General features: G+C 30.1%; 57 protein-coding genes (2 of these 57 cut by a window edge). 27 read left to right on the top strand and 30 right to left on the bottom strand.

Annotated elements, in window-relative coordinates; all coding sequences use genetic code 11:
- Positions 1-1,639 carry the 3' portion of an alpha-amylase family glycosyl hydrolase gene (locus tag Q0678_RS02585; RefSeq protein WP_299053435.1) on the top strand. It extends 1,142 nt beyond the left edge of the window, so only the last 1,639 of its 2,781 coding nucleotides appear in the window; the start codon falls outside the window, past its left edge; it ends in the stop codon at positions 1,637-1,639.
- A gap of 57 nt (positions 1,640-1,696) precedes the next feature.
- On the opposite strand, the gene Q0678_RS02590 is transcribed toward Q0678_RS02585, so the two are convergent.
- From Q0678_RS02590 to Q0678_RS02600, 3 genes are all read right to left on the bottom strand, one after another.
- Entirely contained in the window at positions 1,697-2,530 is an 834-nt protein-coding gene (locus tag Q0678_RS02590; protein ID WP_299053438.1) for a DMT family transporter, read from the bottom strand.
- A gap of 249 nt (positions 2,531-2,779) precedes the next feature.
- A complete protein-coding gene (locus Q0678_RS02595) occupies positions 2,780-3,448 on the bottom strand; it encodes a bifunctional 4-hydroxy-2-oxoglutarate aldolase/2-dehydro-3-deoxy-phosphogluconate aldolase (RefSeq protein ID WP_299053440.1) in 669 nt (222 codons plus the stop codon).
- 108 nt (positions 3,449-3,556) lie between these two features.
- Positions 3,557-4,603: a sugar kinase gene (locus tag Q0678_RS02600; protein ID WP_299053445.1), complete on the bottom strand. Its 1,047-nt coding sequence runs from the start codon at positions 4,601-4,603 to the stop codon at positions 3,557-3,559.
- A gap of 103 nt (positions 4,604-4,706) precedes the next feature.
- On the opposite strand from Q0678_RS02600, the gene Q0678_RS02605 reads away from it, so the two are divergent.
- Entirely contained in the window at positions 4,707-5,789 is a 1,083-nt protein-coding gene (locus tag Q0678_RS02605; protein ID WP_299053776.1) for a LacI family DNA-binding transcriptional regulator, read from the top strand.
- Between the two features lie 52 nt (positions 5,790-5,841).
- On the top strand, positions 5,842-6,492 hold the full coding sequence (locus Q0678_RS02610; RefSeq protein ID WP_299053447.1) for a peptidoglycan-binding domain-containing protein: 651 nt from the start codon (positions 5,842-5,844) through the stop codon (positions 6,490-6,492).
- Positions 6,493-6,515: 23 nt separating this feature from the next.
- Here Q0678_RS02610 and holA read toward each other — a convergent pair whose 3' ends face one another.
- Positions 6,516-7,517, bottom strand: coding sequence for a DNA polymerase III subunit delta (gene holA / locus Q0678_RS02615; RefSeq protein ID WP_299053450.1), 1,002 nt, complete (start codon positions 7,515-7,517; stop codon positions 6,516-6,518).
- Between the two features lie 146 nt (positions 7,518-7,663).
- Here holA and Q0678_RS02620 point away from each other — a divergent pair, with 146 nt between their 5' ends.
- Positions 7,664-8,107 carry a type I restriction enzyme HsdR N-terminal domain-containing protein gene (locus Q0678_RS02620; protein ID WP_299053453.1) on the top strand — a complete coding sequence of 148 codons (444 nt, stop codon included), beginning with the start codon at positions 7,664-7,666 and terminating at the stop codon, positions 8,105-8,107.
- A gap of 89 nt (positions 8,108-8,196) precedes the next feature.
- Entirely contained in the window at positions 8,197-9,195 is a 999-nt protein-coding gene (locus tag Q0678_RS02625; protein WP_299053455.1) for a glycosyltransferase family 2 protein, read from the top strand.
- A 26-nt stretch (positions 9,196-9,221) separates the two neighbouring features.
- On the opposite strand, the gene Q0678_RS02630 is transcribed toward Q0678_RS02625, so the two are convergent.
- The 8 genes from Q0678_RS02630 to nusB form a co-directional block, all read right to left on the bottom strand.
- The gene (locus Q0678_RS02630; protein WP_299053457.1) at positions 9,222-9,842 is read right to left on the bottom strand and encodes an L-threonylcarbamoyladenylate synthase; all 621 of its coding nucleotides are present in this window, start codon (positions 9,840-9,842) and stop codon (positions 9,222-9,224) included.
- Positions 9,843-9,919: 77 nt separating this feature from the next.
- On the bottom strand, positions 9,920-10,621 hold the full coding sequence (locus Q0678_RS02635; RefSeq protein WP_299053458.1) for a response regulator transcription factor: 702 nt from the start codon (positions 10,619-10,621) through the stop codon (positions 9,920-9,922).
- 12 nt (positions 10,622-10,633) lie between these two features.
- On the bottom strand, positions 10,634-12,202 hold the full coding sequence (locus Q0678_RS02640; RefSeq protein WP_299053460.1) for a HAMP domain-containing sensor histidine kinase: 1,569 nt from the start codon (positions 12,200-12,202) through the stop codon (positions 10,634-10,636).
- Positions 12,203-12,306: 104 nt separating this feature from the next.
- On the bottom strand, positions 12,307-12,903 hold the full coding sequence (gene coaE, locus Q0678_RS02645) for a dephospho-CoA kinase (protein ID WP_299053462.1): 597 nt from the start codon (positions 12,901-12,903) through the stop codon (positions 12,307-12,309).
- Positions 12,904-13,842, bottom strand: coding sequence for a CdaR family protein (locus Q0678_RS02650; protein WP_299053465.1), 939 nt, complete (start codon positions 13,840-13,842; stop codon positions 12,904-12,906).
- A gap of 112 nt (positions 13,843-13,954) precedes the next feature.
- Positions 13,955-14,275: a preprotein translocase subunit YajC gene (gene yajC / locus Q0678_RS02655; RefSeq protein ID WP_299053468.1), complete on the bottom strand. Its 321-nt coding sequence runs from the start codon at positions 14,273-14,275 to the stop codon at positions 13,955-13,957.
- Positions 14,275-14,745 carry a DUF1573 domain-containing protein gene (locus Q0678_RS02660; RefSeq protein ID WP_299053471.1) on the bottom strand — a complete coding sequence of 157 codons (471 nt, stop codon included), beginning with the start codon at positions 14,743-14,745 and terminating at the stop codon, positions 14,275-14,277. The genes yajC and Q0678_RS02660 overlap by 1 nt, the downstream gene beginning before the upstream one ends.
- A 43-nt stretch (positions 14,746-14,788) precedes the next feature.
- On the bottom strand, positions 14,789-15,727 hold the full coding sequence (gene nusB, locus Q0678_RS02665; protein ID WP_299053474.1) for a transcription antitermination factor NusB: 939 nt from the start codon (positions 15,725-15,727) through the stop codon (positions 14,789-14,791).
- Positions 15,728-15,875: 148 nt separating this feature from the next.
- Between nusB and Q0678_RS02670 the strand changes: the two genes are divergently transcribed.
- The gene (locus Q0678_RS02670; RefSeq protein WP_299053477.1) at positions 15,876-17,630 is read left to right on the top strand and encodes an ABC transporter ATP-binding protein; all 1,755 of its coding nucleotides are present in this window, start codon (positions 15,876-15,878) and stop codon (positions 17,628-17,630) included.
- Between the two features lie 71 nt (positions 17,631-17,701).
- Positions 17,702-18,079 (top strand): PUR family DNA/RNA-binding protein, encoded by a 378-nt coding sequence (locus tag Q0678_RS02675; protein WP_299053480.1) that lies wholly within the window; start codon positions 17,702-17,704, stop codon positions 18,077-18,079.
- Between the two features lie 111 nt (positions 18,080-18,190).
- On the opposite strand, the gene Q0678_RS02680 is transcribed toward Q0678_RS02675, so the two are convergent.
- On the bottom strand, positions 18,191-19,252 hold the full coding sequence (locus Q0678_RS02680) for a chorismate-binding protein (RefSeq protein ID WP_299053482.1): 1,062 nt from the start codon (positions 19,250-19,252) through the stop codon (positions 18,191-18,193).
- 15 nt (positions 19,253-19,267) lie between these two features.
- A complete protein-coding gene (locus Q0678_RS02685; RefSeq protein WP_299053484.1) occupies positions 19,268-19,684 on the bottom strand; it encodes a PaaI family thioesterase in 417 nt (138 codons plus the stop codon).
- A gap of 71 nt (positions 19,685-19,755) precedes the next feature.
- On the opposite strand from Q0678_RS02685, the gene Q0678_RS02690 reads away from it, so the two are divergent.
- The 5 genes from Q0678_RS02690 to uvrB all read left to right on the top strand — a co-directional run bounded on the left by Q0678_RS02690 (position 19,756) and on the right by uvrB (position 28,871).
- Complete coding sequence (locus Q0678_RS02690; protein ID WP_299053487.1) at positions 19,756-20,259, top strand: hypothetical protein; 504 nt, start codon at positions 19,756-19,758, stop codon at positions 20,257-20,259.
- A 157-nt stretch (positions 20,260-20,416) separates the two neighbouring features.
- The gene (locus tag Q0678_RS02695) at positions 20,417-21,316 is read left to right on the top strand and encodes an ABC transporter ATP-binding protein (protein ID WP_299053489.1); all 900 of its coding nucleotides are present in this window, start codon (positions 20,417-20,419) and stop codon (positions 21,314-21,316) included.
- 22 nt (positions 21,317-21,338) lie between these two features.
- Positions 21,339-22,181 (top strand): ABC transporter permease, encoded by an 843-nt coding sequence (locus tag Q0678_RS02700; RefSeq protein ID WP_299053491.1) that lies wholly within the window; start codon positions 21,339-21,341, stop codon positions 22,179-22,181.
- A gap of 45 nt (positions 22,182-22,226) precedes the next feature.
- Positions 22,227-26,816, top strand: a complete 4,590-nt coding sequence (locus Q0678_RS02705; RefSeq protein WP_299053494.1) for a T9SS type B sorting domain-containing protein — start codon at positions 22,227-22,229, stop codon at positions 26,814-26,816.
- A 66-nt stretch (positions 26,817-26,882) separates the two neighbouring features.
- A complete protein-coding gene (gene uvrB / locus Q0678_RS02710; protein WP_299053495.1) occupies positions 26,883-28,871 on the top strand; it encodes an excinuclease ABC subunit UvrB in 1,989 nt (662 codons plus the stop codon).
- A 13-nt stretch (positions 28,872-28,884) separates the two neighbouring features.
- On the opposite strand, the gene Q0678_RS02715 is transcribed toward uvrB, so the two are convergent.
- Positions 28,885-30,855, bottom strand: a complete 1,971-nt coding sequence (locus tag Q0678_RS02715) for a tetratricopeptide repeat protein (RefSeq protein WP_299053497.1) — start codon at positions 30,853-30,855, stop codon at positions 28,885-28,887.
- Between the two features lie 242 nt (positions 30,856-31,097).
- The gene (sucC, locus tag Q0678_RS02720) at positions 31,098-32,294 is read right to left on the bottom strand and encodes an ADP-forming succinate--CoA ligase subunit beta (RefSeq protein WP_299053499.1); all 1,197 of its coding nucleotides are present in this window, start codon (positions 32,292-32,294) and stop codon (positions 31,098-31,100) included.
- A 220-nt stretch (positions 32,295-32,514) separates the two neighbouring features.
- On the opposite strand from sucC, the gene Q0678_RS02725 reads away from it, so the two are divergent.
- The 7 genes from Q0678_RS02725 (at position 32,515) to Q0678_RS02755 (ending at position 40,922) form a co-directional block, all read left to right on the top strand.
- Positions 32,515-34,935 (top strand): DUF5916 domain-containing protein, encoded by a 2,421-nt coding sequence (locus Q0678_RS02725; protein ID WP_299053501.1) that lies wholly within the window; start codon positions 32,515-32,517, stop codon positions 34,933-34,935.
- A 109-nt stretch (positions 34,936-35,044) separates the two neighbouring features.
- Positions 35,045-35,707, top strand: a complete 663-nt coding sequence (locus Q0678_RS02730) for an ABC transporter ATP-binding protein (protein ID WP_299053504.1) — start codon at positions 35,045-35,047, stop codon at positions 35,705-35,707.
- Positions 35,708-35,728: 21 nt separating this feature from the next.
- Positions 35,729-36,493, top strand: coding sequence for a TIGR02757 family protein (locus Q0678_RS02735; RefSeq protein ID WP_299053507.1), 765 nt, complete (start codon positions 35,729-35,731; stop codon positions 36,491-36,493).
- An 864-nt stretch (positions 36,494-37,357) separates the two neighbouring features.
- Positions 37,358-38,617, top strand: a complete 1,260-nt coding sequence (locus Q0678_RS02740; protein ID WP_299053509.1) for a dihydroorotase family protein — start codon at positions 37,358-37,360, stop codon at positions 38,615-38,617.
- Position 38,618: 1 nt separating this feature from the next.
- Positions 38,619-38,948, top strand: a complete 330-nt coding sequence (locus tag Q0678_RS02745; protein ID WP_299053511.1) for a hypothetical protein — start codon at positions 38,619-38,621, stop codon at positions 38,946-38,948.
- A 14-nt stretch (positions 38,949-38,962) separates the two neighbouring features.
- Positions 38,963-39,604, top strand: a complete 642-nt coding sequence (locus tag Q0678_RS02750; protein ID WP_299053514.1) for an alpha/beta hydrolase-fold protein — start codon at positions 38,963-38,965, stop codon at positions 39,602-39,604.
- An 82-nt stretch (positions 39,605-39,686) separates the two neighbouring features.
- A complete protein-coding gene (locus tag Q0678_RS02755; RefSeq protein ID WP_299053517.1) occupies positions 39,687-40,922 on the top strand; it encodes a DEAD/DEAH box helicase in 1,236 nt (411 codons plus the stop codon).
- 5 nt (positions 40,923-40,927) lie between these two features.
- Here Q0678_RS02755 and Q0678_RS02760 read toward each other — a convergent pair whose 3' ends face one another.
- The 6 genes from Q0678_RS02760 to Q0678_RS02785 form a co-directional block, all read right to left on the bottom strand.
- A complete protein-coding gene (locus tag Q0678_RS02760; RefSeq protein ID WP_299053520.1) occupies positions 40,928-41,548 on the bottom strand; it encodes a class I SAM-dependent methyltransferase in 621 nt (206 codons plus the stop codon).
- Between the two features lie 47 nt (positions 41,549-41,595).
- Positions 41,596-43,116: an ATP-binding protein gene (locus Q0678_RS02765; protein WP_299053522.1), complete on the bottom strand. Its 1,521-nt coding sequence runs from the start codon at positions 43,114-43,116 to the stop codon at positions 41,596-41,598.
- A gap of 4 nt (positions 43,117-43,120) precedes the next feature.
- Positions 43,121-43,606 carry a Rab family GTPase gene (locus Q0678_RS02770; protein WP_299053525.1) on the bottom strand — a complete coding sequence of 162 codons (486 nt, stop codon included), beginning with the start codon at positions 43,604-43,606 and terminating at the stop codon, positions 43,121-43,123.
- Between the two features lie 14 nt (positions 43,607-43,620).
- Positions 43,621-44,433, bottom strand: a complete 813-nt coding sequence (locus Q0678_RS02775) for a cell envelope biogenesis protein OmpA (RefSeq protein ID WP_299053528.1) — start codon at positions 44,431-44,433, stop codon at positions 43,621-43,623.
- On the bottom strand, positions 44,434-44,787 hold the full coding sequence (locus Q0678_RS02780) for a hypothetical protein (RefSeq protein WP_299053530.1): 354 nt from the start codon (positions 44,785-44,787) through the stop codon (positions 44,434-44,436).
- A gap of 102 nt (positions 44,788-44,889) precedes the next feature.
- Positions 44,890-45,672: an MBL fold metallo-hydrolase gene (locus Q0678_RS02785; RefSeq protein WP_299053532.1), complete on the bottom strand. Its 783-nt coding sequence runs from the start codon at positions 45,670-45,672 to the stop codon at positions 44,890-44,892.
- Between the two features lie 79 nt (positions 45,673-45,751).
- Between Q0678_RS02785 and Q0678_RS02790 the strand changes: the two genes are divergently transcribed.
- From Q0678_RS02790 to Q0678_RS02805, 4 genes are read left to right on the top strand one after another with little or no spacing between them, the layout of a single operon-like run.
- On the top strand, positions 45,752-47,200 hold the full coding sequence (locus Q0678_RS02790) for a TonB-dependent receptor (protein WP_299053534.1): 1,449 nt from the start codon (positions 45,752-45,754) through the stop codon (positions 47,198-47,200).
- A 48-nt stretch (positions 47,201-47,248) separates the two neighbouring features.
- Positions 47,249-47,797, top strand: a complete 549-nt coding sequence (locus tag Q0678_RS02795) for an RNA polymerase sigma factor (protein ID WP_299053536.1) — start codon at positions 47,249-47,251, stop codon at positions 47,795-47,797.
- Between the two features lie 33 nt (positions 47,798-47,830).
- Positions 47,831-48,352 (top strand): hypothetical protein, encoded by a 522-nt coding sequence (locus tag Q0678_RS02800; RefSeq protein WP_299053539.1) that lies wholly within the window; start codon positions 47,831-47,833, stop codon positions 48,350-48,352.
- A 9-nt stretch (positions 48,353-48,361) separates the two neighbouring features.
- The gene (locus tag Q0678_RS02805) at positions 48,362-48,814 is read left to right on the top strand and encodes a sensor of ECF-type sigma factor (RefSeq protein WP_299053542.1); all 453 of its coding nucleotides are present in this window, start codon (positions 48,362-48,364) and stop codon (positions 48,812-48,814) included.
- 13 nt (positions 48,815-48,827) lie between these two features.
- Here Q0678_RS02805 and Q0678_RS02810 read toward each other — a convergent pair whose 3' ends face one another.
- The 8 genes from Q0678_RS02810 to idi all read right to left on the bottom strand — a co-directional run bounded on the left by Q0678_RS02810 (position 48,828) and on the right by idi (position 53,456).
- A complete protein-coding gene (locus Q0678_RS02810) occupies positions 48,828-49,022 on the bottom strand; it encodes a hypothetical protein (RefSeq protein ID WP_299053544.1) in 195 nt (64 codons plus the stop codon).
- Between the two features lie 128 nt (positions 49,023-49,150).
- Positions 49,151-49,411 (bottom strand): hypothetical protein, encoded by a 261-nt coding sequence (locus Q0678_RS02815; protein WP_299053547.1) that lies wholly within the window; start codon positions 49,409-49,411, stop codon positions 49,151-49,153.
- A 28-nt stretch (positions 49,412-49,439) separates the two neighbouring features.
- Complete coding sequence (locus Q0678_RS02820; protein ID WP_299053551.1) at positions 49,440-50,066, bottom strand: chloramphenicol acetyltransferase; 627 nt, start codon at positions 50,064-50,066, stop codon at positions 49,440-49,442.
- Positions 50,063-50,764, bottom strand: a complete 702-nt coding sequence (locus Q0678_RS02825; protein ID WP_299053553.1) for an HAD family hydrolase — start codon at positions 50,762-50,764, stop codon at positions 50,063-50,065. The genes Q0678_RS02820 and Q0678_RS02825 overlap by 4 nt, the downstream gene beginning before the upstream one ends.
- Before the next feature lies 1 nt (position 50,765).
- Entirely contained in the window at positions 50,766-51,497 is a 732-nt protein-coding gene (kdsB, locus tag Q0678_RS02830; protein WP_299053555.1) for a 3-deoxy-manno-octulosonate cytidylyltransferase, read from the bottom strand.
- A gap of 5 nt (positions 51,498-51,502) precedes the next feature.
- On the bottom strand, positions 51,503-52,480 hold the full coding sequence (locus tag Q0678_RS02835) for a type I phosphomannose isomerase catalytic subunit (protein ID WP_299053558.1): 978 nt from the start codon (positions 52,478-52,480) through the stop codon (positions 51,503-51,505).
- A 1-nt stretch (position 52,481) separates the two neighbouring features.
- Positions 52,482-52,895: a 6-carboxytetrahydropterin synthase gene (locus Q0678_RS02840; protein WP_299053560.1), complete on the bottom strand. Its 414-nt coding sequence runs from the start codon at positions 52,893-52,895 to the stop codon at positions 52,482-52,484.
- 24 nt (positions 52,896-52,919) lie between these two features.
- Entirely contained in the window at positions 52,920-53,456 is a 537-nt protein-coding gene (idi, locus tag Q0678_RS02845; protein WP_299053564.1) for an isopentenyl-diphosphate Delta-isomerase, read from the bottom strand.
- Positions 53,457-53,573: 117 nt separating this feature from the next.
- On the opposite strand from idi, the gene Q0678_RS02850 reads away from it, so the two are divergent.
- The 4 genes from Q0678_RS02850 to Q0678_RS02865 form a co-directional block, all read left to right on the top strand.
- Positions 53,574-54,263, top strand: coding sequence for a peptidylprolyl isomerase (locus Q0678_RS02850; RefSeq protein ID WP_299053566.1), 690 nt, complete (start codon positions 53,574-53,576; stop codon positions 54,261-54,263).
- A 29-nt stretch (positions 54,264-54,292) separates the two neighbouring features.
- On the top strand, positions 54,293-55,885 hold the full coding sequence (locus Q0678_RS02855; RefSeq protein ID WP_299053568.1) for a peptide chain release factor 3: 1,593 nt from the start codon (positions 54,293-54,295) through the stop codon (positions 55,883-55,885).
- 4 nt (positions 55,886-55,889) lie between these two features.
- Positions 55,890-57,452, top strand: a complete 1,563-nt coding sequence (locus Q0678_RS02860; protein WP_299053571.1) for a hypothetical protein — start codon at positions 55,890-55,892, stop codon at positions 57,450-57,452.
- A 152-nt stretch (positions 57,453-57,604) separates the two neighbouring features.
- Positions 57,605-57,671 carry the 5' end (the start) of a peptidylprolyl isomerase gene (locus Q0678_RS02865; RefSeq protein WP_299053573.1) on the top strand. 866 nt of this gene lie beyond the right edge of the window, so only the first 67 of its 933 coding nucleotides appear in the window; the start codon lies at positions 57,605-57,607; its stop codon lies beyond the right edge, outside the window.

Below are 57,671 nucleotides of genomic sequence, written 5' to 3' on the forward strand. Positions count from 1 at the left end.
TGAACTTTTAATAAGAGATTTTGACGAATTACACTCTTACGATGCTGTTAAAGCAAGACTCGATTATTTAGAAGAAATGGGCATAAATGCGATAGAATTATTACCTGTTATGGAATTTGACGGTAATGAATCTTGGGGATACAACCCATCTTTTCATATGGCATTAGATAAGTATTATGGTAATACTACGTCTTTTAAACAATTTATAGACGCATGTCATCTAAGAGGTATTGCGGTTATTATAGATGTAGCGTTTAATCATGCATCTGGCCAACATCCATACTACAGAATGTGGAATACAGACAATGGTGGTTATGGCGGACAAGCAAGTACAAACAGTCCTTTCTTTAACCCTATTGCAAGGCACTCTTACAGTGTTTTTAACGATTTTAATCACTCTAAACAAGACGTTAGAGATTATGTTAACAGAGTATCACAATACTGGATTGATGAATATAAAATTGACGGTTTTAGATGGGATTTAACCAAAGGTTTTACACAAAACTGTACTGGTAGCGAAGTTTGTACAAACGCATACCAACAAGATAGAGTTGATGTTTTAAAAGGATATGCAGACAAACAGTGGGAAATAGATCCTGATTTTTATATCATTTTCGAACATTTGGGAACCAATACAGAAGAAACTGCATGGGTAAATTATAGATTAAGCGAAGGGAAAGGAATTATGGTTTGGGGCAACCACAATCACACTTACAACCAAGCAACAATGGGTTTTAGTAGTGATTCTGATTTTTCTTGGATTTCTTATAAAAATAGAGGTTGGTCTACACCTGCAAATGTTAGCTATATGGAAAGTCATGACGAGGAAAGATTAATGTATAAAAACCTACAATTCGGAGCTTCTAATGCTAGCTATAATATTAGAAATTTAAATACCGCATTAGAAAGAGAAGAATTAGCCGGTGCTTTCTTTTTTACCGTTCCTGGTCCTAAAATGATTTGGCAATTTGGTGAGTTAGGTTATGACAAATCTATAAATGAAAACGGAAGAACTGGTAATAAACCTATTTTATGGAACTATTTAGACAACCCTAACAGAAAGAAAGTATATAATACTTGGGCTAAGTTAATCCAACTTAAATTAAATTACGATATTTTTAAAACTACAGATTTTACAATGGATGTAGCTAGTAGCTTGAAAAAAATACATTTAACTGATGTAAATGCTTCAGGAATTCAAAATATTGTAATAATTGGAAATTTTGGTACTTCGACCAGTAATATAAACCCTATGTTTCAACAAACAGGTGTGTGGTACAGCTTATTAGAAGAAAATGAATCTTTAACAGTAACTAATACTACAGCCACAATGGCATTAGCACCAGGAGAATTTAAAATTTATGGCAATATGCCAGCAGCTCTTTCTAATGATAAGATAGTTTTAGAAAAACATTCTCTAAAGTTATACCCAAATCCAGTTTCAACTACTTTTAATCTATCAAAAGAAGTAAATGAAGTCCGTATTTATACTATTACTGGTAAACTAGTTAAAACTATTAAAGGTACTTTCAATAAAGACTATTCTTTTAATATAACAAACCTATCTAAAGGTATTTATATTATTAAAGCTAAAGATAATTCTGGCTTATTACTCACCTCAAAATTGGTCAAAAAATAAAGCTAAAAGAAGTTTATTAAATAAAAATTAACACTTAGGATTAATGTATTCTAGGTGTTATTTTTTGTTACTGATATAAATATTATAAATTAACCCTAATAAAATTAAAGTAACCCCAAGTAAGGTTACCAAATTATAAATTTCATCAAACCAAAAAACACCAATTATTATTGTGAAAATTACCTCTAAATACTTTAAAGGAGCAATTAAACTAGTATTTTGAGACTGAAAAGCCTTGGTCATGTAAAGTTGACCTACATAGCCAAAGATACCCAAGCTTAATAATAAAACCCATTGTAAAAAATTAGGTGTTATCCAGTTATTAATAGACATTATTCCTCCAAATAAGAAAGCCATTACCATAAAATAGTTAATAATAACTAACGGATTTTCGGTATTGCCTATTTTTCTGATAATAACAAAGATTAACCCCATAAAAAGTGCCGATGCAATGACCAGTAAAACACCAATTGTATTTACTTGAACACCAAAACCTTTGATAAGAAGTACACCTATAAAAGCAATAAAAAAAAGCAACCATTGAATGGGTTTTATCTTCTCTTTTAAAAAAATAAGGGCAAAAATTGCTGCAAAAATAGGAGCCGTATATCTTAAAGAAACTGCTGTACCAACTGCCAAATAATGCAAAGATTCGAAAAAACAAGTTAAAGAAATTACCCCAACCAAACCTCTTAAAAATAGCAATTTCTTTTTATTACCTAGTATAGGAATTCTATTTTTTAAAATAAGTGGCATTGTAAAAGCAAGGGTTCCAATCGATCTAAAAAATACAATTTGATAAACTCCGAAAGCACTTAAATATTTAACAATAGTATTCATTACTGCAAAAGCAATAACGCTAAAAATCATGTACACAATTGCTTTATTCATACTTGTAATTTTGAGATTAGCTTTTAACAGCTATATCGTTTTGTTGTCAAAAAATAATATAAACTATTTTAAACAGTATATAGAAACGTATAAAATAGATATTGTTAACTCGAATTTATACCTTTCAAAGGTATCAAATACTTTATAAGCGTATAAGTATTAGAAATATTTTCTATGGATACTACCCTACTTAAAATAAAATATCTTGACTATTTAGCCAAGATATTTTATATAAAAGTTACTAAATGATTACTTTCTTAAAGACTTAATAATGTCTAAAGCTCCTTTTGTTCTGCTTTCTATAGTTGCATAATCAAAACTACCATCTGCATTTTTAGCCATTAATTTAGATCCCATACCTACACAAGTTACCCCTGCATTAAACCATCCTTCTAAATTTTCTTTTGTTGGAGATACACCACCGGTTGGCATTATACTCGTCCAAGGTTGTGGGCCTTTGATTCCTTTTACAAATTGAGGACCATAAATATCTCCTGGAAATAATTTTACAATCTCGCAACCTAACTCTTCTGCTCTTGCAATTTCTGTTAATGTACCGCAACCTGGCGACCATAATACTTTTTTACGGTTACAAGCAATTGCAATATCTTCTCTTAAAACTGGTGTAACAATAAAGTTTGCACCTAATGCCATGTATAATGAAGCTGCTGCTGCATCTGTTACAGAGCCAACACCCATAACCATTCCTGGTAATTCTTTAACTGCATATTTTGTTAACTCTCCAAAAACTTGATGAGCAAAGTCTCCTCTAGCAGTAAACTCCATCAAACGAGCACCACCATCATAACATGCTTTTAAAACTTTTTTACTAACTTCTATATCGTTGTGAAAAAATAAAGGAACCATCCCTGTATCTTTCATTACTTGCGCTACTTCTAATCTTGAAAATTGTGCCATATTATTTTGTATAATTGTTTATTTGGGTAACTATTTAATTGTGTAATTGTTGAGGCGAATAAAAACATAAAAATGAATATAATTATACGTCTCAACAATTAAACCTTTTTAACGAGCTACTCTTCCAGATGCATCACCACCCATTAGTTTTTCTACTTCAGCAACAGTAGCTAAATTAGCATCACCTTTAATAGTGTGCTTTAAACAAGAAGCTGCTACAGCAAAATCTAATGCATTTTGATCATCCTCTGGATACTTTAATAATCCGTAGATTAAACCACCCATAAATGAATCTCCACCACCTACTCTATCTACGATATCTGTAATTTGATACTGTCTAGTTTGTAATAATTTTTTACCATCATACAAAACACCAGCCCAAGTATTATGAGATGCAGAGATAGATCCTCTTAAAGTAGTGATTACCTTTTTAGCTCTTGGAAACTTCTCCATCATTTGCTCACAAACAGATAAAAAAGCTTCTGCTTTTACATTATGACCTTCTGTTTGCACAGAAATACCTGCAGGCTTAATTCCGAAATGCATTTCTGCATCTTCTTCGTTTCCTAAAACAATATCACAATAAGAAGTTAATTCTGTCATAATAGATTCTCTGTGAGCATCATCACAGAAATTCCAAAGTTTTGCTCTATAATTTAAATCTGTAGATATTGTAATGCCTTTTTTGCTTGCTGCTTTAACTGCTTCTAAACAAACATCTGCAGCTCCTTGAGAAATTGCAGGAGTAATACCTGTCCAATGAAACCATTCTACACCTTCAAAAACAGTATCCCAATCAATCATACCAGATTCTATTTCTGCTATTGCAGAATGTGCTCTATCATAAACAACCTTAGAACCTCTAGATACAGCACCTGTTTCTAAAAAATAAATTCCTAAACGATCACCACCATAAACAATTTTATCAACGTTTACACCTCTTTTACGCATTTCCATCATGGCACATGCACCAATATCGTTTTTTGGTAAACGTGTTACAAAATCTACATCTACACCATAATTTGCTAATGATACCGCTACATTAGATTCTCCTCCACCATAAATAGCATCAAAACTGTTTGCTTGTGAAAATCTTAAAAATCCTTGTGGAGCTAATCTTAACATGATTTCTCCGAATGTTACTACTTTACCCATTTTGTTTAATTTTAATTTGTATTAATATAGTTAGTTAAACGTTTAAGCAGTTTGATAAAATAAAATCAAAAAGGTATAATTTAATATGTTCTTTTTGATTATTATGTATTATGGTGTTATCTTTGCTATAACGATTAAGCAAATATATAAAAAAAATAGTATCAAAAAGAAAACTACCATAAAAGATATTGCCAATGTTTTAAATATATCTGCGGCTGCGGTATCTAAAGCTTTACATAACGACCCAAGAATTAGCGATAAAACTAAAAAAGCAGTAAAACAAGTTGCCGAAAATTTAAACTACCAACCCAACCATTTAGCAAGTGCTTTAAGAAGTGGTAAAAGTAAATTAGTCGGTGTAATTGTTCCTAGAACGAATAGTAACTTTTTTTCTTCTGTAATTCAAAATATAGAACAAGTTTTAAACAAAGAAGGTTATAATATCATTATTACACAATCGAACGAGTCTTTTAAAAAAGAATGCGAATGTATTGATACATTGCTTTATACCCAAGTAGATGGCATTATTGCTTCTATGGCAAACCAAACAACAGATTTATCGTATTATGAAAAAATAAAATCGAAAGGAATACCTCTTATTTTATTTGATAGAGGAGAAAACGATTTAAATGTTGATTATATTGGTATTGATGATTATAACAGTAGCCAAATTATTGTAAAACACCTGATAGAACAAGGTTGTAAAAGAATTGCACACATTGGTGGTTACAAACGTACTCGTATTTTTAACAATAGAATAAAAGGATATTTAGATGCCTTAAAAAAACATCATTTACCTCTTAATGAAGAGCTTTTATTAGAGTGCGACTTAACCATTGAAGATGGACGAGAAAAAATGCTGCAACTACTAGCACTAAAAAACAGACCAGATGCTGTTTATGTTGCCGGAGATTATGCTGCTTTAGGAGCTTTACAAGTATTAAATGAGCAAAAGATTAATATTCCTAATGAAATTGCATTGGTAGGTTTTGGTAACGAACCTTTTAGTAGCATGGTTACACCAACCATAACAAGTATAGAACAACATAGCAGCGAAATTGGCAAACAAGCTGCTTTATCATTCTTAGATTACTCTAAAAAAGAAACGATAACACAAACTCTTACCAAAAAAATATTAGATGTAGCGCTTTTAGTAAGAGCTTCATCCGACAGAAAAAATAGCTAGTATTTTTTAAAAACTATTTACTATTTTTACCTTGCGTTTAAAAAAAATCCTCATGAAACAATTAATCATACTTTTACTACTTATAATTGCCTTTTTTATTGGTTTTGGAAAATACCAAGAATACAAAAGATATAATTCTGAAGGTGTTGCATACCAGACAAGTAGTAACATAGATAAAAACTACTACAACCAAGAAATAGTATTACAATATTTTAATGCCACTGAAGCCTTAAATGGTCTTGTGAAAACAGCTTGGTCTGCAAATAATATTGATGTTAGAAGCCCTGAAAACAACAATGAAGAAACTAAGAAATTGGTTGCTAATTATGCTAAAAAATTAGCGTTGGTAAAATATTATGAAGCTAAATTAGAAGATTCAAAAAAATTAAAAGAAAAAGGTTTGTCTAACAAACAGATTCAGTTCTTAGAAGAAAAAGGCATCGATATAGAGAGTTTTAACAGAACTACAAAACACGACAAAATTAAAAGCATGTTTAATGCTAATGAGAGACTTGTGTATGGTAAAAAAAGTGCACTTATATATGAAGTCCAAAAAAGACTAATAGAAAACGGGTTTCAAATAAAAAAAGACGGAATTTACAAGCTTGAAACTTTAAATGCCATCAAAAATTTTGAAGAAAAAAATCAATTATTTCCTGATGGAATTTTAGATATCTTAACGCTTGATGCTCTTTTTAAATAACCTAAAAAATAGTTGGTACACTTTTAGTGTAAGACACTAAACAACAATTCTTTTAAAATATCTTTCTGAGTTTGGTTGGCTCCTACCCCTTTACTTTTTATATCGGCAGCTCTTAAAGTAGCAATTACTTGTGCTACTTTTCTCATTGGATAGTTTTTTGCGGCTAAAAAATATTCGTCCACAAAATATGGGTTTACACCAATGGCCTTTGAAACAGCATTTTTAGATTTATCTTTTAAGCCATGAAACATTAACAATTGCGTAAAAAAGCTGTTTAACAAAGAAATTGTCATCACTAATGGATTACTTTTAGGGTTTTCTGCAAAGTAATTTATAATTCTATTTGCTTTTAAGATGTCTTTTTTACCTACAGCTTTGCGCAATTCGAAATTATTAAAATCCTTAGAAATCCCAATATTTTCTTCAATATCAATATCTGTGATAATACTCTCTTTAGGTAAAATCAACATTAATTTATCTAATTCATTCGAAATTTTACTTAAATCTGTACCTAAAAACTCGACTAGCATTTGAGCTGCTTTAGGCTCAATTTTATAATTTTTACCTCGTAAAACTTTTACAATCCAATCTGCAACCTGATTCTCATAAAGTTTTTTACTTTCATAAATTAAACCCGATTTAGCAATGGCTTTATGCAATTTTTTTCGCTTGTCTAACTTTTTATATTTGTAATTAAAAACCAGAACGGTACTAGGTGTTGGGTTTTCTGCATACAGCACTAACTTTTCTATAGACCTACTTAAATCTTGAGCTTCTTTAACAATAATAACTTGTTTTTCAGCCATCATTGGGTAGCGTTTTGCTGCAGAAATAATATCATCTATGGTTACATCTCTACCATACATAACTTGCTGATTAAACCCTTTTTCTGCTTCGTCTAAAACATTTTCTTCTATAAAATCAGAAATTTTATCAATATAATACCCCTCTTCACCCATTAAAAAGTAAATAGGTTTTAAATTTCCGTTCTTTACATTAGAAACAATATCTCTTACATCATTCATTATTATCTTTTTATCGAGTAAAAACGACCATTAATTTACAATAAACTAATTATTTACTATAATTTTAGTCGTTTAAATAAAATGTGGTGTTGCTAAAAGCTTTCTTTTTTTTATCATTTAAATTGATGATATTCGTACCCATAAAAATGGAGAAACTAAATTTACCCACTTATCAATTCAGAATCAAAAGTAACGAAAATAAGACGCTTATTTTTGATAAACTGAGAAAAAAATATTTGGTATTAACACCCGAAGAATGGGTAAGACAACATTTTGTTTATTTCTTAATAGAAGAAAAAAAATACCCAACTTCTTTAATTGCATTAGAAAAACAATTAACCATTAATAATCGTAAAAAAAGAACAGATATCTTAGTGTTCGATAAAAACGGATCACATGATATTATTGTAGAATGCAAGGCGCCATCAATCAAAATTAGCCAAGACACTTTTGATCAAATTGCAAGATATAATTTAAAGCTAAAAGCAAATTACCTAATTGTTACCAATGGTTTACAGCATTTTTACTGTAAAATGGACTTTAAAAATGAAACTTATATCTTCTTAAAAGAAATCCCCAATTACAACTAAAACCTTGGGGTTATAAAACTGCAAATAAACTTACTTCTTTACATAGATAAATTACCTTTAAACTAACTTATAATTGTAAATTTGCAAACTTGAAAATAGCAATTGTCATATTAAATTGGAATGGAGTAAAACTGCTTGAACAGTTTTTACCATCTATTGTAAATTATAGCTCGAAAGAAGCTGTTATTTACATTGCAGACAATGCCTCTACAGACAATTCTATAGGTTTTGTAAAAGAAAATTACCCAACTATTCAGATTATTAAAAACACCCAGAATGGTGGTTATGCAAAAGGGTATAATGATGCTCTTAAAAATATAGAAGCAGATGTATATTGCCTTTTAAATTCTGATGTTGAAGTAACTAAAGACTGGTTAAAACCTATTATAGAGGTTTTTAATAATGATAAAAACACAGCTATTATACAGCCTAAACTATTAGATTTTAAAGAAAAATCTTCTTTTGAATATGCAGGTGCAGCAGGTGGTTTTGTTGATTTATTCGGATATCCTTATTGTAGAGGGCGTTTATTTAATTCACTTGAAAAAGATGAAGGTCAATTTAATGATACTTCAAATATATTTTGGGCTTCTGGTGCATGTTTATTTATAAGAGCTGCTATGTTTAAACAAATTGGTGGTTTAGATGAAGACTACTTTGCACACCAAGAAGAAATAGATTTATGTTGGCGCACACAAAATAGTGGCTATAAGGTAACTTATGTTGGTGACTCTGAGGTATATCATGTTGGTGGTGCAACTCTAGAAGAAACAAACCCACATAAAACATACCTGAACTTTAGAAATAGTTTATTAAATATTGTAAAAAACGTACCTAAAAAATGGTTTTTATTTGTAATATTTTCTCGATTAATTTTAGACGGAATTGCAGGTTTTAAATTTATACTAGAGCTTAGACCGATTCATACATTCGCTATTATAAAAGCTCATTTTAGTTTTTACAAAAACTTTTACAAATTTTTAAAGAAAAGAAAACAATTATCAAAAAAGTTAGATTACAACCTACACACTAGTATTGTTTGGCAATACTTTGTGCTTGGTAAAAAAAGATTTAAAGACTTAAATTAGGCTTCTTTTTAAGATTTAAATTATAATTACAGAATATCTAAACTACCTTTACCTTCTCTTACTACATCTGCGTAGCCTTCTGTAAAATCGATAATTGTAGACGCTTCATTACCACCATAACCACCATCAATAACAACATCAACTTTTTTGTGCCATTTTTCGAAAATTAACTCTGGATCTGTAGTGTATTCTAACACTTCATCTTCATCTCTAATAGAAGTAGAAACAATAGGATTGCCCAAATTAGCAACCAATGTTCTTATAATTGTATTGTTGGGTATGCGAATACCTACTGTTTTCTTTTTCTTAAAAACCTTCGGTAAATTATTACTACCTGGTAAAATAAAAGTATAAGGTCCTGGCAATGCTCTTTTAAGAATTTTAAATGTGCTGCTGTCTATCTGTTTCACATAATCAGATAGGTTGCTTAGGTTATTACAGATAAAAGAAAATTTTGCTTTTTCTAACTTTACACCTTTTATAAGTGCAATTTTTTCTAAAGCTTTGGTATTTGTTATATCACAACCTAAACCATAAACAGTGTCTGTTGGATAAATTATAATACCCCCATTTTTTAATATTTTAACAACCCTATCAATTTCCTTTTGATTTGGGTTATCATTATACAACTTAATGAATTCTGCCATAATATAAAGATACAAAAAAACTCAGCTCGATTTATAATCAAGCTGAGTATATTTTTTTAGGAAGTTTATTATTATTTTTAGGTTTTATCTACCATTCTAAAACCTTCTCCATGAATGTTTAAAATTTCTACATTAGGATCTAGTTTTAAATATTTACGCAACTTAGCAATGTAAACATCCATACTTCTAGAGGTAAAATAATTATCATCTCTCCAAATTTTTGTAAGCGCTAACTCTCTTGGCATTAAATCGTTTTTATGAATGGCCAACATGCGTAATAACTTACTTTCTTTAGGAGATAACTTTATTGGTTCTTTAGTTTTATCTACTGATAGCTGTCTAAGCTTAGAATTAAAATAAAAATTACCAATAGTAAATTCAAATTGCTCAGATTCTGCTGTTTTATCAACATCTTTACGTTGTAAAATAGCTTTAATTTTATGCAATAAAACCTCTGAATCAAAAGGTTTATTTAAGTAGTCATCTGCACCAACAGCATACCCTTTTAGCACATCTTCTTTTAATGTTTTAGCAGTTAAAAAGATGATTGGTACTTCTTTATTTGTTAATCTAATGTCTTGTGCTAAAGAAAAACCGTCTTTTCTTGGCATCATTACATCTAAAATACACAAATCATAATCACTATTTTTAAACATGATTAAACCTTCTATACCATCTTTTGCATGAGTTACATTGTAATCATTTAAGGCTAAATAATCTTTTAAAACAGTTCCAAAATTTGGATCATCTTCTACTAATAAAATTTTTTTACTTCCCATTGTTTTTGTTATTTAAATTAAAGGCAATTGTACTGTAAATGTACTACCTACTCCTTTCTCACTCTCTACTATAACTGTACCATGATGTTTTTCTACAATCTCTTTAACATAAGCCAAACCAAGACCGTGACCTTTTACATCATGAATATTTCCTTTCTGTTCTCTATAAAACTTATTAAAAATTTGTTTTTGAACCGCTTTACTCATTCCAATACCTTCGTCTTTTACTTTAAAAACAAAAAACTTAGGCGTACTTTCTGTAAAAACATTAATTACAGGAGCTCCTTCAGAATATTTTAAACCATTCTCTAAAATATTAACAATTACATTTGTTAAATGAAACTCATTCCCAGAAATTTCTGTGGTTATTGCTTCAAAATGTGTTTTTATACTTCCTTTTCTATCTTCTATTAATAAGCTTACGTGTGTAATTGCATCTTCTATAGTGTCATGCATATCAATAGTTTCTTTACTTAAGTCTATTTGATTTTTTTCTAATCTAGAAATTCGTAGCACATTTTCTACTTGAGAATGCATTCTTTTATTTTCGTCTCTTATCATTTGAACGTAGCGCAAAACTTTGCTACTATCATCAATAATTTTCGGGTTTTTTATAGAGTCTAAAGCTAAATTAATAGTTGCTATTGGTGTTTTAAACTCATGCGTCATATTATTAATAAAATCTGTTTTAATTTCTGATATTTTCTTCTGACGAACAAGTTGATACAAAGAGCTAGAAAACGCAATAATAATAATTAATATAAAAAATAAAGAGAGTATTAATATGTTTGAAATACCCGAAAGTATGTGTTTATCTTTTGATGGAAATGTGACATACAATTCGTAGTCTACATCACCACTTATATTAAAAAAAAGAGGGTACTTATAACTTTCATTTTTGTTAATTGTGTAATAACCAGATTTTAATTTTGTAGCTAAACCATCCTTGCTATATACACCATATTTAAAATCTAAATGTACATTTCTTTTTTCTAACTCTTCTTTAATTGTTTCGTTTAACTCTCTATTACTAAGTCTTTTGTGTATAGGTTTAGTACTGTTTAAATTTTTAAAAATTTCTGTAAACTGACTTCTTTCTACACTTTTAAGTCTTTTTGTATAAGAATATCTTTTTTCATCTACAGAAGAAAATAGGTTATCTGCTCCTTTTATTAATCTCGATTGAAAAAAATCATTTTTACCAGTAACTCTTTTAATAATAATAGAATCATTATCTAAAAAATCTACGGGCATTTTAAAACTTTCTTCTAAAACAGTACCACCATATGTAAACTTCTGCTTGGTAGTTGTATCAATCTCTTGAAACAAAAAATTTTTAATTTGAGCCTCGTCTGCTAGTAATTTGTTTTCTAAAATACCTTCGTATTTTTTTTCAAGAAAAAAGGCTTCTTTTTCATTAATCCTTTCAGCAACGCTTCCAAGAGATTTTTGAATGTCATTTTTAAATTGCCCTTTTTTACTCTCTACAGCATTATTTATCCAATATAACTGAACAACGATAATTCCTACTAGAGAAATACTCATTAAAACAACAATAAGAATAAACATTTTTTTACCCATGAAACAAAGTTACATCATTTAAAAAAAACAATTTATTAATTTTCATTTAAATTAACTGTTTTAATGAAAATTTAAGTATAATTTAACTAAAAAAGTAAATTTAATTAAATCAAGGTACGTCTTAATGTTAAAATATTATGAATTGTAACAACTTGATTTCTGGCACTTTCTAAATCTAAATTATTTATAACATAATTAGATTGCAATTCCTTTTTAGTTTCTGAACATTGGTTTTGTATTCTTTGCTCTACTTGTGCTTTTGTAGTATTGTCTCTTAAAATTGTTCTTTCTATTCTTGTATGCAAAGGCGCAGAAACGGTAATAATCTCGTTACAATTTAAATTACTTTTACTTTCAAAAAGAATTGCATTTTCATATAAAATATAATCTTTTGAGTTGTTTTGTTTGATAAAATTTTGAAAATGTTTTTTTACCGCTGGATGTACAATTGAATTTAAAGTCTGTAACTTACTTTTATCATTAAAAACGATACCTGCTATAAAAGCTTTATTCAAATGATTACCAAGATATGCTTCTTTACCAAAAGCAGTAACAATCTCTTTTTTAAGACTTTTAGAAGTAGTCATTAACTTTTTAGCTTCGGTATCTGCATTGTAAATTGCAACTGTTTTAAATTCTGAGAAAAATGAAGCTATAGTAGTTTTACCACTACCAATACCTCCTGTTAAACCTATAACCATCTATTTCTGAATTAAAAAATCTATTTTGTTTGGTACTAATTTATAATTCTTTAAAATGTTAGATTTTACAGTTACTTTAGGTATTAGATAATTTAAGTTATTATTTAAAGTAGTCGAGTAATCACATACAACTTCAAAGAAGTTTTCATCAATTTTATTAAAATTAGACAACCCAATTACAAAAACAACCTTTACCGTTTTAGCCAATGTAGTAACCTCTAATCCTTTTGGAATATTTATAATTTTAAATGGAATTTGAAAAGTACCTTCTGTAATTTTCTCTACGGTACCACTAATTATTGCTTTTTTAGTGTTTATTTTTAATCCGTTGTTATTTTGTGGAATTACAATAGTTACCTCTTCAGAAAAATCAGCTTTAATACCTGTTCGCTTTAACAATTCTAAATCAATTTTATTTACTTTGTCTATTTGAGTTTTAGGACCAGAAATTAAAACACTGTCGGGTATTATTTTAACGGATTTGGTAATATCATAACCAACCTGATAACTAAGATCTAAAGAAGGAATTAAAGGTACTTTTTTAGAAAGCAAACTTCCTAATTCTAGGCTTAAAGTATCAATTACAGCTTTTTGTAGCTGTATACCAGAAGGCAATTGTTTTTGTATATTATTTGACTGATTTTTTGTCAAAAAATAATACAAGTTATTCGATTTTCTACGAATCTCTTTGACATTAAAATCTATATAACTATTGCCAATTTTTGCTTTGATTAGATTAAAACCAGAAGCTTTTACCAGCAACTCTATCTCTTTCTCTGGCGTGGTTTGTATAATTTTATCTTGTGGTATATTTGTATAATTTACAGCTACTATTAAAGAGGTTGAATATTCTTTAGAAAGAGTAATTAAAAACCATAGTAAAATAGAAAGTACTAAAAATACTAAATACGTTTTCGATATTTTAGGTTGCTTTTTCAAAGTGTAAAATATTTTATGCAATCTACATAAAACCGATTAATTTTAAATAAAAAAAAGTGAGTAATGTATTAGATACAAAACTCACTTAATCTTTAATGTTGTTGATAAATTACTACTTTTTTTCTGTAGTTAAATATTTTTTACTCAATTCCATTGAAATTGCTGAGCGTTCAAATTTAATTTTGCCTGCACCAGTTTCTATAGTAACGGTATTATCAGTAGAATTTATTTCTGATATTTTACCATGAATACCACTAGTGGTAACAACTTTAGCTCCTTTTTTAATTTCTTCTTGAAAAGATTTCTCTTTTTTCTGACGCTTCATTTGAGGTCTTATCATAAAGAAATAAAATACTGCAATGATTGCTATAAAAGGTAGCATACCTGCTAAAGAACCAAGTCCTTCTTGTAAAAATAGTACTGCAAAATTCATTATTTTTTTGTTTTAGGTGTTACAGAACCTTTTATTGTTAAAAGTTCTTTTCCAGATTCTGTGTTTGTGGTTAAAGTAACTGTTTTTTGCTGTCTGTTAGGTTTACCAGCAGTATTAAATTTAATTTGAATATCGCCAGTTTCACCTGGTTTAATAGGATCTTTAGGCCAAACAGGTACTGTACAACCACAAGTTGCTTGTGCGTTTGTAATTACCAAATCTACCTTACCAGAATTTGTAACTTTAAAAGTTTTTTCTACGATATCTCCTTCGTTTACAGTTCCAAAATCATAAAGATTAGAATCAAAAGTTACAGAAGCAGTTCCTTTTTTAATTTCTAAATCTCTAGATTTAGCATTGTTTAAATTTTCTTTATTTATCTTAGAACTTGCATTAGATGCAGAATCTTTACAACTTGTTGTTACACAAATAATGGCTACTAAAATAAATAGATAGGGTATTTTTTTCATGGTTTTTAAAATTTTTCTCAAAAATAATAAATTATATAAAGTTTTACAGCAATCCTCTTCCAATTTTTACTATTTTTTTATTTGCAATGTACTCTTTCGAAATTTTATCTAAAACACCATTTATAAAGTAACTACTTTTTTCAGTAGAGTAATCTTTAGAGATTTCTATATACTCATTAATAGTAACTCTTGTAGGTATTGATGGAAAATTCAAAAATTCTGCAATTGCCATTTTAATAAGAATCATATCAACATCTGCAATTCTATCTGTCTCCCAATTAGGTGTTTTGTCTTCGATTTCTTTTTCGTATTCCTGCTGCTTTAAAACAGTTTTCTTAAACATTTTAGAAACAAAATCTTCGTCATCTTTGTCTTTATACAAACTTCCTAAAATAAAACTAACGTTCTCTTTTTGCTTGCTTAATGTTTTTGTAACCCAAGTATTTACAAAAGGAATATCATCTACCCAAGAAATCATGGTATCTTCGTAATAATCGGCTAGCTTTTCATTTGGCGCAATTATTTCTTTAAAAAAATCGATTACAAAAGCCTTATCTAATTTAAATGAATCTTCTTCATTTGATAAATACGCTTTATAAAGAGCACTTTCTTGTAAGTTGTTAAAAATAATTTTTACATACTCGGTTTCTAAATCCCAATTTTTCAAATTATTCAATTCAATATACCCCTCTAAACTTATACTCTCTGCGAGTGTGTTTAGAACTCTATTGTTTAAAAATTTGTTATTCGGATTTAAATCTTCTTTAGTAGCTAATATTTTCTTTTTTGATAACGCAATTTTATTTGCAGCAAATTTCTGTACTTCAACCAGTAATTGTAGGTTTAAAACATACAAGTCGTACATTTTTAATATGCTGTGTTTCAAAAATTTTTCTTCTCTAATAATATCATCATTATGAGACTGTAACATTGCGTACACAGATTGCATTACTTTTACTCTAATATGTCTTCTGTTTATCATCTTCTAAAGAACTTGTATATAAATTGCGCTGCAAAAATAGTGTTATTTTATTTTTATTCTATCACGTTTTAATTCTTTTTTAAGAATAAAATTTAACCATATTCTTGTATCTTCGTTGCCAGCTTATAATAAAATTAAAAAATATTTTTTGAAAGAATTACAGCACGTAAATAAATACTTTTCTAAATACAAATGGCGATTATTAATTGGTATAATTATGACCATTTTATCAAAAATATTAGCCCTTAAAGTTCCTCAAATTGTTGGTGACTCTCTAAATATCGTTGAAGAATATTTAAATAATGAAATCACAGATATTAGTCTTGTAAAACAAGAGCTGCTAATTAACGTATTGATAATTATTGGTGTTACAATTTTAGCAGGTTTATTTACTTTTTTAATGAGGCAAACAATTATTGTAACCTCTAGATTAATAGAATTCGATTTAAAAAATGAAATCTATCAACAGTATCAAAAACTCTCTCTAAATTTTTACAAAAAGAATAGAACTGGCGATTTAATGAATCGTATATCCGAAGATGTCTCAAAAGTAAGAATGTATACTGGCCCTGCAATAATGTACACTTTAACAATGTCTGTTACGCTTATTGTTGGTTTTACTCAAATGATTAGCATCGATACAAAACTAACTCTTTATACCTTAATTCCTTTTCCTTTATTATCAATATCAATCTTTGTTTTAAGCAAAATCATACATAAAAGAAGTACAATTGTTCAAGAGTACTTATCAAAATTAACAACATTTAATCAAGAGTTTTTTTCTGGAGTTAACGTTGTTAAATCGTATGGAATTGAAGCTTCTATCATAGAAAATTTTGATGAATTAGCAGATAAAAGCAAAGAAAAAAACATTCACCTACAAAAAGCAAATGCCTTATTTTTTCCATTAATGATATTGCTAATTGGTATTAGTAATATTATTGTAATCTATGTTGGCGGACAACAATATATTAATGACGAAATAAAAATTGGAGTTATTATAGAATTTATGCTCTATGTAAATATTTTAACTTGGCCAGTTGCAGTTGTTGGTTGGGTTACCTCTATGGTACAACAAGCAGAGGCATCGCAAGCCAGAATTAACGAATTTTTAAAACAAGTACCCGAAATACAAAACACGAACACCACGGCTACAGAAATTAAAGGAAATATAACTTTTAAAAATGTTTCTTTTACGTATGATGACACTAACATTACAGCCTTAAAAGACATTAATTTTTCTGTTAAAGCAGGAGAAACATTAGCCATTTTTGGTAAAACAGGTTCAGGAAAATCAACATTAATAGAATTGATTTCTAGACTATACGATACAAAAATTGGCAGCATATTATTAGACAACAAACCAATACAAGAAGCCAATTTAGATGCCGTTAGAAGTCAAATTGGTTTTGTACCACAAGACCCATTTTTGTTTTCAGAAAGCATTAGTGATAATATAAAATTTGGTAAAGATGATGCTACCGAAAAAGAAATTATTGCTGCTGCAAAAAATGCAGATGTTCACAAAAACATTGTCGATTTCCCGAACGGATACAATACTATTTTAGGAGAAAGAGGTGTTACACTTTCGGGCGGACAAAAACAAAGAGTATCTATTGCAAGGGCTATTATTAAAGAACCTAAAATTTTAATTTTTGATGATTGTCTTTCTGCAGTTGACACAGAAACTGAAGAAAAGATACTAAAAAATTTAGCTTTAATTTCTAAAAACATAACCACCTTTATTATTGGTCATAGAATATCATCTGCAAAAAATGCAGACAAAATAATTGTTTTAGATGATGGAAAAATAACCCAACAAGGCACTCATAATCAATTAATAAAAGAAAAAGGATACTACAAAGAATTATATGACCAGCAACTTTTAGAAAAAGAAATTTAATCTTTAACATTGCTACGTAAAATATTTTATTAGATTTGTTAGGTAAAATATAACAACTATTTATAAAAATTATGGCAGAGAGAGCAGAAAGAGTTGAGCAAGAAGAAATTTTCTCACAAGTACTAAGAGCTGGTAGAAGAACTTATTTTTTTGATGTTAGAGCAACAAAAGCAGATGATTATTACTTAACAGTTACAGAAAGTAAAAAATTTACTCATGATGATGGTAGTTTTCATTATCAGAAACATAAAATATATTTATACAAAGAAGATTTTACAGACTTTAAAGAAATGTTAGGCAAAGCAACCGATTATATTTTAAATGAAAAAGGAAGCGAAGTTATTAGCGAACGCCACCAAAAAGACTTTAAAAAAGAAGAAGAAACTGCAACTGAGTCAAATACTAAAACAACAGAAAGTTTTACTGATGTATCATTTGATGATATATAAAATTACACTACAGTAAATCAATTTCAGTTTACATAATTAAGAAACCATCTAAAAATAATTAGATGGTTTTTTTGATTTACAAATTAAGAGTTATTTTAATATTCTAAAATATTAAAGTACCTTTTTGATTGTCATAGACTTAGATACTGTTTCTTGCCACTCTTTCTCAGCATTGCTATCTTTGGTTATACCTCCGCCCACATAAATTGACACCTCATTATTTTCTACACTCATACATCTTAAATTAACATATAATTGAGAATTTACTGTTTTTAGTTGAGGCTCTTTTTTATTCAACTCCCCTAAAAAACCAGTGTAAAAAGTTCTATTGTAATTTTCATGCTTACTAATAAAAGACATGGCATTTGCTCTTGGCAATCCACAAATTGCGGGTGTTGGATGTAGCGAATTAATTAACTCTTTTAAAGTAGCATTTTTATTTAAAACACCAGATATAACTGTCTTTAAGTGCAATAAACCTCCTGCTTTAACAGTCTCTTTTTTGTTTACTATTAAGTTTGATGCTACTTCTTTTAACTCATTTTCTATAAAGTCTGTAACCAACTGCTGTTCTTCTAGCTCTTTACTTTTCCAAACAACTGGTACTGTATTTGTATTTAATTGAGTACCTGCTAAAGACATTGTTTTAAAATTAGCCTCTGAAATAGCTAATAGTGTTTCTGGTGTTGCACCAAACCACAACCCAACCTTAGGATGAAACCATACATATACAAATGCCGTTGGGTAGGCTTTTAATAGTTTCTTAAAAATGTTTAACACATTAAAGTTAGAGACATTTTTTACTTCTTTTCTAGAGACTATAACTTTTTTTAAAAAAGTAAGTTGTATTTCTTTAATTGCTCTTTCTACTAATTGTAAGTGCTTATTTTTACCAGTAACCACCTCTTCAAAATCTTCTTTTAAAGCTAAGTTGGGTGCTAACAAAATTGTATCTTCTATAAAATCTGCCTTTTCTGATGCAAATAAAATAGCCTTCTCTTTTACATCATAAGGTGCAAAAACAAACCCCTCTTCTTTAAAACTTGTTGTGTAAGAAAGAGCGTCATCCTTCATAAAATAAGAAGAAACAGTATTAGAATTAGGCTTGTTATAAACTACAAAAGGTAGATTACTTTTGTAGTGACTTTCAATGTTAGTTTCAATTATTTTCAAGATTGCTTTGGGGAATTATTTTTTAGTTAAAACAATGTTCGTCATTTTAGCAACAGAAATTAAGGCTTCATTTTCATCAACAACCGTTACTTCCCATAAATGAGTAGTACGCCCTTTATGTATGTTTTTTGCAGTTGCAAAAACAACACCTTCTTTTTTACTTTTTAAGTGATTGATAGATAACTGAATACCATTTACAAACTGATTTTTATCTTCTAAAAAAAAATGAGATGCAGCACTACCAACGGTCTCTGCCAATGCTGCAGTAGCACCACCATGCAATTGGCCGTAGGGCTGATGAACTTTAGAATTAACAGGCATTTTAGCCGTTAAAAAATCTTTACCCACAGCAACATATTCAATATCAAGAGTTTCCATTAACGTATTTTTAGTGCGATCGTTAAAAGCTTCTAAAATGGCATCTGTATTCATATCCTTCTAATTATAATGTAAAAGTACATATAAAATTTTGTATTTTTGTGGCACATTCATTAAACCATTTTATGTACAAAATAAGGGTAATTTTAGACACAAAAGAAGATGTAATAAGAACCATTGTTGTAGACAATGCTTTAAATTTAGAAGACCTACATCTTACCATTGCAAAATCTTTTGGTTTTAAAGGGCAAGAGATGGCTTCTTTTTACAGAACTGATGAAGAATGGAACCAGGGTGAAGAAATTCCGTTATTTAATATGGAAGAAGTTGGCGAAGGTTTGTCTATGAAATCTTGTCTTTTAAATGACACATTACCTTTAGAAAATGACAAACTTATTTACGTATACGATTTCTTAAAAATGTGGACTTTCTATGTTGATGTTCTAGAGATTTCTACCGAAAAGAAAGAGAATTTACCCCAAATTATATTAACCGTTGGCGAAGTACCAAGTGAAGCACCAGATAAAGAATTTGTTGCAGAAAAATTAGAAGACCCTTTTGGTAGTGATGATGATATTGATGATGAATACGGCGATTACAATGACGATTTTGACTATACTGAATATTAATAATTAGTATCTTTACACAACTACTTACTTCTCCCATAAGTATTTTTCATCCTTAATTTACATTGTAAATTAAGGCTTACAAAACTATAATCTTATTTTTTTGGTAACATTAAAATAAAATATCAGTCTTATATATAAACAGATAAATTACTTGCTTTTGAAGACAATCTTATCAATCAACAATTTACATAAAAAATTTGGCAACGTCCATGCTGTAAATAATCTTTCTTTTGATATTGAAAAGGGGAATGTTTACGGTATTTTGGGACCCAATGGTAGCGGAAAATCTACCACATTGGGTATTATATTAAATGTTGTCAACAAAACATCAGGTTCTTTTTCTTGGTTTAATGGAGAAACATCTACCCACAAAGCCCTTAAAAAAGTAGGTGCAATTATAGAGCGACCAAACTTTTATCCATACATGACGGCACGTCAAAACCTTGCCTTAATTTGTAAAATAAAAGACATATCCGAAGAAAAAATAGATGAAAAACTAACTATTGTTAACCTTTTTGAAAGAAAAAACAGCAAGTTTAGCACTTTTTCTTTAGGGATGAAACAAAGACTGGCTATTGCCTCTGCCCTTTTAAATGATCCAGAAATTTTAATATTAGATGAACCCACTAACGGTCTAGATCCGCAAGGGATTCATGAAATTAGACAAATTATAAAAACCATTGCATCAAATGGTACTACTATATTATTAGCATCTCATTTGTTAGATGAAGTAGAAAAAGTATGCTCTCATGTGGTGGTTATAAGAAATGGTATCAAACTCTACAGCGGAAGTGTAGATAAAATGACAGCATCGAATGGTTTGTTTGAATTTAAAGTTGATGAAAATGAAACTTTATTAATTAATGCTTTAAAAGAACATGCTGCTATTGATAAAATTACAAAAGAACATCAGACAATTATTGCCACCTTAAATTTTGAAATATCGGCCGGTGAAATAAACACCTACTTGTTTAATAAAAGTATCGTGTTGTCTCACCTAATAAAAAGAAAACCAAGTTTAGAACAACAGTTTTTAGACCTTACAAACAATCACTAACAATTACAAAATACAGAAAGTAATGTTAAGACTACTTACCATAGAATTTCATAAATTAAGGTACAACAGAGCCAGTAAAGTTTTATCTATAATTTACTTTGGGCTGTTAACCTCTATAGCTCTTATAGCTGCAATTAAGTTCGAATTCGGCTCATTTAAATTACATTTAGCAGAACAAGGTATTTTCAATTTTCCATACATATGGCACTTTAACACCTATATAGCAGCAATATTAAAGTTTTTCTTACTGCTGGTCATTGTTTCAATGATGTCTAATGAATATGGATACAAAACTCTTAAACAGAATTTAATTGATGGGCTAAGTAAAAAAGAATTTATACTCTCTAAATTTTATACAGTTATTGCGTTTTCATTAATATCAACAGTATTTGTATTTATTGTCTCGATCATTTTAGGAGCTATTTATTCTGATTACAATGAGGTGTCAATCATTTTTACAGACACATCCTATCTCTTTGCATTTTTTATAAAACTTGTTGGTTTTTTTAGCATGGGATTATTTTTTGGCATTCTTATAAAAAAATCTGCTTTTGCAGTGGGTGCAATATTTGTCTGGTTAATTGGTGAAAGTATTTTTAAAGGCTATCTATTCTGGACCTTTAAAGGTGCAGAAAACACAACAGAATCTGTTAATTCTATCATGCAATTTTTACCACTAGAAGCATTATCAAATCTTATAAAAGAACCTTTCTCTAGATTAGGAGCAATAAAAACATTGGCAAATTCTATCGGTAAAACTTTCGAAAAAGCCACCATAGATTTTAGTGCCATTCTTATTGTCTGTATTTGGACTACAATCTTTATCTACCTTTCATATGTACTGTTAAAAAAGAGAGATTTATAATACTTTTTAAATACCTTTGGTTTTTTAGCATTTAAACAATAACAAATGAAAAAAATATTACCTTTTTTAGTTCTATTTTTCACACTCAATCTCTTTTCTCAAAAAGAAGCCAATTTTTGGTATTTTGGCAACAAAGCTGCGTTAGATTTTAATAGTGGCACGCCATTACCAGTTAGTAATAGTGAGTTAAATACTACAGAAGGTTGTTCTTCATTTTCTGACATAGATGGTAATTTACTATTTTATATAGGTGCTTCTTCTCCTGCAGGTAGAAACTTAACTGTTTGGGGCAAAGACAACCAACCAATGCCAAACGGTGTTGGTTTAGAAGGCGATTCTTCTAGTTCTCAGTCTGCACTTACAATTCCGGCACCCAACAACCCAAATATTTATTATGTTTTTACGGTAGGTGCCAACTCTAGTGGTAATGCTGGTTTTTGGTATTATACCATAGATATGACAGCGAATGGCGGACTAGGAGATGTGATAGACGGCCCTGTTGTTTTAGGAGTTGCAGCAAATCACAATCGTTGGACCGAAAAGGTAACAGCGGTAAGAGCTGACGATTGTAATAGCTTTTGGGTGATTTCGATTTCTCAAAGAACAAGTTCTAGTAACAATAATCAATTTTATGCCTACAAAGTAACCAACACTGGTGTCGATCTAACAAACCCAGTAATAAGTGAAATTAATGGTTTTTTAACTGATGATGTAAGAGGTTATTTAAAAGTATCTCCTGATGGTAAAAAATTAGTAGCCGCAAACATGGGGGCAGGTACTTTTTTATTCGATTTTAATGATGTTACAGGTACTGTAACTAACTATAACAATAGTGGCACAACAAATCGCTTAGACTTAGACGGCAGAGAAGGTTATGGTGTAGAATTTTCAAACTCTAGTGATCGCCTTTATATTTCTACTGGTAGCTTTAACGGAGCACAAGAACATTTATATCAGTTCGATTTAACGCAACCAACTTTTAACGAAATTAACAACAACCGCTATAAAGTTTACGATTACTTTAATACCCGAGGAGCCTTACAATTAGGTCCAAATGGTAAAATTTATTGGTCTAGCGATAATTCGAACGCCATTAGTGTTATTAACAAACCCGATGCTTTAGGTGCTGCAGTAAATTACGAGCATCAAACGGTTAGCTTAGGTGCAGGAACAACCGCTACACAAGGCTTGCCTCCTTTTATATCTTCATTATTTTCGAGCATAGATATAAAAGATTCAGACACAAATGAAACTATTAACAACCAAGATTTAAAATTTTGTGTGGGCGAAAATAAAGTAATTGTACCAGACCCTGTTACTGGTGCTACAACCCCTAGTTATAAATGGGAGTTTGACAATGGTACAACAACAACTGTAATTGCAACCGTACCAAATCTAACACTAAATAATTTACAAAAAACAGACAATGGTAAATACACACTTACCATAGAACTTACAGATAATTGTGGTAATATTACACAATATGTAGGTACTTGTAATATTGATGTTTATGAAGCTGCTAGCGCAAAGGCCAATCCAGAGCCTATTAAAGAATGTGATACCGATTTAACAATACCGAACTCTTTTGACCTTGAAGTAAAAGATACAGAAATTTTAGCAGGTTTAGACGCTGCTATTTTTGATGTTTTGTATTTCGATTCTTTAGCAGCAGCAAATGCAAATGCTACAAACACATCTTTACCCAACCCATACATTGTAAACACTGTAAGTTCGCAAACAATATATGCTAGAGTTCAAAATAAAAATGCCCCAAATAGCTGTGCTGCTATTACTAGTTTCGAACTAGAAGTTACATCAGAACCAAAACCAACACAACCCTCTGATTACTTGGTTTGTGATGACACTATTAGCGGTAGCGATACAGATGGCATTAGTAATAATTTTATATTAAGTAATAAAGACTCAGAAATATTGGACTCACTTAGCAATACCCAATACCGTGTTTCTTATCATACAGATATAACAGATGCGCAAACAAGTAGTACTACAAACAATATTGATAAAAACAGCAACTATACAGTAACAAATTCTGAAAGAATATTTGTTAGAGTAGAAAACATAGACAATACAGATTGTAATGCAGTATCTAACGATAATGATGGCAGTTTATTTACATCATTTCTGCTAGTGGTAAATCCGCTACCTGTTATAAAAAACCCTAATCCCGCACAAATAAGACAATGTGTAAATTCTATTGACGGTAAAGCAACAATTAACCTTACAATTGCAGAAAATAACATTTCAGACAATCCAAACGGTACTTTTAAATATTTTGAAGATGCTGCTGCAACCATAGAAATATTAAACTACACAGCCTACCCTGTTGATGCTAATACCAATCCACCAGCAACTGTTTGGGTACAAACGATTTCTGAATTTGGTTGTGTTAGAATTTCTGAACTAGAACTTATAATTGGTACTGCAGCCGATGAAGCTTACAATGAAACTTTTGTTGAGTGTGATGATTTTTTAGATGCTGATGGCAACAATACAGCTTCTAATTCTGATATTGACGGAATTACATGGTTTAATTTAGATACAACCACAATCACATCAGCAATTAATACAAATCCAAATATTAGTGTTTTCTTTTATGAAGAAATCGATGACAGAGATCAATCTAAAAATGAAATTGACATCGCTAATTACAGAAATACTAACAAACCAAATACCACTGGTAATCCTTTTCCTATTTATTACAAATTAGTTAATAATATTAATAATGATTGTACCGGAATTGGCGAAATAAACCTTCAAGTTAAATCTGTACCATTAGCAAATACTATTGCTAATTATAACCTTTGTGATGATGCTCTTTCTGGCAATACTACAGATGGTAAAAATGCCAATTTAAACTTAAGAGACAAAGAATTAGACATCTTAGGCAGCACACAATCTAATACAGATTATGAGGTAAGTTTTCACACTTCTCAAACAGGTGCAGAAAACAAAACAGATTTAATTATAAACGATACAAACTATACGAATACAACACCTGCTGGATTTTCTGTAGGAGACATAAGTGAGCAAACAATATTTATTCGTGTAGAAAATAAAAATACTGGCTGTATTAATGCTCAAAGTAACTTTAAAATTATTGTAAATCCAATACCTGCTGTTACAAAAACAATTACTCCACTTGCTGTTTGCGATAATGATGTAGACCCTAGAAACAGAAGCACTGAAAACATAGACTTAACAAGCAAATCATTAGAAATATTAGATGGAAAGACAAACCATCGAGTGGCTTACTATGTAACTTTGCAAGATGCCAATGATGGTACAGAAATTACAGATCCATCTAATTTTCAAAATACAACAACACTTACAACATTTCCGGCAGATTTTAATACAGATGATCCTGGAATACAAACTATATTCTTTAAAATTATTGATGAAACAGGGAACAACTGCGAGTCTCTTTTTGCAACCTTTCAATTGTTAATTTATCCTGAACCAAACCTACCTATTAATATTTCTGAGTACACAGATTGCGACAATACAACAGATAGTTTTGATGATGATGATAACGGAATCAATGCTGACATTTCACTTAAAAACAAAATTCCAGAAATACTTACTAACTATCCAGTTTCTGAGTATGATGATTTTAAAGTATCATTTTACACTACATTAATTGATGCAAATACAGGTGCTATCTCTAATGCAATCGACGAAGATAGTTATCAAAATACAAGTAATAATCAAACCATATATGTTCGCGTAGAAAATATTAAAAACACTCCTGTTGCTTGTGTAAACTCAAAACTATCTTTTAATATAAATATAAAACCGCTACCTAACTTTACTGTTCAAGGAGAAAAAGACATAGACCTACCACAGATTATTTGTTTAAACGCACCTAATCTTGTCTTAATCGCAGAAAACCCTTCTGCTAACTACTTATATGAATGGACAGATGCTGCCGGCACAACATTGGGTAATAACCAAACACTAGCTATTACAACCCCAGGGAATTATACTATAACTGCAAGTGACAACTTCCCTAACGGTTGTAAAAGAGAAAGAACCATTGTAGTAAAAGCCTCTAATATTGCCACATTAGAACGTGATTACGTAACTATTATAGATCAATCTAATAACATAGCTGCGAACACATTAAGCTCGGTTCGTATTGATACCATTACAAATAACCTTGGCCCAGGTAATTATCAGTTTGCACTACTAAACAATGATAATAACAACAGAATACCAAGTAGTGGCTTTCAAGATGATCCAATTTTTGAAGATATAGAAGGTGGTATTTATACCATTATTGTAAATGATAAAAAAGGATGTGTGCAAGATACAACTTTACAAATATCTGTCATTCAGTTTCCACAGTTTTTTACACCAAACAACGACGGAGTTAATGATACTTGGCATGTAAAAGGAGCCAATACTACATTTTACCCGAATAGTAGCATTCATATTTTTAATCGTTTTGGCAAGCTTGTTGCACAAATACAAATAGATGGTAATGGTTGGGATGGTACTTCTAAAAACAAACCACTACCCTCTGATGATTATTGGTTTACCGTACAACTTATACCTGCAGATACTTCTAAAGAAGTAATCTTAAAAAGAGGTCACTTATCACTAATAAGAAAGTAAAATTATACACTTAAAATGTAAATAAAATACGGATACTTTATTATAAAGTATCCGTATTTTTGCAATATGGAATTTAATTTGGTATCAGACTTCTCTCCTACCGGAGATCAACCACAAGCAATAAAAGAACTAACACAAAGTATTATTGATGGCGAAAAGCATCAAACTTTATTAGGTGTAACAGGTTCTGGTAAAACGTTTACGGTTGCAAATGTTATCAAAGAAGTAAAAAAACCAACATTAATTTTAGCACACAACAAAACGCTTGCTGCTCAATTATACTCTGAATTTAAACAATTTTTTCCAGAAAATGCTGTAGAGTATTTTGTTTCTTATTACGATTATTATCAGCCAGAAGCATACATACCAGTAACAGGTACTTATATTGAAAAAGATTTATCTATAAATGAAGACATAGAACGATTGCGTTTAAGCACTACCTCATCGTTACTATCGGGCAGAAGAGATGTTCTTGTTGTTGCCTCTGTATCTTGTTTATACGGAATTGGGAATCCAACTGAATTTAAGAAAAACGTTATCCCTATTAAAGTAAACCAGCAAATAGCTAGAACAAAATTTCTACATTTGCTTGTAACCAGCTTGTACTCTAGAACAGAACACGAAATTAAAAGCGGAACCTTTAAAGTAAAAGGAGATGTAATTACCATTTATCCATCCTACGGAGATAATGGCTATAGAGTCCATTTTTTTGGCGATGAAATTGAAGAAATAGAGTCTTTTGATTTAGAAAGCAATACTGTTTTAGAACGCTTTGAAGAACTTACAATATACCCAGCAAACTTGTTTGTAACATCGCCAGACGTGCTACAAAATGCCATTCATCAAATACAAGAAGATATGGTAAAACAGGTAGATTATTTTAATGAAATTGGCAAACATCTTGAGGCAAAACGACTAAAAGAAAGAACCGAATTTGACTTAGAAATGATACGAGAATTGGGATACTGCTCTGGTATAGAAAACTACTCTCGTTATTTAGATGGTAGAGAACCTGGTACCAGACCCTTCTGTTTATTAGACTATTTTCCGGAAGATTATTTAATGGTTATCGATGAGAGTCACGTAACTATACCGCAAACACATGCAATGTATGGTGGCGATAGAAGTAGAAAAGAAAACTTGGTAGAATATGGATTTAGATTGCCTGCTGCAATGGACAATCGTCCTTTAAAGTTTGAAGAGTTTGAAACTATACAGAACCAGACAATATACGTATCTGCAACTCCTGCAGATTATGAGCTTGAAAAAACAGAAGGCCTATTTGTAGAGCAAGTAATTAGACCAACTGGCCTATTAGACCCAATTATTGAGGTTAGACCTAGTTTAAATCAGATTGATGATTTAATTGAAGAAATACAAATAAGAGTAGAAAAAGATGAACGTACTTTAGCCACCACACTAACCAAAAGAATGGCAGAAGAGCTAACTAAATACTTAACAAGAGTAGCTATTAGATGTCGATACATACATTCTGATGTTGATACGCTAGAACGTGTAGAAATAATGCAAGATTTGCGTAAAGGTTTGTTTGATGTTTTAATTGGTGTAAACCTTTTAAGAGAAGGTTTAGATTTACCAGAAGTATCTCTGGTTGCTATTTTAGATGCTGATAAAGAAGGTTTTTTAAGATCTCACAGATCATTAACACAAACAATTGGTAGAGCTGCAAGAAATGTTAACGGATTGGCAATTATGTATGCTGATAAAGTTACCAAAAGTATGCAACAAACCATAGATGAAACTGACAGACGTAGAGAAAAACAAATTTTACACAACACCAAAAACGGCATCACTCCTACCCAAATCAATAAAAAAATTGAAGATACGTTAACAAAATCTGCGGTTTCTAGTTACCATTATGACAATGCCACTCAAAAAGCTGCAGAACAAGAGTTACAATATTTACCAAAAGAAGAAATTGAAAAACGCATTCGAGAAAAACGAAAACAAATGGAAACTGCCGCCAAAGGATTAGATTTTATTGTTGCTGCTAAATTGCGTGATGAAATAGCTGTTTTAAAAGAAAAAATATAAGTAAAATATCACTCTAAATATCCAACTCAAATTCAAAGTAAGCGCTCATTCCGTTAGATGTATCAAAAGTAATTTCACTGCCAAGTTGATTTACTAATCTTTTTACCAGCTGCACACCTAAACTTTTATTTTTAGCTAAAAGCAACTTGTTAACATCAAAACTAGCACCATTATCTTTATACTCAAATTTAAAAACACCGGCTTTTTTTGTTAAACTTATAGCTATAAAATTCTGTTTTTCTACAGCACGCATATGTTTAAAAGAATTGGTCATTAATTCGTTTATAATTAAGCCCAATGTTATAGAACTATCTATGTTAGATTCAAGATTTTCATCAATAATCAGTTCTAATTTTGTGTTATTTTTTACATTATTTACTAAATGTAAATTAGTGGTAATATTTTTAACATATTCATTCAATTTAATTTTAGATAAATCATCGTTTTTAAATAATTGATGATGTATTTGGGCAAATACTTTAATTCTATCCATAGAAGTTTTTATAGTTTCTTTTGCCTCTGGATGAATCATACTTCTTTCTTGTAAATTTAACAGACTTATTATTGTTTGTAAATTGTTTTTTACCCTATGATGCAACTCATTGAGTAATGTTTTTTGCTGATCTAAACTCTCTTCGATTACAATGTTTTTTTCTTCAATTTCTTTCTTCTGTAAAGTTAGTAATCCGTTTGCTTTTCTTTTAATGATAAAACTTCTATAAAATGATATGGCCAAAAAGATCATTAAAATAAACCCTATCAAAAATAGGTTACGAACAATTTCTTGTTTCTTTATTTTTTCTACTACAATGGCATCTTTATTTTGCTGCATTAACGCTAACTTATCTCTTTCTGCATCAAACTTATATTGCAATTCTAAGGCAGTAATTTTTTTTAGTTTATCTTGATTAAATAATGAATCATTTAAATTTTTGAATAAAACATGATAATTATAAGCCTCTTTATAATTCCCTTTTTGTGAAAATGATTTAGCTAAATATTCTGCTCCTAGTTGAATTCTATCTTTTCTTTTTAATTCTATCGCTAACTGGTATCCTTTTTTTGCATAAACCAAAGACATATCATGATTATTCATCATTGAATAGGCTTCACTTAAAAACAAGTAACAGTCTGCAATGCCCTCTCTTTTTTTAATTTGTTTTTTTAGTACTAGTCCTTTATTATAATGTTCAATGGCTTTGTCATAAAGTTTTTGATCTAGATACATGGTGCCCATATTTACATAACATTTAGAAACACCAAGCTTATCATTTAATTCAGAAAATACATTAAGAGATTTAGTAAAGTAAGATTTAGATGAATCAAATTTTTTTATAAGGTTATAACACACCCCTAAATTAAGATATGCATTTGCTACAGCTTTCTTTCTATTATTTTCTAAATTATACTTTAAAGCACTTTCTAGGTAAGAAATAGCTTTGGTATAATTTTTCATTTCTTTGTAGACTATTGCAATATTATTATTAGTAGTTGCAATGCCTTCTAAATTATTTATTTTAGTAAAAATTTGTAATGTATTAAAATGAGAGTCTAATGCTTTATGGTAATTACCCAACTTACCATCAATTAAAGCAATGATCATAAAACAATTACCAACACCCTTTAAATCTTGTAATTGCTCTCTTATTTTTCTAGACTCATCTATATAATATCTAGCTTTTTCATATTCATCCTTAAGATAATATAATACCCCAATTAACCTGTATGAAGTAGCTATGCCTTTATTAAACTTATTTTCTACGGATAGATCTAACCCCTTATTTGCAAAATAAAAAGCAGTATCTATATTAACTTTACTATACTCATAACCTAATTGGGTATAGATATCTACTTTTTGAGTATCAATTTTAACAAGACTTAACTGCTCTAATAAGCTATTTTTTTGTTTGCTAGATTGCCCATGTATATTTGAAGGGAATATTAGAAAAAAAATAGTTAAAAATAAAGTTACATATAATTTCATATTTATTTTTAATTAAAAATTGAAGTTATTTTTCAATATAAATTTCGACTATTTAATTTTAATTAATTTAATATAAATTTTATTTCTTAATATTATTTTGTTGTGAAAGCCTTGTTTTTTGTTGTAAAAACCAATTTAATATTCTGAATTTTATAAATTACTAAAAAACACCTTTAGTTTATTTTTTAAAAAGAAAAAGCCCCACAAATTGTGAGGCTTATTATATTAAAATTTTAAAAAGACTAAGCTCCTAAAACTTCCGCCACTTTATCAGCAGCTTCTTGAAATTCTGTAGCAGAAATAATTTCCATTCCAGAATTGTCTATCAATTGTTTTGCTTCAACAGCATTGGTACCTTGTAATCTACAAATAATTGGCACCGTAATTTTATCTCCCATACTCTTGTAAGCATCAACAACACCTTGCGCTACTCGATCACAACGTACAATACCACCAAAAATATTTACTAAAATAGCCTTTACATTAGGGTCTTTTAAAATAATACCAAAAGCAGTCTCTACTCTTGCTGCATCTGCAGTACCACCAACGTCTAAAAAGTTTGCAGGCTCTCCACCAGATTCTTTAATTAAATCCATAGTTCCCATTGCTAAACCAGCTCCGTTCACCATACATCCAACGTTACCGTCTAAATCTACATAATTTAAACCAGCTGCTTTTGCCTCTACTTCAATTGGGTTCTCTTCTCTTAAATCTCGCATTGCTGCGTAATCTTTATGTCTGTACAATGCATTTTCATCTAAAGATACCTTAGCATCAACAGCCATTATCTTTGCATCTGATGTTTTTAATACTGGGTTAATTTCAAACATAGCAGAATCTGACTTAATGTATGCAGTATATAAAGCAGTAACAAATTTTGTCATTTCTTTAAATGCAACACCAGACAAACCTAGATTAAAAGCAACTTTACGTGCTTGAAAAGGCATGATACCTAATAAAGGATCTATTTCTTCTGTAAAAATTAAATGAGGAGTTTCTTCAGCAACTGTTTCAATATCCATACCACCTTCGGTAGAATACATAATCATGTTTTTACCAGTAGCTCTGTTTAATAACACAGACATATAATATTCGTCTGGCTCTTCATCACCAGGATAATAAACGTCTTCACAAATTAAAACTTGATTCACTAATTTTCCTTCTGCAGATGTTTGTGGTGTTACTAACATCATTCCTAAAATATCATCAGAAATAGTTTTTACTTCTTCTAAATTTTTAGCCAACTTAACGCCACCACCTTTACCACGTCCACCGGCGTGTACTTGTGCTTTTATTACGTGCCAACCTGTACCCGTTTCTTCTGTAAGCTTTTTTGCTACATCTACTGCTTCTGCTGGAGTGTTTGCTACTATTCCGCGTTGTATTCTAACGCCAAAACTGCTTAAAATTTCTTTTCCTTGATATTCGTGTAAATTCATCTGTTAATGTTTAAAACGTTGACAAAAATACAAATTCAATCATAAAATGTTGCATACTTTTAATAAAAAAATAAATATTATTTTTAATTGATAAAAAGTAAAATAAAGTAAATGAAAATTGTAACAAATTACTAATTTGCGTGTCTAAAGAATAAGCATGACTTTTTAAAACCCTTAACTACGACTTAAGAAGAGCTTTAAAATCAAAAACAAAAAATGTATGCTTCAAAAAAAAATAGTTCTAATTGTCTTCTTTGCAACTTTATGCATAGCTGCTCAAGAAAAAAAACTTCGTAAAAGCATTAAAACTACAAGGATAACTGAGGCCCCGAAAATTGACGGAATTTTAAATGAAACTATTTGGGAGAATGCTGAAAAATGCACAAATTTTATAGTTTTTAGACCTGCAAACGGTAAGGTTGTTGATGATAAATATCAAACAAAAGTTAGTGTTTTATATGATGATACTGCAATTTATATTGCTGCTCAAATGAACGATCCTGATCCAGAAAATATTCCTAAAGAATTTTCTACCAGAGATAATTTTAGTATTGCAGATTTCTTTTTGATTACGATAAACCCAAATGATGATGGCCAAAATCCGTTTGAATTTATTGTTCAAGCAACCGGAAACCAAGCAGATGCTAAAGTATCTAACGGAAATGAAGATTTTGATTGGAGTGCTGTCTGGGACAGCGCTGTAACAATAGACCAAAAAGGGTGGAATGTAGAAATAAAAATACCATACAGAGCCTTGAGATTTGCTAATAGCCCTGTACAATCATGGGGATTTAATTTTCATAGACGCCTAGAAAAATTAAACGAACAACATACTTGGACGCATGTTGACAATACTGTTGGACGATGGACACAGTATGACGGATTAGTTACCGGATTTAAAGACATAAAACCCCCTGTAAGATTAAATTTATACCCATATGCATCTGCAACAACAAATAGTTTTGAAGGCATAACAAGCTCTGATTGGAGTGTTGGAATGGATATTAAATACGGCATCACAGAAAATTTTACATTAGACGCTACCTTAATACCAGATTTTAGCCAAGTTGGCTTTGATGATGTTGTACTAAACCTTGGGCCATTCGAGCAACAATTTACAGAACAAAGACAATTTTTTTCTGAAGGAACAGAACTTTTTAACAAAGGAAATTTATTTTATTCTAGAAGAATTGGCAGTGCACCAATAGATCAGTTTGATGTTGGCAATTCCTTAAATTCTGATGAAGAAATAACCAATTACCCTAACAAGGTAAATATGATTAATGCCGTAAAAATTTCTGGCAGAACAAAAAAAGGCTTAGGGATTGGTTTTTTTAATGCGATTACAGAAAAAACATCAGCAACAATAAAAAATAACAACACCCAAGAAGAAAGAAAAGAAGTAATTGATCCGTTTACTAATTACAATATTCTTGTGTTAGACCAACAATTTAATCAGAACTCAACAGTAACTTTAATCAACACCAATGTTACTAGAAATGGCAATTTTAGAGATGCTAATGTTACCGCTTTAGATTGGCATATAGAAACTAAAAACAGTAAATACAATGCCGATGGATCTGTGAAAATGAGTACTATATCTGATGACATAAACAACCCCAACACTGGGTATACCTTTGATAATAGTTTTGGATATGATTCTGGTCATTGGAATTGGGAAATTGGCTACAGTTTTGAAAACAAAGGTTTTAACCCAAATGATTTAGGAATACTTTTTAGCAACAATCAACAAACGATTTACGGTAGCGCAGGATGGAGAACTTTACAACCAACAAAAAAATTTAATCACCATAGTATCAATTTTTACAACCAATTAAACTACCAACATTATTCTGGGGTATATACAGGTTATAATGCTGGTTTAAATTACAATGCACAAACCAGAAAAAGATTTTACTATAGCACTAACTTAAATTTCAACTCTAAAGAAAAAGACTTTTTCGAACCAAGACAAGGCACAACAAGTGGCGTCTATTTTTTACAACCAACAAGCATCAATGCCAATATCTATATCTCTACAAATTCGCAGAAAAAAACCGAATTAAATGCAAATATATATTCATCTAACTACCTTAATAATGCTAAAAATGACTTTGGTATAAGCATGGCACCAAGGTATAGATTTACAAATAAATTTTCTTTAAGATACCAATTAAACTTTAATAAGACAGATAGCGACCAAGGATATGTAGACGAAGTTGACAACCAAATAATATTTGGTGTAAGAGATCGTAAAAACTACATAAACACAGTTTCAGGAAAATATAGTTTTAGCACAAATTCATCACTCTCATTGAGCTTTAGACATTATTGGGAATCTGTAGCATATACTAAATTTGCAGTTCTTAATTCTAAAGGCGAGCTAGAAAACACCGACAACTATAACGGTGATGATGTAAATTTTAATAGTTGGAATTTAGACTTAAACTACATCTGGCAATTTGCACCTGGTAGCCAATTAATTGCTTTTTACAGAAACGCTATTTTTAACGAAGACAATAATGCCAAGCTAAACTTTTTTAAAAATTTAGACAATTTATTTGAACAATCTCAAAGACACACCTTTTCTGTAAGGCTCGTATATTTTATTGACTATGAGAAAATTAAACGCATATTTTAATTGCTATCATCAAGAACTTACAAAAAAATTACTTAAAACAAAATAGGTTCACTTATAATACTTTAAGATTTTGATATCTTTTTAATACATTCGTAGTAAATAAAATAGCATGATTGTAGGCAAAAATATTCACAAATATTATAGCACTTTAAAAGTATTAAAAGGTGTTGATATCTCAATAAAAAAGAGTGAAATTGTAGCAATTGTTGGTCCTTCAGGCGCTGGTAAAACTACCTTACTTCAAATATTAGGAACTTTAGATAGTGCTGAAAAGAAAGATGATTTTCAATTAACTATCAACAACACTTCTCTAAAAAGCTTAACTGACAAAGAACTTTCTGCTTTTAGAAACAAACACATTGGCTTTATTTTTCAATTTCATCAACTATTACCAGAGTTTTCTGCCATAGAAAATGTTTGTATACCAGCTTTTATAGCAAAGAAAGACAAAAAAGAAACCGAATTAAAAGCAAAAGAACTGCTTAATTTTTTAGGCTTATCTGATAGAATTCATCATAAACCAAATGAACTTTCTGGTGGCGAGCAACAAAGAGTAGCTGTTGCTAGAGCCCTAATTAACAACCCTTCTGTTATTTTAGCAGACGAGCCAAGTGGTAATTTAGATAGCGAGTCTGCAAAGAAATTACATGAATTATTTTTTAAACTAAGGGATAAATTCGGACAAACATTTGTAATTATAACACACAATGAAGAATTAGCAGAAATGGCAGATAGAAAATTAATTATGATTGATGGCAAAATAGATCAATAAAACTTAAAGCGTTCTAAAAACATGAAAAGAAGCGAATTGAAAGAGTTTTTGGATGAAAAGGTAGTTTTGTATAACAACCCTCAATTTATTGAATCTGACCCGATACAAATTCCACATCTATTTCAAAGAAAAGAAGACATTGAAATTGCTGCGTTTTTAACAGCTACCATATCTTGGGGCAACAGAACCATGATTATTAAAAATGCAACAAAAATGATGACCCTTTTAGATAATTCGCCTTTCGATTTTATCAAAAATCATCAAGAAAAAGACTTAGATTGTTTTGACGGCTTTGTACATCGTACTTTTAATGCATTAGATTTTAAGCAATTTGTAAGATCATTAAAACACATCTATAACAATTACGAAGGCTTAGAAGAAGTATTGCAGGTAAAAAACAAAGAAACTACCTACAAAAACGCTATTCACTCTTTAAAAGATGTTTTTTTTGAAATCAACCACCAACAAAGAACTCAAAAACATATTTCTGATCCTTTAAAAAATTCTGCAGCAAAAAGGATTAATATGTTTTTACGTTGGATGGTAAGAGACAATAAAACTGGTGTAGACTTCGGAATTTGGAAAACACACCAAGCCGCTAACTTATCTTGCCCGTTAGATGTGCATTCTGGCAATGTAGCCAGAAAACTAAAACTGCTTTTGAGAAAACAAAACGACTGGAAAGCACTTTCTGAACTAGATACAAATTTACGAAAATTAGATAAAAATGATCCTGTAAAATATGATTTTGCACTTTTTGGATTAGGTGTTTTTGAAAAATTTTAAGTAGTTATTTTTTAACATATTTTGTTTTTAAAACTATCATTCAAATTAAAAAAACAAATTATTAAACAACAAAAAATCAAAAAAACTTATAGCGATACTTTTACAAAAAAAAGAACAACTATTTTTTAAAAATTATTTTATTACATCAAATTAAAAACAAAAATAATAAATCTACTTTTCTAATGTTTAAGTTGTTTTACTGAAAAATAAAAACAGTCTAAAAATCAAACAAACTACTGAATACTATATTTTTATTGAGAATTCAACGTAGATAATTCTAGAAAATTTCAAAAATTAAGTCAAAATAACAAAAATAAAAAAAACTAATTAAAAGCTTTAAATAAGTAATTTCAAAATATTGACATATAATTATTTATAAAAAATAATTTACAAATGTAACAGTTGCTTTTACACGTATTTTAAATAAATTTATAGATAAAATTACGTTTTTAAACTTTAATAAAACCTGCACAATAAAACAAACTTAAACCCCATCGAAATCTTAGATTTAATTTCATCAAACTTCAAAAAAAAACATCTTCAGAAGAAAATAAAAAACAGCTACCTACCTCCTATTTTCTTTAAAAAAAACACCAAACCAACAAAACTAAACAAAAACTTATAGCGACATTTTTATTAAACAAGACTAAATAATCAAGTAACTAAAAAGTGTTTTTAACTAGAAACAGACACCTCTAACAATTACCATTTATAGACATATTAATGATTTAAAAACAACATCTAATTCCTTATTATTTTAAGGAAATTAAAAAAAGTAAAAGTTCGTTCACTTTAGAAATGGTTTTTACAGTTGGCAATTGTATCTTTGTTATTAGGTATTTTTATATTAAAATTCTAAACAACATGACAACGCTTTTAAAATCGGCAACGATTATAGATCCTTCAAACCCTTATCATCATCAAAAAAAAGACATTCTAATTGTAGATGGTATTATTAAAAATATTGCTAATACAATTAAAGCAGAGAATAATTATACTGTTGTAAAAAAAGAAAACCTTCATGTTTCTTGTGGTTGGTTTGATACAAGCGTTTCTTTTGGTGAACCTGGTTTTGAAGACAGAGAAACCATTAAAAACGGTTTAAACACCGCTGCAAAAAGTGGCTTTACGGCAGTAGCTGTAAACGCAAACACTGCTCCTATTATTGATAATAAATCTTCCGTAGAATTTTTAATAAATAAAGCTGTAGGCTCTGCAACAAAACTTTACCCAATTGGCGCGTTAACCAAACAAAGCAAAGGAGTAGACATGGCAGAGTTATATGACATGCAACAATCTGGCGCCATCGCTTTTAGTGATTACAACGCCCCGATAGAGAATGATAATTTAATGAAAATTGCTCTTTTGTATGCCCAAAACTTTGAGGGACTTATTGTTAGCTTTCCAAAAAATAACGCCATTTCTAGAGACGGTAATGCAAATGAAGGAATAAATAGTACTAAATTAGGACTTAAAGGAACCCCTTCTTTAGCAGAACACATACAAATTGCTAGAGATTTATTTTTACTAGAATACACTGGTGGCAAACTACACATACCCACTATTAGCACACAAAAATCTGTATCTTTAATTGCAGATGCAAAAAAGAAAGGATTAAACGTTACTTGCAGTGTTGCTGCACATCACCTTTTTCTTACCGATGATGAGTTACATCAATTTGACAGCAACTTTAAAGTAACACCTCCTTTAAGAACAAAAACTGATATAAAAAGCCTTCAAAAAGGAGTTAAAAACGGGGTTATCGATATCATCACATCAGATCACAACCCAATTGACATAGAACATAAAAAGGTTGCTTTTAACGAGGCATTAGACGGTACAATTGGGCTAGAAAGTGCTTTTGGCGCAATAAATACCGTAATTAACCTTGATGATTTTATAGAAAGCATCACAAGCAAACCTAGAGCCATCTTTGGTTTAAAAGAAACATCAATTACAGAAAATAATGTAGCAGATTTATCTCTTTTTAACCCAAGCATTGATTATACTTTTACAGAAAAAGCTATATTATCAACCTCTAAAAACAGTGCTTTTATCAACAAGAAACTAACCGGTAAGGCATATGGAATTTTTGCTAACAATCAATTAATTTTAAACGAATAGCATGAAAGAAAATACAGTTAACGAAGGCAAAACTACCGCAATTATAAGTTATATTACAATTATAGGTACAATCTTAGCTCTTTTAATGAATAGTAGTAAAAAGAATTCTTTTGCGGCATTTCATATCAGACAAATGATGGGACTTGTTATTTTAGGCCTTATAAATCAATACTTTATTAAAGCATATATTAGCGATATAGCTGCTGTAATTATTGCAATCGGTCTTTTTATTTCATGGATTATAGGGTTCGTTGGAGCTGTTAAAGGACAAGAAAAAGTAATTCCTTTTATAGGTGATAAGTTTCAAGAGTTATTTAGAAATATCAATTAAACCACAACTTATTGATGAGTAATTTAAACTACGTTTTAAGAGAGCCTAAAAAAACAACCGAAAATCCGCCGTTACTAATTCTTCTTCATGGATACGGAAGCAATGAACAAGATTTATTTTCTTTTGCTGATGAATTACCAGACGAACTTTTAATAGTAAGTGCTCAAGCTCCGCTTTCTATGGGCGCAGGAAGTTATGCTTGGTATTCAATTAATTTCGATGAAATAAACGGTAAGTTTTCAGACCTTAAACAAGCCAAAGAGTCTATTGATAAAATTGCTGTTTTTATTGATTTTATAAAAAACAAATACAATACAAATCCACTAAAAACCTTTACTCTAGGTTTTAGTCAAGGAGCAATACTTAGCTACTCTTTAAGCTTTTTTTACCCAAATAAAGTACAACACATTTTAGCTTTAAGCGGCTACATTAATACAGATTTACTACCGACTACAATTTCTAAAGAAATTACAACCAACTACTACTGCTCTCACGGAACTGTAGATCAAGTTTTACCCGTAGAATGGGCTAGAAATAGTAAACCGTTTTTAGATAACTTACACTTAAATAATGTTTATTCTGAATATCCTGTTGGACATGGTGTTGCACCTCAGAATTTTTTCAGTTTAAAAAAATGGATTGAAGAACAACTTTAAATCCTACACAAAACTAGCTTAAATACTAGTTAAATTAACACCTATCGCTACAATTAAACTACCTTTGTAAAAAATATACTACATGCAGTTTTCAGAACTACCTTTACATGCTTCTTTGTTAAAAGCAATTTCAGAAGAAAGATTTCATACCGCTACTTTAGTTCAGCAAAAGGCAATTCCGCTTATTTTAGCAAAAAAAAACGTTATTGTTTCAGCACAAACAGGGACAGGAAAAACAGCTGCATTTGCACTACCAATTCTTCATCTTTTACATGAAAAAACTACTGCAAGTAATGACGTAAAAAAAATAAAAGCATTAATTGTTACTCCAACCAGAGAACTAGCAATACAAATTTTAGAAAATTTTAAAAGCTACGGCAAATACACAGATATTAGCGCTACAGCAATTTTTGGAGGTGTCTCTTTAGAGCCACAAAAAGAAATACTAGCCAATGGTGTTGATGTTTTAATAGCAACTCCCGGAAGATTGATAGACCTTCAATTACAAGGAAATGTAGATTTAAGTACTATTGATTTTTTTGTTCTTGATGAAGCCGATTTAATGTTGGATATGGGTTTTATTACAGATGTAAAAAAAATTGAAAAACTATGCCCGAAAAAAAAACAAACCCTACTTTTTTCGGCAACAATTCCAGAAAAAATAGACGAATTAGCAAAAACCACTTTTAAAAACCCTATCAAGGTAGAAATAAACCCAGATGAAACTACCGCCAAAAATATTGGGCAACTATTGTACTATCTTCCTAAGAAAAACAAAACAGACCTTTGTTTGCACTTACTTAGAAATACTATAAATGGCAAAATTATTATTTTTAGACGCACTAAATTTGGTGTAGACAAACTAGAAGAATCTTTAATTAAAAACGGATATAAAGTTGCTAGTATTCATGGCGATAAAACGCAAGTAATTAGAAACAAAGCAATTGAAGATTTTAAAAATAAAAAAGCGAATATTTTAATAGCAACAGATGTTGCTGCAAGAGGTATAGACATTGTTAATGTAGATGCAATTATTAATTTTGACATTCCTAATATTCCAGAAACATATGTTCACAGAATAGGACGAAGTGGTAGAGCTGGTAAATCTGGTATTGCTTTTTCTTTTTGCTCGCCAGACGAAAATAGCTACATAAAAAGCATAGAAGCTTTAATTGAAAAAAAGATTAAAATTATAGATGATCATCCGTATTTAATCTCTAAACCAAAACACACTAAAAAACAACCTAATACCATCAGTAAAAATAAAAAAGGAAGAAAATCTGAAGCTTCAAAAAAGAAAAAGAAGCGTTGGTACTAAAAAAGTTACCGCGTTTTATATAAAGTAGTTACAATTACACCTTTATTATCCTCTAAAAACACACTACTTAACTGTTTTTCTGAAACAATTTTAAAATTAAATGGTGGTAATGAAATAACAACACCACTTTGTTTTTTAAGCCGAATCCCTAAGCTAGTAATAACATCTTTGTTTGGTATAAAATTACCAACAGGCAAGTGCTCCGTTAGTATAACATACTTATATTTAGACAGCTTTTTAAGAACATTTACAATCTCTTTATTAGATAAATGTTGTAACACCTGCCTAAGAATTGCACAATCTGCTTGCGGCAAAACATCTTTAGAAATATCTAAACACCTAAATTCTAAGTTGGGATACATAAAATTTACGGTATTGTAATCTATTAAAGACTGAACAATATCAATGCCTATATATTTATTAGAGAAAGGCACAAACTCTTTTCCTATATTAAAATCTCCACAACCTAAATCACAAATAGATAACGGGGTTTTAAATGATTTTAAAAACGAAGTAACTGCTTTTAAATATGGCTCAGTTATATATGAAAGATGAGAACCATCGCCAGAATAAAATTTTGAAGAAGGTTTTTTACCCCAAAAACCCATTTCATAAATCTGACTCATTACCTTTTTGGTAGGCCATCTTATTTTTTCTTTATCAGCCAAAAAAATTAAATTACAGCGGTTATTTTTTCTATAAAGTTTTTAACTGTAAAGGGTTTAGAAATAACTCCTAAAAAACCCAATTGCAAATATCTATCGACATCTCTGGGAGCCGTATTTGCTGTTAATGCCAAAAAAGGTGTGTTTAAATTATACGCTACAAAAGATTTTTTGTGCTTTATCAACTCATCACCAGTCATGTTTGGCATATTAATATCTAGCAGAATTACATCAAAACTTTCATTTTCAATTTTAGAGAGTGCTTCCAATCCATCATTTACAATAGTAATAGAAACATTTTCTTTTTTTAAGATATGTGCCGCTATGGTTTGATTTAAAACATCATCATCTGCAACTAGTATTTTTTTACCTTTTAAAACATCTTTAAGTTCTAACGAAGTATTTGTAGCTACTTTTTTATGCGCTATCACTTTATCAAAAGGAATTTCTACAAAAAAACGAGAACCAACATCTAACTTACTTTCAACTTTTATAGTTCCGTTCATTGCATTTACAAGTCGTTTAACAATTGCCAAACCTAAACCAGAACCACCATGAACTCTATTATCATTTAACTCATTCTGCTCGTATTCGTTAAATATTTTTTCACTTTGCGCCTCAGACATCCCTCTGCCAGTATCTGCAACTTCTAAAATTAATATTGCCTTATTTTTAGACTCACTTTGTAACTTAACAGAAACTAAAACACTACCTCTATTTGTAAATTTTAACGCATTACTAATTAAATTAGACACTATTTGATAGAATCTTACTGGATCTCCTAACAGTATTTCCGGAATCTCTTTAGAGCATAAAAAATCTAAAGAAACCTGATCATTTAAATTTAGTTGTTTATAATCGTTCTTTAAGTTTTGTAAAATATCCGTAATCGATATTTTCTTAGAAACCAACTCTAACTTACCAGCTTCTATACGAGATAAATCTAAAATATCATCAACAATAACCGTTAAATTTTTACCAGCTGAAGTTAAATTCTTTACATATTGAGCAACTTGACTATTAATATTTTCTGACGAAATCATCTCGGCATAACCAATAATAGAATTTAATGGATTTCTAATTTCATGGCTCATCATTGCCAAAAAACGAGATTTCTCTTCATTAGCTTGATCTGCAATTTTACGCAGGTTGGCTAGTTGCTTATTTTTTTCATCAATTTCTCTTTTGATTAAAAAAATATCATTCCTATTTTGGTTTAATTGCTCTAAATATTTATAAACATTCGTTCTATTATGAATCAATACATCAATATACTTCTGATGTTTAAAAATCTCTAAATCTACATTAAACTCTTGCCCTTCAGATACTATTACCATACCCTCTAACAAAAAAGACTCATTTAACACTAAAGCCTCTAAAGTACCTTCTAAAAAAGGACAAACATTAAAAATAGTGGTATTAAATAAAAAAGCTTTTTTACTAAAATTACCCGCAACACAACGCTGTATTACACCAGAATAATTGGTTGTTAGCTGTATGAAAGAATCTTCTATTTTCGAGGGAGTCACTTTATTATAAATTTAAAGTTTGTGCCGTGAGTTGCATAAAAGCATCCTCTACATTATCGTTCTCTTTTGCACTTGTAATTAGATCTATATTTATAGGAATTTTATCTTTTAGAGCAGTTACCTCTTCTGGTGCTAACAAATCTTTTTTATTACCTACTACTGTAATATTTTTTAAGTTAGATAAGTCTCTAATCACTTGCAGTTTTTGATCAATATCCTCGTAAGTTTCCTCTCTAGAAACATCAAAAACAAACATAGCAGCATGAGCACCAAGAAAGTACGCTTTAGGTATTTTTTCATTACCAGAAGTACCCGCAACATCCCAAATCATTAATTTTATAGTTTCGTTTTTGTAAGCAACTATTTTTTTACTTACACGAACACCTATTGTGCTAATATAATCTTCTGAAAACTCATTTAAAACAAACCTTCTTATTAAAGATGTTTTTCCTACTCCAAAATTACCAACAAGTAATACTTTTTTTGCCACCATATTTACAACGATTAACTCTGTATGACTAGTTGTTTAATTATTTGCTCATTCAATCGATCTTCATCCGTTAGATAAGAACGGTCTCTTAAAATTATTTCTGCTAGATTATTTATGTCATCAGAAATTTTTTCTGCAGCTTCTTGGTTAAATACTCCAGAAGTTGCAATAGCAATATAAATGGTTTTAAAATTTTTAATAGAGAGCTGAAAAGTTTCAAATTTAATGTTTTCTAAATCTTGCCCTTCTTTTTGAAAAGCGTCTTCGGCAAAAGATTTTATAGCAGTTAACATACCAGAAACCATATCTTTATCTGCAATATTACCTCTAGAATAACTACCCGAAAGTAAGCCAGAATCTTTTTCGATAACAAAAACTTCTTCTAAAACACATTCAAAAACCTCTTCTAAAACAGCACTTGCATTACTAGATTTACCCTTAAAAAATCTTTTTAAAATCTCTTTTACAGAAAACTTTTCTTTGATTGTTTTGTTAATAGAATCAGAAAGTTTAGTAATTTCAGAAACAATAAATTTTTTAACCATTTTACCCATAATTGGGTACAAGGCTTCTACTACTTCGTCTTGCGAGTCTCTAATTTGAACTTTAATGGTTTCTGTTATGGTGTCTCCAAAGTATTCTGGAAACTTATTACGAAGATCTAAAATTTTCTCATCTATTAAAGGAGAAACTCTTTTTGAAAGTTTTTCTTGTAGAATAATCTCATTACTAAGAGACTCAAACTTATCTCTATCTTCGGCCAGTAAAAGCTCTCTGAGCAACTCAAAACGATTGTCTATATTGTTATCTGCAGGTGTTTTCTTCATCTATTCTTGCAACATCAATGCAATTTTCTCTAGGGCTTTTCCTAATTTTTTTCTATCGGCTTTTTCATCATCTAAATCTGCCAGTTTCTTCTCAAAATCATCTGTTAAGTCTTGAAACTTATGATCCATTAAACTTTCTAAATCTGCTAACTTCGCTTCTATATTAGAAACTGCTTCAGAAAGATTTTTTTCTGTTTGATTTTCGAGGGATTTAATTTTATCGTAAACATCTGCAAATTCAGTAGAATATTGCTGCATGTTTTCACCAAATATCAAATCTCTAACGGCAGCAATTCTATCGTCAATTTTATTATTTTCGACTACTGGCGCTTCTTTTTGTATATTTTTTTCCATTGATACTAAAATTGGGTATTTTATTTTCTTAATTCTTTTTTTTTAGGCACTTAAAAATAAGTGGTTTAAACAAATATACACTAAAAAAGAGTTTCTAAAAATCTAAAGGGTAATTTTTAATCCATCAAACGCTAAAAAGACATTTTTGGGTAGTATTTTAGATATTTCTTTATGAAAACCTAATTTATGACTTATGTGAGTAAAATAGGCCTTTTTGGGGTTTATCTCTTTAACAAACTGCAAAGCTTCCTCTAAATTAAAATGTGTTGGATGCGTTTCTATTCTTAGTGCGTTTACAATTAAAACATCTAAATTTTGTAACTTTTTTCGCTCTTCATAAGACACATATTTAACATCGGTTAGGTATGCTAAATCTCCAAATCTATAAGCCATAATTGGCAATGTACCATGTAAAACATTTATCGGAGTAACCTTTAATCCTGCTAAATTAAAAGAAGAATTATTTACTAAAACAGGCAACACAGTTGGCGCTCCTGGATATTTATTTTCTTTGGTAAAAATATACTCGTACCTTTTCTCTAAACTAGTTAAAGTTCTTTCATTTAAATAAATAGGCATCTCTCCTATCTGATAACAAAATGGTCTTAAATCATCTAAACCACCAATATGATCTGCATGTTCGTGTGTAAAAAAAACTCCCTGTAAAGATGTTACATTTTCTCGCAACATTTGTTGCCTAAAATCTAAACCACAATCTACAGTGTAGCTAACATCGCCCCAAGAAACCAGAATTGATGACCTTAACCGTTTATCTTTCATGTCTTTAGACAAACAAACAGGATCTTTACTAGCAATCATTGGCACTCCATGAGAAGTACCTGTACCTAAAAAAGTAACCGTTATTTGTTGTTTTTTAACATTCATTGGCACAAAAATAAGATAAATAATTGACTGATAGCCGTCTATTTTAGTACATTTGTTTTATAATTTAAAATAGCATTGTATGGCAATTTCTTTAAAAGGAGACCAAGAAATTAGTAGTGTTCCTACTACTAAAAGTAAAGCTTTAAGAATTAATTTAAATACTGACATCTACGGTACATTTGCAGAAATTGGCGCAGGGCAAGAAACGGCTCGTAACTTTTTTAGATCGGGTGCAGCTTCTGGTACAATTGCAAAAGCAATGAGTGCTTATGATAAAGATTTTTCTGATGCTATTTACGGCATGGAAGAAGACAAACGCTACGTAACTCAGCCTCGTTTGCAGAGAATGCTAGGCCATGAAATAGATTTGATGGAAGATCGTCTAAGCCGTCAAAAACACCCAGACAAATTGTTTTTTAGTTACGCTAACACAGTAACAACCATAGATTTTGCAAAAAAATTTAAAGGTCATGGTTGGGTGGGTATTCGTTTTCAACTAGATCCATTAGAAGGCTATAATGAAATAATTTTACACTTACGTTTTAAAGAAACAGATGCTCGTTTACAACAAGAAACACTTGGTATATTGGGTGTTAATTTAATTTACGGTGCTTTTTACTTGAATGACAACCCTAAAGACTTAGTAAAATCTTTTTACGACAATCTTGGAAGCGATCAACTAGAAATAGATATGATTAATTTCTCTGGACCACGTTTTATGTATGTAGACAACCGATTGATGAGTCTTCAATTACTTAAAAACGGAATGACAAATGCAGTTATGTTTGGCCCTGATGGTAATAACTTATTGCCGGCTCAAGTGCTATACAAGAAAAACATATTAGCTTTACGTGGTAGCTTTAGACCTGTTACTAAGGTAAACATGGATATGTACGAAAAATCTAAAAAATTATTTTTAGCAGAAAATAAAGTTGAAGAAAGCAAAACACAAATAATTTTTGAAATTACACTTAGCAACCTTACTTCTGAAGGTAAAATTAATGAACGTGATTTCTTAGACAGAGCAGAATTACTATGTTCTTTAGGACAAAATGTAATGATTACAAGTTTCCAGCAATACTTTAAATTGGTAGAATACTTTAGTGAATTTACCAAAGAAAGAATGGGCTTAACAATGGGTGCTCAAAATCTAATTCAAATTTTTGATGAAAAATACTACAGAAATTTAAGTGGTGGTATCTTAGAGGCTTTCGGAAAACTATTTTACAGAGATTTAAAGGTATACATGTACCCTTATCATGATGCTAAAACAGACACCTATATTGATAGTGAAAATTTAAAAGTTCACCCAAGAATGAAAGAGCTTTACAAGTTCTTTAAAAATAATGGTAAATTAGTAAACATCGATAATTGCGATAAAGAAATACTTGACATCTTTTCTAGAACTGTTCTAAAAATGATTTTAGATGGTAAAAATGGCTGGGAAGAAATGCTACCAGAGGGAATTGCTGATACAATAAAGCAAAAAAGGCTTTTTGGATATTCTAGATCTAGAGTTAAAAAATAAATTAAACCTTTTTACCTCTTAGGTGTCTAATTGGTATATATAAAATAATTGGTAGAAGAGGCACTTTTAATACAACAATTAAAAAACAGTAAAACTAAAAACAAGGCTTTTAAAATAGTTGTTTCAGACTATAAAGAGCGTTTGTATTGGCATATTCGTAAAATTGTAATCAATCACGATGATACAGATGATGTTTTACAAAACACCTTTATAAAAGTTTTTAAAAACATAGATACTTTTAAAGAAGATAGTAAATTATTTTCTTGGATGTACAGAATTGCCACCAATGAATCGATTACTTTTATCAATAAAAGAGCAAAAAAAAACACACTTAACATTGAAGATTATCAACAAGAGTTAGTTTCTAACCTTCAACACGATGCTCTTTTTACCGGTAATGAAATTCAATTAATATTACAAAAAGCAATTGCTACTTTACCACAAAAGCAGCAATTGGTTTTTAACATGAAGTATTTTGATGAATTAAAGTATAAAGATATCTCTGAAATACTAGACACCTCTATTGGCGCCTTAAAAGCATCATATTTTCATGCAGTAAAAAAAATAGAAACCTACATTAAAGAAACAAAACATTAAACCTTTATTAAAAAAGAGAGTCTTAAGAATAGTATGAATAAAAATAAAAAACAAAACGAGCTTAACATGTTCTCTTTACAAAACAAAGAGAGTGGTTTTTCTGTTTCTGATAATTATTTTGATACTTTAGAAAAAACTGTCCTTACAAACTTAAGTACCTCTAAATTCCCTAAAGAAAACGGATTTAAAGTCTCTAACAATTACTTTTCTGAGCTAGAGAGTAAAATTATAGAAAACACCTCTAATTCAAATAAAAAAACAAAAGTAGTTTCTATAAATAAACAATTTATAAGAATAGCATCGGGTATTGCAGCAGCTGTATTATTTTTTATCACTTTAAATTACAACACAAATTCTAAAACTACATTAGATAGTTTATCTGAGTCAGATTTCGAATATTGGCTAGATATTAATAGTCTAGAAAATAACGATATTACAGCTATTTTAGAAAATGATATTATTAAAGATATTGATTTTTCTTTTGCTAACATAGACGACAGTAATATTGAAGATTATCTTACTGATCGAGAATTAACTTCTATCTTAAACGAATAAAGTAACACAATGAAAAATATAACTTTAATTTTAAGCATTTATTTATTTAGCATAAGCATTGTTAATGCTCAAGATAAAAAAGAAAGTAGAGAAAAAATAAGAACGCTAAAAATAGCTTATTTAACAGAACAGCTAAATCTTACTACTAAAGAAGCTGAAAAATTTTGGCCTATTTACAATTCTTTTGATAAAGAAAAACAATTGCTAAAAAGCGAGTTAAGAGCGCAAACAAAAAAAGTATTAAATGACGCAAACACACTAGAGCATGTTTCTGATGAAGTAGCCGAAAGATTGGTTAATTTAAAATTAAGTACCGACAAAAAAATATTAGAAATAGAAACTTTGTTTGTATTTAAAATAAAAAAAATAATTTCTTACCCTAAAATTATTCAACTGCAGTTTTCAGAAATGGAGTTTGGCAGGAAACTAATGCATAAATACAGAAAAAAAAGGAAGCTATAAAGCTTCCTTTTTTTTATTTAATTAATGCTAAACAAGAATATAATTCTGGTTTATTGGATGTGAATTGTTTTAACCAAATTGTCAACTCATCTATTTCATAGGGTAACAATCTATTTAAAGCTTTTTCTAATTCTTTACAAAACAAATCTGAATTAAAACTTACTTTTTTTAATATGGTTTTGGTGTACTCAAACATTGCTCTTGCCATTATTATAAAAATTAAATTATACAATTAAAACGTTAACTAATGTCTTTTAGTATTTATACCAAATTTAACAAAAAGACCATCATTTATAAAAATGATGGTCTTAAATTTTACTTAAAGTTTTATTAAAACTATAAACCGTTAATTTTTTCTACTAAAGCTTTTGCTTTAACTTCTAAATCTTGGTTAATTGCTTTAAAATGCGCTTTTTTATTTTCTACTTTTTTATCATTAATTTTTGATACTAAAGTGTCGAAAGTTTCGATTGCCTCATCAATAATTGCATCTCCCTTTTTAGGAACATTTTTTAAAATTGAAACATCTAATGCGTATTCAATAACATCTCCTAAAACGTAATTGATATCTTTTTTTAAGTTTTTAATACTTGCCATAACTTTTTATAAATTTAATGTTGCAAATTTAGGTCTTTTTATCTAATTGTTTCTGATATTCTTCAAAAAATAACCCAACATGATAACCATCTACCAAAGCATGATTGACAGAGATAGCTACAGGCATTTTAATTTTTTCGTTTTCTGTAAATGTTTTTCCAAAAGATAGCTTAGGCACACTCTCATTTTTTAATCCAGAAACTGGCTCTATTTGACTTGTAAAAGTAAACCACGGTAAAGCAGAACAATAAATGCAATTATTGGCATTTACTGGCGGAAATAATTCGGTAGAATTTAAAATTCGTTCTTTTTCATCTAAAAAATTTTGATTGAATGTTTCAAAATCTTCCGAAAAGTTGATAAAAGAAAATCCAAAAGTATTGTCTTTTCGTGCAATCGTTGCAGATGCATGTATTACATCACAAATAACAACTTTGTCTTCTTGCAACCTATATTTAAAGTTTTCAATAGCATTTAAAGCTTTTAAGCAAGCATGTAAATACAATAAAAAAAATGATTGTTTTGTTTCTTTTGATGTATGATAAGCCTTGGTTACATCAACAGTAACAGTTACACCAAAATAAGGATTTTGTAAACTCTTAAAATGATTAAACTGTTGTTTTCTATTCCAGTTTTCTATATCTAAATACCTCATAAGCTTGACACCATTTCTTTAATACTACTTATTGTTTTGTAGGTACTAGCTGCTTTTTCATTATCGTTAACCTCTTCATGCGCCCAAGTTGTATGAAAAGGAACATGTATTGCAGTAGCGCCTATTTCTATTAAAGGTAAAATATCAGACTTTAAAGAATTACCTATCATTAATAATTCTGATGGATGAATGTCTAAATGTTTTATCAACTTTAAATAATCTTTCACTTTCTTATCACTCATCACTTCTATATGATGAAAATAATCACTTAAATTAGACTTCTCTAACTTTTTTTCTTGATCTAGTAGATCTCCTTTTGTAGCAACAATTAATTTATAATTAGAAGAAAGTTCTTTTAAAACTTGCTCAACCCCGTCAATCAATTCAATAGGTTTCGCAAGCATTTGTTTTCCAATAGTTACAATTTGCTCTATTATTTTTGGAGACACCTGATTGTTAGAAATTTCTAATGCACATTCTATCATAGAAAGTACAAAACCTTTAATTCCATATCCATAAACAGGCAGGTTTTTAATTTCTTTTTTATATAACTCTTGATGAATTTTATTTTCAGTTTCGTAATTCGCTAATAGCTTTGCAAATTCGTTTTCTGCATCTCTAAAATAAGTTTCATTAACCCAAAGTGTGTCATCTGCATCAAAAGCTATTACCTTTATTTTACTATCAATTAACTTCATATTATTTATTTAAAAACTGGATTGCTTTTTCTAGGTCTTCTGGCGTATCTATCCCAACAGCTTCTACATCTGTTTCTACCATCATAATTTTTTTACCAATTTCTTGATACCTAATTGCCTCTATTTTTTCAGCGGCTTCTAAGGGTGTCATTGGTGTATTATAAAAATCTAAAAGGGCTTGTTTTCTAAACGCATAAACACCTTTATGCTTGTAATATTTAACGTTTACATCTGTTGCCCTATGAAATGGGATTACGCTTCTAGAAAAATAGATTGCCAAATTATTAACATCTGTAATTACTTTTACGTTGTTAGGGTTTTCTATATCCTCTTTGTTAGTAATTGCAACTTTTAATGATGCCAAATCAACTTTTTGATCAATATCTTCTTTAAAAACTGCTACCAGTTTCGATAAAGAAACAGTGTCTATAAAAGGTTCATCTCCTTGCACATTAACAACAATGTCTGCCGCAATATTTTCTACTGCTTCTGCAATTCTATCAGAACCACATTCGTGCTCTTTAACACTCATAATTACCTTACCACCAACCTCTTTAATGGTCTTAAAAATAATATCTGAATCTGTAACAATATAAACATCATCAAATAAATTTGTTTTTAAGGCAGCTTCATAGGTTCTTAAAATAACAGGTTTACCACCTAAGTCTTTCATTAGTTTTCCCGGAAAACGGCTTGCACTGTAACGTGCCGGTATCATTGCAATTATTTTCATAGTATTTATTGAATGTAAACCTCTAAAAGAACGGAAGTTTCTTTTGAAGTAATTGTAAGATGATTGATACAGTTAGGCACTAAAATAGTTTCTCCTATTTGTAATTTTTCTATTTGATTTTTATACTGAAACTCAACACAACCTTCTACACACATGTAAATTACAAAACTATCTTTCTGTGAATGATTTAATGCTACAGAACCTTCTATCGGTAAGATATTTGTTGTAAAATATGGGCATGTAACAACTTCTGAAACCGTATTTTGCCTCTTAGAATAGTCAGTTTTATAAGGATTTTTAACGCTAAAATCAATTGCATCTAAAGCATCTTCTGTATGTAATTCTCTAGAAACACCTTTTGAGTCTTGCCTATCCCAGTCGTATATGCGATATGTAACATCACTTGTTTGTTGAATTTCTGCTAGCATTACTCCTGCTCCTATTGAATGAACTCTTCCAGACGGAATAAAATAAACATCGCCTTTTTTTACCTCATCAAAATTTAAAACTGTTGTTAGTGTTTTATTTTTTAAATGATCTACATATTCTTTTGGTGATATTTGCTTATTAAAACCAGCAATTAAATTCGCTTTTTCATCTGCTTGCATTACATACCACATTTCTGTTTTACCAAATGAATTATGTCTCTGTTTGGCCAAAGCATCGTTTGGATGCAGTTGTATACTTAGCGCCTCTTTGGCATCTATAAATTTTATTAAAAGCGGAAAATTATCTCTAAAATGGTTGTAAACTTTTACCCCCATTAAATCAGATTTATAATCGGATATTAAACTAGTTAAAGTGGCTCCTTTTAAGCCTCCGTTACTAACAACAGACACCTCATTTTTAACATCAGAAATCTCCCAACTTTCTCCAATTGCTTCTTTGTTAGATACTTTATGTAAGATTGTTGTAAGCTTTTTACCTCCCCAAATCTTTTCTTTTAAAATTGGGGTGAATTTTATAAGCTGATGTATTTTCAAATTAGTTTCCAGAATAAGTTACAAAATTTCGAGGGGTTTCATATAATTTAATAGACAGGTCTAAATTTCTATTAATTTTAGTTCTTAATTTATCATAAATAACTACAGAAATATTTTCTGCTGTAGGGTTTACTTCTTTAAATTCAGCTACTTCTACATTTAAGTTTTTATGATCAAATGCTTCTTCTACCTCTTCTTTTATTAATTTTCTTAAAATTGATAAGTCCATTACAAAACCAGTCTCTTTGTCAATTTCTCCGGTTACAGAAACCTCTAAATCATAGTTATGACCATGAAAGTTTGGGTTGCTACACTTACCAAAAACAGCGGTATTTTTTTCATCAGACCAATCTTTTCTATACAACCGATGGGCGGCATTAAAATGTGCTTTTCTATGAACTGTTACTTTTGGCATATTTTTAAATTAAACTATTGATAATTAATTGTTTTCTGATTGTAAATGAGCTTCAATTTTATGGTACGATTCTTTAAATATAATTTTAAACCAAGCGGTATACTCTTGCGGATTATTTTCTATATCTAATTGAACATCAGATAATTTCATCCACTTAAAATCTTCTACCTCTTCTTTATTTACTATTGGCGAGTCTTCAAAATAACCAACCATAACGTGGTCTAATTCGTGCTCTGTTAAGCCATTATCAAATGGTGCTTTGTAGATGAAAGAAAATAGTTCTTTAAGCGATGTTACAAAGCCCATTTCTTCTTGCAATCTTCTTTTACCTGCTTGTAAATTTGTTTCACCATCTCGCTGATGAGAACAACAAGTATTTGTCCATAATAATGGCGAATGGTATTTACTTGCAGCTCTTTGCTGTAGCATTAACTCTCCTTTCTTATTAAATACAAATACTGAAAAAGCTCTATGTAAAACCGCCTTTTCATGTGCTTCCATTTTTGGCATTAAACCAATCGGATTGTCTTTTTCATCAACTAAAACTACTTGTTCTTCCATAGTAGCAAAAATAAGAAATTAGGTGTTTAATAGCTCATAATTCAATAAAAAATATGGTTTCTATGCCGTTTTATTTTGATATTTTATATTTGCACTCTTTTACTCTTAATCCTTTTCATGAAAAATACCCGTATTTTATTTTTTTTAATTGCAATAGCAATGCTTTTTCAATGCAAAGAAAAACAAGCAAACACCACTACATCTAAAAACATAAATCAGAAAAAAAAGCAATTAAAAAAACCTATTGAAAAAGCTTGGGATAGTTTAAATAGACACAATACAGAAGCCTTTTTAACTGAATTTGGGAAACAAAACCCAGAGACATTGGTCTTAATTAAAACCGATTTTGGCAACATAAAAATTCGCTTATTTGAAGATGTACCAATGCATAGAGCTAATTTTATTTTCTTAACCAAAATTAAATACTTTAACACTACCGTATTTTATAGAATTGCAAAAAACTTTGTAATACAAGGTGGTAATTCTGATGAAATGTACACTCAGAAAGAACGAAGAAAATACGGTAACTACCTTTTAAAACCTGAATTTATAAAAAACAGAAAACATGTTTTTGGGGCGCTAGCTGCAGCAAGAGAATATGAGAATAATGACGACAAACTATCTAGCCCTTTTGAATTTTATATTGTACAACAAAAAGGCGGATCTCATCACCTAGATAATGAACATACCGTATTCGGACAAGTAATTGAAGGTTTTAGCACTATTAATAAGATTTCTAAAGTAAAAGTTGGGGTTGATGAATGGCCTGTAAACGACGTGAAAATGACCATTGAAATTATAGAATAAAACCTATCTTTGCACCTCAAATTTTGTAGATGAGTTTTTTAAAAGAAATAGCACGTAGAAGAACATTTGGTATCATATCGCATCCAGATGCTGGTAAAACAACCTTAACAGAAAAATTATTACTTTTTGGTGGCGCCATACAAGAAGCAGGCGCTGTTAAAAATAATAAAATTAAAAAAGGAGCTACATCCGATTTTATGGAAATTGAACGTCAGCGTGGTATTTCTGTAGCTACTTCTGTATTGGCTTTTATTTACAAAGACAAAAAAATTAATATTTTAGATACACCTGGGCACAAAGATTTTGCCGAAGATACTTTTAGAACTTTAACAGCCGTAGATAGTGTTATTGTTGTAATTGATGTTGCCAAAGGTGTAGAACCGCAAACCGAAAAACTGGTAGAAGTTTGTAGAATGCGTAGCATACCAATGCTGGTTTTTATCAATAAATTAGACAGAGAAGGTAAAGATGCTTTTGATTTATTAGATGAAGTAGAACAAAAACTAGGCTTGCGTGTTACTCCTATGAGTTTCCCAATCGGAATGGGCTATGATTTTAAAGGCATTTATAACATTTGGGAAAAGAAACTAAATCTTTTTTCTGGTGATAATAAAACAACTATTTCAGACGGAGTTCAGTTTAATGACTTATCAAACCCAGAATTAGACAAAATAGTTGGTAATAACGCTGCAGAAACCTTACGAGAAGAAATAGAACTGATAAGCGAAGTGTATCCAGACTTTAATCATCAAGAATATTTAGAGGGAAATTTACAACCTGTATTTTTCGGGTCTGCATTAAATAATTTTGGTGTAAAAGAACTGTTAGATGCTTTTATCGAAATTGCACCATCACCTCAACCTAAAAAAGCTGAAGAGCGTCTGGTAGATTCTAAAGAAACCAAATTAACAGGTTTTGTCTTTAAAATTCATGCCAATATGGATCCCAAACACAGAGATCGTTTGGCATTTATCAAAATAGTATCGGGTACTTTTAAAAGAAACGCACCCTACTTGCATGTTAGAAATGGTAAGAAGGTAAAATTCTCGAGTCCGAATGCGTTTTTTGCAGAGAAAAAAGAAATTGTAGACGAATCTTTTCCTGGCGACATTGTTGGTATTCATGATACTGGTAACTTTAAAATTGGAGACACCTTAACCGAAGGAGAAGAATTAAACTTTAAAGGTATTCCTAGTTTTTCGCCAGAACACTTTAGGTATGTTAACAACGCAGACCCAATGAAATCTAAACAACTTTACAAAGGTTTAGATCAGTTAATGGATGAAGGTGTTGCTCAATTATTTACCTTAGATATGAATGGTCGTAAAGTAATAGGTACTGTAGGTGCTTTGCAATATGAAGTTATACAATACCGTTTAGAACATGAATATGGTGCAAAATGTACCTATGAAAACTTGAGTGTTCACAAAGCATGCTGGGTAGAGCCTCAAGACATAAAAAATGAGGAGTTTAAAGAGTTTAAACGTGTAAAACAACGTTATTTAGCTAAAGACAAACAGGGTCAGTTAGTGTTTTTGGCAGATTCTGCTTTTACCATACAAATGACACAAAGTAAATACCCTTCAGTGAAATTGCATTTTACAAGTGAGTTTAAAAATTAAGTTGATGAAAAAAATTGCTTACTTTCTTCTTATTTTGTGCACGACTATCGGTTATAGTCAAGACGATACTTCCTTTAATTTAAAAGGGCTAGAATTACAAAATGCTATTCGGTTAAACTATATATTGGTGCACCAACCCGTAAATGAGGTTTCTTACAACTTAAAACCTACCATGGGTTTTGTTGGTTTAAACTACAACATACCTTTAAACGATTGGCTGTATACTGGTCTGGGGTTTCATACCGCAATTACTGGAGATCAAGGTGGTCTTTTTACTTTAGGAGTTAACCTTGGCGTTAACAAAGCAATCTATAAAAATCTTTTTTTTGATGCAAACCTCCACTTTGGTGGCGGAGGCGGTTACAGAAGCTTGGTAAACGGCGGCGGAATTATTTACCCAAATATAGGCTTGCAATTTAAAAAGAAAGGGTATTCTTTTGGAGTTCAATATGGTTATGTTGACTTTTTTACAGGAATTCAAAAAAATGACAACGTTTCTTTTTTTATTGAAATACCTACTAATTTAAGAAAAGCAAACTATAAAGAGGCACAAAAAACAATCTCAGAAAAACAAGTATCCAAAGAAGAAACTTGGAACAAACCTGCTGTAAAAAGTGTTCAACAATTAACATTTGATTACTTTTTTCCGATGGGAATGTCTAGAACAGATGCAAGTACAACACCACAATACAAACCTATTAACAACACATTATCTCTATTAGGTTTTGAATACCAAAGATACCTTACAAGCAATACCTTTGCCTATGTTCATTTAGATGCTATGTATGGCGGATTAACTGCTGGTTTTATGGACCTGTTTTTTGGTGTTGGAAAAAATGTAGTAGAAACTAAATATGTAAACTTATTTGGTAAATTTGGTATCGGTGCCGCTGGTGGACGAATTTATCCAGAAGGTGGTTTAACAATGTACCCAAGTGTTGGCGCAGATGTAAGAATTACAAAAAAATTCGGACTTAGTGCACATGTTGGCTATCACAGAGCAATTGGCGGAACCTTTGAAGCCTACACCGCTGGTTTTAGCTTAAAATATTACGGTTTAAGCGGTGGTACAACACATCCTTTCACAAAAGAAAGAATTAAAAAATTTAAGACACAAGGCATTCAAGTAGGTGTTCAAAATCAAACCTATTTTGATGTTGCTAAATTTGGCATACCACCAAGTAATCTACAATTAATTGCTCTAAAAGTTAACTATAGTCTAAACAAACGAATATATGTGGCAGGTGAAGCCTCTTTTGCTTATGAAGGCGAATCTGGCGGATATGCTCATGGAGTTTTTGGATTAGGAATAAAAACCAATACTTTTGCAAACAACAGATTATCATTATTTGCAGAAGCGGCAGTTGGTGTTGCCGGTGGCGGAAGAGTAGATTCTGGCGAAGGCGTGCTACTAAGACATACAGTGGGTATTAATTATCATTTAAATGACGATTTTTCTTTGATGGCCTCTGGCGGTCAAATGTGGTCTCCGTTTGGCAATGTAAATTCTACAAACCTAAACATAGGAATCTCTTACGGGTTGTCTATTTTAAATGCAAAAAAATAATTTATTCTGATTTTTTTCAGAAGCTTATCAATAAAAACAATCTTGATCTAAAACTCAAGATTACAGTAATCCAAGTTCGAGCGCAGTCGAGAACTAATAAAATGAATAAAACATCTCGACTGCGCTCGAGTAAATAAAATTAAACGAATACAATGAATAACGGAATCTACGCAAAATTCACAACCCCAAAAGGTGCTATTTTAGTACAATTAGAGCACG

It is taken from the genome of uncultured Polaribacter sp., assembly GCF_947497125.1.
Lineage (GTDB): Bacteria > Bacteroidota > Bacteroidia > Flavobacteriales > Flavobacteriaceae > Polaribacter.

Bases quoted from the DNA above. Each gene is read 5' to 3' on its own strand.
- Q0678_RS02620 (WP_299053453.1), top strand. From the start codon at position 7,664: ATGGAGAAACTAAATTTACCCACTTATCAATTCAGAATCAAAAGTAAC.
- Q0678_RS02800 (WP_299053539.1), top strand. From the start codon at position 47,831: ATGAATAAAAATAAAAAACAAAACGAGCTTAACATGTTCTCTTTACAA.
- Q0678_RS02815 (WP_299053547.1), bottom strand. From the start codon at position 49,411: ATGGCAAGTATTAAAAACTTAAAAAAAGATATCAATTACGTTTTAGGA.
- Q0678_RS02730 (WP_299053504.1), top strand. From the start codon at position 35,045: ATGATTGTAGGCAAAAATATTCACAAATATTATAGCACTTTAAAAGTA.
- kdsB (WP_299053555.1), bottom strand. From the start codon at position 51,497: ATGAAAATAATTGCAATGATACCGGCACGTTACAGTGCAAGCCGTTTT.
- Q0678_RS02725 (WP_299053501.1), top strand. From the start codon at position 32,515: ATGCTTCAAAAAAAAATAGTTCTAATTGTCTTCTTTGCAACTTTATGC.
- coaE (WP_299053462.1), bottom strand. From the start codon at position 12,903: ATGGTTATAGGTTTAACAGGAGGTATTGGTAGTGGTAAAACTACTATA.
- Q0678_RS02775 (WP_299053528.1), bottom strand. From the start codon at position 44,433: ATGAAGAAAACACCTGCAGATAACAATATAGACAATCGTTTTGAGTTG.
- Q0678_RS02660 (WP_299053471.1), bottom strand. From the start codon at position 14,745: ATGAAAAAAATACCCTATCTATTTATTTTAGTAGCCATTATTTGTGTA.
- uvrB (WP_299053495.1), top strand. From the start codon at position 26,883: ATGGAATTTAATTTGGTATCAGACTTCTCTCCTACCGGAGATCAACCA.
- Q0678_RS02850 (WP_299053566.1), top strand. From the start codon at position 53,574: ATGAAAAATACCCGTATTTTATTTTTTTTAATTGCAATAGCAATGCTT.
- Q0678_RS02840 (WP_299053560.1), bottom strand. From the start codon at position 52,895: ATGCCAAAAGTAACAGTTCATAGAAAAGCACATTTTAATGCCGCCCAT.
- Q0678_RS02750 (WP_299053514.1), top strand. From the start codon at position 38,963: ATGAGTAATTTAAACTACGTTTTAAGAGAGCCTAAAAAAACAACCGAA.
- holA (WP_299053450.1), bottom strand. From the start codon at position 7,517: ATGAATGATGTAAGAGATATTGTTTCTAATGTAAAGAACGGAAATTTA.
- Q0678_RS02685 (WP_299053484.1), bottom strand. From the start codon at position 19,684: ATGAATACAGATGCCATTTTAGAAGCTTTTAACGATCGCACTAAAAAT.
- Q0678_RS02735 (WP_299053507.1), top strand. From the start codon at position 35,729: ATGAAAAGAAGCGAATTGAAAGAGTTTTTGGATGAAAAGGTAGTTTTG.
- Q0678_RS02780 (WP_299053530.1), bottom strand. From the start codon at position 44,787: ATGGAAAAAAATATACAAAAAGAAGCGCCAGTAGTCGAAAATAATAAA.
- Q0678_RS02745 (WP_299053511.1), top strand. From the start codon at position 38,619: ATGAAAGAAAATACAGTTAACGAAGGCAAAACTACCGCAATTATAAGT.
- Q0678_RS02675 (WP_299053480.1), top strand. From the start codon at position 17,702: ATGGCAGAGAGAGCAGAAAGAGTTGAGCAAGAAGAAATTTTCTCACAA.
- Q0678_RS02860 (WP_299053571.1), top strand. From the start codon at position 55,890: ATGAAAAAAATTGCTTACTTTCTTCTTATTTTGTGCACGACTATCGGT.
- Q0678_RS02700 (WP_299053491.1), top strand. From the start codon at position 21,339: ATGTTAAGACTACTTACCATAGAATTTCATAAATTAAGGTACAACAGA.
- Q0678_RS02600 (WP_299053445.1), bottom strand. From the start codon at position 4,603: ATGGGTAAAGTAGTAACATTCGGAGAAATCATGTTAAGATTAGCTCCA.
- yajC (WP_299053468.1), bottom strand. From the start codon at position 14,275: ATGAATTTTGCAGTACTATTTTTACAAGAAGGACTTGGTTCTTTAGCA.
- Q0678_RS02805 (WP_299053542.1), top strand. From the start codon at position 48,362: ATGAAAAATATAACTTTAATTTTAAGCATTTATTTATTTAGCATAAGC.
- Q0678_RS02810 (WP_299053544.1), bottom strand. From the start codon at position 49,022: ATGGCAAGAGCAATGTTTGAGTACACCAAAACCATATTAAAAAAAGTA.
- Q0678_RS02635 (WP_299053458.1), bottom strand. From the start codon at position 10,621: ATGGGAAGTAAAAAAATTTTATTAGTAGAAGATGATCCAAATTTTGGA.
- Q0678_RS02640 (WP_299053460.1), bottom strand. From the start codon at position 12,202: ATGGGTAAAAAAATGTTTATTCTTATTGTTGTTTTAATGAGTATTTCT.
- idi (WP_299053564.1), bottom strand. From the start codon at position 53,456: ATGGAAGAACAAGTAGTTTTAGTTGATGAAAAAGACAATCCGATTGGT.
- Q0678_RS02790 (WP_299053534.1), top strand. From the start codon at position 45,752: ATGGCAATTTCTTTAAAAGGAGACCAAGAAATTAGTAGTGTTCCTACT.
- Q0678_RS02590 (WP_299053438.1), bottom strand. From the start codon at position 2,530: ATGAATAAAGCAATTGTGTACATGATTTTTAGCGTTATTGCTTTTGCA.
- Q0678_RS02755 (WP_299053517.1), top strand. From the start codon at position 39,687: ATGCAGTTTTCAGAACTACCTTTACATGCTTCTTTGTTAAAAGCAATT.
- Q0678_RS02855 (WP_299053568.1), top strand. From the start codon at position 54,293: ATGAGTTTTTTAAAAGAAATAGCACGTAGAAGAACATTTGGTATCATA.
- Q0678_RS02760 (WP_299053520.1), bottom strand. From the start codon at position 41,548: ATGAGTCAGATTTATGAAATGGGTTTTTGGGGTAAAAAACCTTCTTCA.
- Q0678_RS02785 (WP_299053532.1), bottom strand. From the start codon at position 45,672: ATGAATGTTAAAAAACAACAAATAACGGTTACTTTTTTAGGTACAGGT.
- Q0678_RS02630 (WP_299053457.1), bottom strand. From the start codon at position 9,842: ATGGCAGAATTCATTAAGTTGTATAATGATAACCCAAATCAAAAGGAA.
- Q0678_RS02595 (WP_299053440.1), bottom strand. From the start codon at position 3,448: ATGGCACAATTTTCAAGATTAGAAGTAGCGCAAGTAATGAAAGATACA.
- Q0678_RS02740 (WP_299053509.1), top strand. From the start codon at position 37,358: ATGACAACGCTTTTAAAATCGGCAACGATTATAGATCCTTCAAACCCT.
- Q0678_RS02825 (WP_299053553.1), bottom strand. From the start codon at position 50,764: ATGAAGTTAATTGATAGTAAAATAAAGGTAATAGCTTTTGATGCAGAT.
- Q0678_RS02820 (WP_299053551.1), bottom strand. From the start codon at position 50,066: ATGAGGTATTTAGATATAGAAAACTGGAATAGAAAACAACAGTTTAAT.
- Q0678_RS02605 (WP_299053776.1), top strand. From the start codon at position 4,707: ATGTATTATGGTGTTATCTTTGCTATAACGATTAAGCAAATATATAAA.
- nusB (WP_299053474.1), bottom strand. From the start codon at position 15,727: ATGATAAACAGAAGACATATTAGAGTAAAAGTAATGCAATCTGTGTAC.
- Q0678_RS02690 (WP_299053487.1), top strand. From the start codon at position 19,756: ATGTACAAAATAAGGGTAATTTTAGACACAAAAGAAGATGTAATAAGA.
- Q0678_RS02610 (WP_299053447.1), top strand. From the start codon at position 5,842: ATGAAACAATTAATCATACTTTTACTACTTATAATTGCCTTTTTTATT.
- sucC (WP_299053499.1), bottom strand. From the start codon at position 32,294: ATGAATTTACACGAATATCAAGGAAAAGAAATTTTAAGCAGTTTTGGC.
- Q0678_RS02705 (WP_299053494.1), top strand. From the start codon at position 22,227: ATGAAAAAAATATTACCTTTTTTAGTTCTATTTTTCACACTCAATCTC.
- Q0678_RS02715 (WP_299053497.1), bottom strand. From the start codon at position 30,855: ATGAAATTATATGTAACTTTATTTTTAACTATTTTTTTTCTAATATTC.